41 protein-coding genes and 3 pseudogenes (2 of these 44 cut by a window edge) are annotated in these 57,671 nt (G+C 66.3%); 30 read left to right on the forward strand and 14 right to left on the reverse strand.

The window, feature by feature from the left end; all coding sequences use genetic code 11:
* Positions 1-662, reverse strand: the 5' end (the start) of a protein-coding gene (locus ACHMXA_RS34115; protein ID WP_395321861.1) for a benzaldehyde dehydrogenase. It extends 814 nt beyond the left edge of the window; the window shows 662 of its 1,476 coding nt (coding positions 1-662); its start codon is at positions 660-662; the stop codon falls past the left edge of the window.
* Between the two features lie 257 nt (positions 663-919).
* Between ACHMXA_RS34115 and ACHMXA_RS34120 the strand changes: the two genes are divergently transcribed.
* Positions 920-2,746 (forward strand): sigma 54-interacting transcriptional regulator, encoded by a 1,827-nt coding sequence (locus tag ACHMXA_RS34120; protein WP_395321863.1) that lies wholly within the window; start codon positions 920-922, stop codon positions 2,744-2,746.
* Positions 2,747-2,849: 103 nt separating this feature from the next.
* On the opposite strand, the gene ACHMXA_RS34125 is transcribed toward ACHMXA_RS34120, so the two are convergent.
* Entirely contained in the window at positions 2,850-4,163 is a 1,314-nt protein-coding gene (locus ACHMXA_RS34125; RefSeq protein ID WP_395321865.1) for a RepB family plasmid replication initiator protein, read from the reverse strand.
* 698 nt (positions 4,164-4,861) lie between these two features.
* Here ACHMXA_RS34125 and ACHMXA_RS34130 point away from each other — a divergent pair.
* The 6 genes from ACHMXA_RS34130 (at position 4,862) to ACHMXA_RS34155 (ending at position 13,046) form a co-directional block, all read left to right on the forward strand.
* The gene (locus ACHMXA_RS34130; RefSeq protein WP_256099070.1) at positions 4,862-6,016 is read left to right on the forward strand and encodes an AAA family ATPase; all 1,155 of its coding nucleotides are present in this window, start codon (positions 4,862-4,864) and stop codon (positions 6,014-6,016) included.
* 324 nt (positions 6,017-6,340) lie between these two features.
* A complete protein-coding gene (locus ACHMXA_RS34135; RefSeq protein ID WP_395321868.1) occupies positions 6,341-7,432 on the forward strand; it encodes a ParB/RepB/Spo0J family partition protein in 1,092 nt (363 codons plus the stop codon).
* Positions 7,433-9,189: 1,757 nt separating this feature from the next.
* On the forward strand, positions 9,190-9,453 hold the full coding sequence (locus ACHMXA_RS34140; RefSeq protein ID WP_395321870.1) for a hypothetical protein: 264 nt from the start codon (positions 9,190-9,192) through the stop codon (positions 9,451-9,453).
* Entirely contained in the window at positions 9,450-11,354 is a 1,905-nt protein-coding gene (locus ACHMXA_RS34145; protein ID WP_395321872.1) for a phage integrase family protein, read from the forward strand. The genes ACHMXA_RS34140 and ACHMXA_RS34145 overlap by 4 nt, the downstream gene beginning before the upstream one ends.
* Positions 11,355-11,599: 245 nt before the next feature.
* On the forward strand, positions 11,600-12,643 hold the full coding sequence (locus ACHMXA_RS34150) for a Bug family tripartite tricarboxylate transporter substrate binding protein (protein ID WP_395321874.1): 1,044 nt from the start codon (positions 11,600-11,602) through the stop codon (positions 12,641-12,643).
* 10 nt (positions 12,644-12,653) lie between these two features.
* Positions 12,654-13,046, forward strand: a complete 393-nt coding sequence (locus ACHMXA_RS34155; protein WP_395321876.1) for a chorismate mutase family protein — start codon at positions 12,654-12,656, stop codon at positions 13,044-13,046.
* Positions 13,047-13,197: 151 nt separating this feature from the next.
* On the opposite strand, the gene ACHMXA_RS34160 is transcribed toward ACHMXA_RS34155, so the two are convergent.
* Positions 13,198-13,623, reverse strand: a complete 426-nt coding sequence (locus ACHMXA_RS34160) for a hypothetical protein (RefSeq protein WP_395321878.1) — start codon at positions 13,621-13,623, stop codon at positions 13,198-13,200.
* A 508-nt stretch (positions 13,624-14,131) separates the two neighbouring features.
* Here ACHMXA_RS34160 and ACHMXA_RS34165 point away from each other — a divergent pair.
* The 4 genes from ACHMXA_RS34165 (at position 14,132) to ACHMXA_RS34180 (ending at position 17,561) form a co-directional block, all read left to right on the forward strand.
* On the forward strand, positions 14,132-15,685 hold the full coding sequence (locus ACHMXA_RS34165; protein ID WP_395321880.1) for a S8 family peptidase: 1,554 nt from the start codon (positions 14,132-14,134) through the stop codon (positions 15,683-15,685).
* Positions 15,686-15,693: 8 nt separating this feature from the next.
* A complete protein-coding gene (locus tag ACHMXA_RS34170) occupies positions 15,694-15,966 on the forward strand; it encodes a hypothetical protein (RefSeq protein ID WP_395321882.1) in 273 nt (90 codons plus the stop codon).
* 262 nt (positions 15,967-16,228) lie between these two features.
* Complete coding sequence (locus tag ACHMXA_RS34175) at positions 16,229-16,639, forward strand: hypothetical protein (RefSeq protein ID WP_395321883.1); 411 nt, start codon at positions 16,229-16,231, stop codon at positions 16,637-16,639.
* A gap of 508 nt (positions 16,640-17,147) precedes the next feature.
* Positions 17,148-17,561 carry a phage integrase family protein gene (locus tag ACHMXA_RS34180; protein ID WP_395321885.1) on the forward strand — a complete coding sequence of 138 codons (414 nt, stop codon included), beginning with the start codon at positions 17,148-17,150 and terminating at the stop codon, positions 17,559-17,561.
* A 286-nt stretch (positions 17,562-17,847) separates the two neighbouring features.
* Here the strand turns inward: ACHMXA_RS34180 and ACHMXA_RS34185 are convergent, their stop codons facing one another.
* The 3 genes from ACHMXA_RS34185 to ACHMXA_RS34195 form a co-directional block, all read right to left on the reverse strand.
* On the reverse strand, positions 17,848-18,069 hold the full coding sequence (locus ACHMXA_RS34185; RefSeq protein ID WP_395321887.1) for a hypothetical protein: 222 nt from the start codon (positions 18,067-18,069) through the stop codon (positions 17,848-17,850).
* 279 nt (positions 18,070-18,348) lie between these two features.
* Positions 18,349-19,596, reverse strand: a complete 1,248-nt coding sequence (locus ACHMXA_RS34190; RefSeq protein WP_395321888.1) for a M20/M25/M40 family metallo-hydrolase — start codon at positions 19,594-19,596, stop codon at positions 18,349-18,351.
* Between the two features lie 5 nt (positions 19,597-19,601).
* Complete coding sequence (locus ACHMXA_RS34195) at positions 19,602-22,550, reverse strand: FAD-dependent oxidoreductase (protein WP_395321890.1); 2,949 nt, start codon at positions 22,548-22,550, stop codon at positions 19,602-19,604.
* Between the two features lie 108 nt (positions 22,551-22,658).
* On the opposite strand from ACHMXA_RS34195, the gene ACHMXA_RS34200 reads away from it, so the two are divergent.
* The 5 genes from ACHMXA_RS34200 (at position 22,659) to ACHMXA_RS34220 (ending at position 27,473) form a co-directional block, all read left to right on the forward strand.
* The gene (locus ACHMXA_RS34200) at positions 22,659-23,555 is read left to right on the forward strand and encodes a dihydrodipicolinate synthase family protein (RefSeq protein WP_395321892.1); all 897 of its coding nucleotides are present in this window, start codon (positions 22,659-22,661) and stop codon (positions 23,553-23,555) included.
* A gap of 76 nt (positions 23,556-23,631) precedes the next feature.
* Entirely contained in the window at positions 23,632-24,465 is an 834-nt protein-coding gene (locus ACHMXA_RS34205; protein ID WP_395321893.1) for an ABC transporter substrate-binding protein, read from the forward strand.
* Between the two features lie 48 nt (positions 24,466-24,513).
* The gene (locus ACHMXA_RS34210) at positions 24,514-25,236 is read left to right on the forward strand and encodes an amino acid ABC transporter permease (RefSeq protein WP_395321895.1); all 723 of its coding nucleotides are present in this window, start codon (positions 24,514-24,516) and stop codon (positions 25,234-25,236) included.
* A 23-nt stretch (positions 25,237-25,259) separates the two neighbouring features.
* A complete protein-coding gene (gene hydA, locus ACHMXA_RS34215; protein WP_395321897.1) occupies positions 25,260-26,714 on the forward strand; it encodes a dihydropyrimidinase in 1,455 nt (484 codons plus the stop codon).
* Positions 26,715-26,786: 72 nt separating this feature from the next.
* Positions 26,787-27,473, forward strand: coding sequence for a GntR family transcriptional regulator (locus ACHMXA_RS34220; RefSeq protein WP_395321899.1), 687 nt, complete (start codon positions 26,787-26,789; stop codon positions 27,471-27,473).
* Positions 27,474-27,722: 249 nt separating this feature from the next.
* Here ACHMXA_RS34220 and ACHMXA_RS34225 read toward each other — a convergent pair.
* Positions 27,723-28,415, reverse strand: a pseudogene (locus ACHMXA_RS34225) (transketolase family protein); the annotation flags it as partial.
* 139 nt (positions 28,416-28,554) lie between these two features.
* On the opposite strand from ACHMXA_RS34225, the pseudogene ACHMXA_RS34230 reads away from it, so the two are divergent.
* Positions 28,555-29,597, forward strand: a pseudogene (locus tag ACHMXA_RS34230) (IS3 family transposase).
* Between the two features lie 63 nt (positions 29,598-29,660).
* On the opposite strand, the gene ACHMXA_RS34235 reads toward ACHMXA_RS34230, so the two are convergent.
* A complete protein-coding gene (locus tag ACHMXA_RS34235) occupies positions 29,661-33,125 on the reverse strand; it encodes an autotransporter outer membrane beta-barrel domain-containing protein (protein ID WP_395321901.1) in 3,465 nt (1,154 codons plus the stop codon).
* A gap of 606 nt (positions 33,126-33,731) precedes the next feature.
* Between ACHMXA_RS34235 and ACHMXA_RS34240 the strand changes: the two genes are divergently transcribed.
* Positions 33,732-33,860 carry an MHYT domain-containing protein gene (locus ACHMXA_RS34240; RefSeq protein WP_395321903.1) on the forward strand — a complete coding sequence of 43 codons (129 nt, stop codon included), beginning with the start codon at positions 33,732-33,734 and terminating at the stop codon, positions 33,858-33,860.
* Between the two features lie 81 nt (positions 33,861-33,941).
* Here ACHMXA_RS34240 and ACHMXA_RS34245 read toward each other — a convergent pair whose 3' ends face one another.
* On the reverse strand, positions 33,942-34,247 hold the full coding sequence (locus ACHMXA_RS34245) for a hypothetical protein (RefSeq protein WP_395321905.1): 306 nt from the start codon (positions 34,245-34,247) through the stop codon (positions 33,942-33,944).
* A 1,866-nt stretch (positions 34,248-36,113) separates the two neighbouring features.
* Here ACHMXA_RS34245 and ACHMXA_RS34250 point away from each other — a divergent pair.
* The 6 genes and pseudogenes from ACHMXA_RS34250 to tnpC all read left to right on the forward strand — a co-directional run.
* Positions 36,114-36,185, forward strand: a pseudogene (locus ACHMXA_RS34250) (ESPR-type extended signal peptide-containing protein); the annotation flags it as partial.
* Positions 36,186-36,578: 393 nt separating this feature from the next.
* Positions 36,579-41,300: a beta strand repeat-containing protein gene (locus ACHMXA_RS34255; RefSeq protein ID WP_395322690.1), complete on the forward strand. Its 4,722-nt coding sequence runs from the start codon at positions 36,579-36,581 to the stop codon at positions 41,298-41,300.
* Between the two features lie 28 nt (positions 41,301-41,328).
* On the forward strand, positions 41,329-42,171 hold the full coding sequence (locus tag ACHMXA_RS34260) for an OmpA family protein (RefSeq protein ID WP_395321907.1): 843 nt from the start codon (positions 41,329-41,331) through the stop codon (positions 42,169-42,171).
* Positions 42,172-42,791: 620 nt separating this feature from the next.
* Positions 42,792-43,307: a transposase gene (locus ACHMXA_RS34265; protein ID WP_395316601.1), complete on the forward strand. Its 516-nt coding sequence runs from the start codon at positions 42,792-42,794 to the stop codon at positions 43,305-43,307.
* Positions 43,283-43,633, forward strand: coding sequence for an IS66 family insertion sequence element accessory protein TnpB (gene tnpB, locus ACHMXA_RS34270; RefSeq protein ID WP_395316602.1), 351 nt, complete (start codon positions 43,283-43,285; stop codon positions 43,631-43,633). The genes ACHMXA_RS34265 and tnpB overlap by 25 nt, the downstream gene beginning before the upstream one ends.
* A 35-nt stretch (positions 43,634-43,668) precedes the next feature.
* Entirely contained in the window at positions 43,669-45,228 is a 1,560-nt protein-coding gene (gene tnpC / locus ACHMXA_RS34275; protein WP_395316603.1) for an IS66 family transposase, read from the forward strand.
* On the opposite strand, the gene ACHMXA_RS34280 is transcribed toward tnpC, so the two are convergent.
* On the reverse strand, positions 45,183-45,539 hold the full coding sequence (locus ACHMXA_RS34280) for an IS3 family transposase (protein WP_395321908.1): 357 nt from the start codon (positions 45,537-45,539) through the stop codon (positions 45,183-45,185). The genes tnpC and ACHMXA_RS34280 overlap by 46 nt on opposite strands.
* Before the next feature lie 463 nt (positions 45,540-46,002).
* The gene (locus tag ACHMXA_RS34285) at positions 46,003-46,773 is read right to left on the reverse strand and encodes a FadR/GntR family transcriptional regulator (RefSeq protein WP_395321909.1); all 771 of its coding nucleotides are present in this window, start codon (positions 46,771-46,773) and stop codon (positions 46,003-46,005) included.
* Between the two features lie 284 nt (positions 46,774-47,057).
* Here ACHMXA_RS34285 and ACHMXA_RS34290 point away from each other — a divergent pair, with 284 nt between their 5' ends.
* The 3 genes from ACHMXA_RS34290 to ACHMXA_RS34300 are packed head-to-tail and all read left to right on the forward strand — an operon-like array spanning position 47,058 to position 51,491.
* Positions 47,058-48,554 carry an NCS1 family nucleobase:cation symporter-1 gene (locus ACHMXA_RS34290; protein ID WP_395321911.1) on the forward strand — a complete coding sequence of 499 codons (1,497 nt, stop codon included), beginning with the start codon at positions 47,058-47,060 and terminating at the stop codon, positions 48,552-48,554.
* Between the two features lie 2 nt (positions 48,555-48,556).
* Complete coding sequence (gene hydA, locus ACHMXA_RS34295; protein ID WP_395321912.1) at positions 48,557-50,014, forward strand: dihydropyrimidinase; 1,458 nt, start codon at positions 48,557-48,559, stop codon at positions 50,012-50,014.
* A 58-nt stretch (positions 50,015-50,072) separates the two neighbouring features.
* Positions 50,073-51,491: a PLP-dependent aminotransferase family protein gene (locus ACHMXA_RS34300; protein ID WP_395321914.1), complete on the forward strand. Its 1,419-nt coding sequence runs from the start codon at positions 50,073-50,075 to the stop codon at positions 51,489-51,491.
* A gap of 10 nt (positions 51,492-51,501) precedes the next feature.
* On the opposite strand, the gene ACHMXA_RS34305 is transcribed toward ACHMXA_RS34300, so the two are convergent.
* Both ACHMXA_RS34305 and ACHMXA_RS34310 read right to left on the reverse strand, forming a co-directional pair.
* Positions 51,502-53,073, reverse strand: coding sequence for an acetolactate synthase large subunit (locus ACHMXA_RS34305; protein ID WP_395321916.1), 1,572 nt, complete (start codon positions 53,071-53,073; stop codon positions 51,502-51,504).
* 38 nt (positions 53,074-53,111) lie between these two features.
* Positions 53,112-54,776, reverse strand: a complete 1,665-nt coding sequence (locus tag ACHMXA_RS34310) for a YqcI/YcgG family protein (RefSeq protein WP_395322692.1) — start codon at positions 54,774-54,776, stop codon at positions 53,112-53,114.
* On the opposite strand from ACHMXA_RS34310, the gene ACHMXA_RS34315 reads away from it, so the two are divergent.
* The gene (locus ACHMXA_RS34315; RefSeq protein ID WP_395322700.1) at positions 54,672-54,935 is read left to right on the forward strand and encodes a hypothetical protein; all 264 of its coding nucleotides are present in this window, start codon (positions 54,672-54,674) and stop codon (positions 54,933-54,935) included. The two genes, ACHMXA_RS34310 and ACHMXA_RS34315, sit on opposite strands and share 105 nt — an antisense overlap.
* A 365-nt stretch (positions 54,936-55,300) precedes the next feature.
* On the opposite strand, the gene ACHMXA_RS34320 is transcribed toward ACHMXA_RS34315, so the two are convergent.
* Positions 55,301-56,281, reverse strand: coding sequence for a LysR substrate-binding domain-containing protein (locus ACHMXA_RS34320; protein WP_395321917.1), 981 nt, complete (start codon positions 56,279-56,281; stop codon positions 55,301-55,303).
* A 134-nt stretch (positions 56,282-56,415) separates the two neighbouring features.
* On the opposite strand from ACHMXA_RS34320, the gene ACHMXA_RS34325 reads away from it, so the two are divergent.
* Both ACHMXA_RS34325 and ACHMXA_RS34330 read left to right on the forward strand, forming a co-directional pair.
* Positions 56,416-57,411, forward strand: a complete 996-nt coding sequence (locus tag ACHMXA_RS34325; RefSeq protein ID WP_395321919.1) for a tripartite tricarboxylate transporter substrate-binding protein — start codon at positions 56,416-56,418, stop codon at positions 57,409-57,411.
* A 14-nt stretch (positions 57,412-57,425) separates the two neighbouring features.
* On the forward strand, positions 57,426-57,671 hold the start of the coding sequence (locus ACHMXA_RS34330; RefSeq protein WP_176666258.1) for a DUF4863 family protein. Its footprint extends 336 nt past the window's final position; 246 of the gene's 582 nt are visible here — the first part of the coding sequence; it begins with the start codon at positions 57,426-57,428; its stop codon lies off the right edge, out of view.

A 57,671-nucleotide genomic window follows, 5' to 3' on the forward strand; every position in this document is an offset into this window, starting at 1 on the left:
TCGCCGGCGACGGCATCGCCTGGCAGAACCTGCAGCAGGCCGGCGGGCAGGCCGGCCTCCTCGAACACGCGCGCGAGCATGAAGCCGCCGCTCACGGGCGTGCGCACATCGGGCTTGATCACCACGGCGTTGCCCGTCGCGAGGGCCGGCGCCACGGCGCGGATCGTGAGGATGAGCGGGAAGTTGAACGGCGAGATCACGCCGACCACGCCCCGCGGCACGCGCCGCGCGAGGCTGGTGGTGCCGCTCGCGCTCGGCAGGACCTGGCCCTGCGCCTGCAGCGGCATGGCCGCCGCCAAATGGCACAGAGTGATGGCCTCGCGCACCTCGTGCTGCCCCTTGGGCAGGATCGCGCCGGTTTCCCGGGCCACATACAGCGCCAGCTCGTCGAAGTGCTGCTGGAACAGCGCCGCGGCCCGGTGGAACACCGCGGCCTTCTCGCGCGGCGCCGTCTGCGCCCAGCTTTTCTGCGCCTGTGCCGCGGCGGCTGCGGCCCGCGCCACATCCTGCGCGTCGGCGATGCCGACGCTTGCCATTACCGTGCCCGTGGCCGGTTCGACCACGTCGCGCACGCCCCCCGCGGGCGCGACCCATGCGCCGTTGAACACCTTGCCTGCCCATGCCGCTGCGTCCAGGAACGCCGGCTTCTCGGAAACATCCATGACTTGCCTCTTGTGAGAAATTGATCGGCTGGCCGAGGCTTGAACCGCCCGCGGCACGGCCTCCTTTGCGCAACGGTCGTACCAAGGGCGCAGCGGCGCGATCATTCAGCGTCACGTCACGAGGCTGTTCTTAGAGGAGAACTAGGTGGAATCCCGAGGACCTACTGGTTATGACGGATAACTGGTTTACCCTGATCCGCCGTTTCACCAAATCATCAAGAATCGGCCGCTCGTTTCACCAAAAGATGAAGCCGACCTTGACAAAATCCCCCGCTTCATCCCTCCCGCCACGGATCTCGCTGGCCGAGGTGGCGCGCGCCACCGGTGCCGCGCTCGGGCGTTTCGAGGGCGACGAAGTGGCACGCGCGCTGGGCCGCTTCGAGGCCTCCCACGTCGGCAGCGAAGCGCATCCGACGATCGCCGACATCAGCGAATGCCTGTTCTTCTCGCCCGGCGACGGCCGCATCTGGCTGCAGGACCAGCGCATGGTGCTGCTGCACACCGAGGCGCTGGGTTCGCTGCGGCGCGAGCTGATCGACAGCCTGGGCCAGGAGAAGGCCCGGGGTCTCTTCACGCGCGCGGGCTACGTGAGCGGCGCGCGAGACGCGCAGCTGGTGCGCGCGCAGTGGCCCGAGGCCGAACCCGCCTCGGCCGCCATCGCCGGCACGCGCCTGCATGCCTTGGAAGGCGTCGTGAAGGTCGAGCTGGTGCACGTGCGCTACGACCCCGAGACCTCGGACTACGAGGGCGAGTTCATCTGGCACCACTCGAGCGAGGACGACGAGCACATCGCGGCCTACGGCATCGGCGGTTCGCCCGCCTGCTGGATGCAGGTGGGGTACGCCACCGGGTACGTCAGCACCCTGTTCGGACAGCTGGTGGTGTTCCGCGAGGTGGCCTGCCGTTCGATGGGCGAGAGCCACTGTCGCGTGATCGGCAAATCCGCTGAGCGCTGGGACGACGTGGAGGAGGACATGCGCTACCTGCGGGCACGCGATTTCGTCGGCTCGCCACCGCACGGTGCATCGACACCGCAGGCCGCGCATCTGCCCGCGGCGCCACGCAGGCACGACGCGATGGTGGGCGCATCCGCGGCCTTCAACGCGGCCTGCCACCTGCTGCACCGCGTGGCGCCGACGACGGCCACGGTGCTCTTCACCGGCGAGTCCGGCGTCGGCAAGGAGAAGTTCGCCAGCATGCTGCACAGCATCGGCCCGCGGCGCGACAAGCCCTTCGTCGCGGTGAATTGCGCGGCCATTCCGGAGACGCTGATCGAGTCGGAGCTGTTCGGTGTGGAGCGCGGCGCCTACACCGGCGCGGGCGCGTCCCGTCCGGGCCGCTTCGAGCGCGCCCATGGCGGCACCTTGTTTCTGGACGAGATCGGCACGCTGAGCTACGCGGCCCAGGGCAAGCTGCTGCGCACGCTGCAGGAGGGCGACGTCGAGCGCGTGGGCGGCACGCGCAGCGTCAAGGTCGATGTGCGCGTCATCGCGGCGACCAACGTCGATCTGCGCCAGGCCGTGCGCGAAGGCCGATTCCGCGACGACCTGTTCTTCCGGCTCAACGTCTTTCCGATCCACCTGCCGCCGCTGCGCGAACGGCGCGACGACGTGCCCCTGCTGATGAGCCATTTCCTGCAGCACTATAGCCGCAAGCACGGCCGGCCGGCCACGGGCTTCACGCAGGCCGCAGTCAGGGCGCTGCTGAACTACGACTATCCCGGCAACATCCGCGAACTGCAGAACCTGATCGAGCGCGCCGTGATCATCGCCCCCGAGGGAACGCTGGTGGACGTCCATCATCTGTTCACGAGCGGCGAGGCGCTCGACAAGAACGTGCTGTCGATACGACCGGATGGCCACCTGAGCGAGGCTGGCAGCGCCCCGGTCTCACCGGACTCTTCTGCAAACCAGGTGGCGGCGGATGGCGCCCCGGGCCCCGGCTCATGGGGACAGATGGAAGAGACGCTGATCAAGAGCGCGCTGGCGCAATGCGGAGGAAACCTGTCCGCCGCCGCGCGCGCACTGGGCATCACGCGTGCGCAACTGGCTTACCGCGCGCGCAAGCGCGGCATCGCAAGCTGACGGCAGGCTGGCCGTTCGGCATCGACAGCCCCGGTTGTCGTCTCCGGGTTCATTGGCGCCCCGACGCACCCAGCCATTGCACGGGGCAAGGCCAGCCGCGCGGTCACATCCCCGCGACGCCCTGGGCCAGCGCGAAATCGAGCAGCACGCGATCCGAAGGATCCTCGGGCCAGGTGATCTGCGCCAGCCAGCGGTGGAAGGTGGTGCCGGCAATGCGGCTGGCGGGGCCGTCGCGGCGCCAGGCGCGGGCGATGGGCGCGGCAATTTCCGCCAGCCGTTCGGCCTCGAAGCGCGAGCGCATCTCGGCCTGCATGGCTTCAGGCATCTCGAGGTAGAGTGCCTTGGCCTTCTGCATGCGGTCGTTTTCCCAAAGCTCCCGGATCCGGTGCATGCGGTCCTCGGTGCCCAGCGAGGCGCCCGCGCGCCCCTGCGCGGGCGAAAGCAGGGCCGGCGCAGCGGCGGCGGGCTCGCCTGCGCCCTTCATGCCGGCATAGCCCTTCTTCAGCGCGTCCTTGAAGTACGCGGCCGAGGACTTGAGCGCGGGCAGCGTCTGGCTGCGCAGGCGCTGCTCCACATGCTCGAGGGTGCTGCGCAACTGGCCCTCGTCGGTGGTGGCGTACAGGTCCTGGGCCTCGTCCTGCTTGAGGCCGAGCGCGATCAGCTTGCCGACCAGTTCCAGGTCGAAGACGTTGCGGCTCGGATCATCGGCTGCCCCCATGCGCTGCTGCACCTTGGGCTGGACGCGGAACTGGATCTCCTCGATGCGGCGTCCGCGCTTGTGCTCGATGAGTTCGAGGCTGAAGTCTTCGCACAGGGCATCGATCTCGGCGAGCGCCTTGCTGATCACGTCGCGCTTGAGAAAGCGGTAGTCGACTTCGGTGATGTCGCTGCGGCCCGTCAGGACCGCGGCCCACCACAGCACGTCCTCGCGCATCGAGAGGCGACTTGGCGAGCTGAGATAGCGCGCACCGATCTCGTAGAGCACGGCGGCGGGATAGCTGCGCATCTGCCCGCTGATCTCCAACAGCACGCGCGTGTATTGCAGCGGCTTGACCAGCCGCTCGCGGATTTCCTCGGGATAGCGCCAGGTGATGGTGCAAGGGCGTCCCCTGCCCTGCTCCTCGATGGTGACGGTGCCCAACAGCTGCGAGGAGACCCAGCGTTTCAGTCCCGTGCCGCTGGTGGACCACTCGATGGTGGTGGCCTGCATGTCGCGCAGGTGGGACTTGAGCAGTTCGGTGTTGTTGGAGTTGAAGCGGGCGTCACCGATCAATTCGCTCAGCGCCAGCTTGTAGACGGGTTCGTCGACCCCCTGACGCTGCGAATGGTAGAGCAGTGCGTTGTAGATGCGGCGCGACAGCAGTGTGAGCCGGCCGCGCTTGGGCCGGATCGCGATGGCTTCGTTGGCCTTGGCCACGCTCTGCTCATCGGGAGGAGACGCAGGTTTGGGCGGTTGTCGTGGGACTTCGCCCTCTTCCATGGGCTGCTTTCGGGTATCTACGGTTTCACATCATGCCCGCGTTTTGTGAAGAGGTCAATTTACAGATCACGAAAGGGCTCTTGAATCTTTGAAGAACTAACACTTGGGGATATTGAATATTTGGCGGAGCACTTTCTTTTTGTCTGACAAGGACTTGGAAGGGTTTCTGTGAGTAACGCTGGGATTTGACGTGAGATTCCTTGGGATTTAATGTGAGACCGGCTGGGGTTTGGCGAGCGGGAATGTGCGGATGCTTGGGATTTGAAGTGAGTGGACAAGGGTTGGTGGAGGCAGAGGGAGCGATTTCGATCACCTTGCGCCTGCTTCCACCGCCTTACCGAGCATCTTTGGGACGCCGAAGGGGCCTGCGAACCCGAAATCGGAGCTCGCGCAGGTGCGTCCGGCTCTGGAATCCCAGAAAGTCTCACGTGATTCCCCAACGGCTCTCACAGTTGGGGCGTCTTGTCAGGTGGTGTTCTTTGTGAATCTTGTTCATTCGACGGATTCCCATAGAATGGCTGAATTCTGTCGAATAAGGTCGCTTTCACATGGCACTGCCCGCTCCCGCCGGCGCTGGAAACCCGGTTTCCACGCCCTCCCCTTCTATTCCTTCTCCTGCCCGGGCGCGCATCGACATGCCACGGATCGCGAACCTGGCCACGCGTGCCGGTTCCATGATCGAGCAGATCCGCGGTCGCCTGCTCGCACCCGAGGCCCGCAAGGTTGCGCCGATTTACTCGACGGCGCAACTGGCCGCCTTGTGCGGCGTCGACAAGGCGCACGTGGCTTACCGCATCACCAAGGAGGACCTGCCCAGCGGTCGGCTGACGCCTGCCGGCGGCAAGCGCAACTTCGAACTGAGCGAACTGCGCAGGTGGACGCGAACCTACCGTACCGACAAGATGCGCCCTGCCGGCAAGAAGGCCTTCACGATCGCGGTGGGCAACTTCAAGGGTGGCGTCGCCAAGACGACCACGGCCATGGTGCTGGCCCAGGGGCTGAGCCTTCGCGGCCACCGGGTGCTGGCCATCGACACCGACCCGCAGGGGTCGCTCACGACCCTGCACGGTTTGCTGCCGGAAGCGGAGATCAGCGAGGACATGACGATCGCGCCGCTGTGCGACGGCAGCCAGTCGGACATCCGCTACGCGATCCGCTCTACCTACTGGGACGGGCTGGACCTCGTGGCCGCCGCCCCCTTCCTCTTTTCGGCCGAGTTCGCGCTGCCGGCGCGGCAGATGCAGGAACCCGGCGCGCGCTTCTGGGACGTGCTCAACGCCGGGCTGGAGAGCGTGCGGGATCTCTACGACGTGATCGTCATCGACACTCCCCCGTCGCTTTCTTATGTGACGATCAATGCCTTGTGGGCGGCCAACGGCATCGTGGTGCCGGTGCCGCCGTCCGGCCTGGACTTCGCGTCGTCCGCGCAGTTCTGGTCTCTCCTGGCCGATTTGGGCAGCAACCTCGATGCGCAAAGCGGCGAGCGCGCCGGCAAGGCATTCGACTTCCTGCACGTGCTGCTCAGCCGGGTCGATCCGAGCGACCCGGCGACGCCCGCGGTCCGGCAATGGATCCAGGCCACCTACGGCGAGTACACCCTGCCGGTGGAGATTCCGAAGACCAGCGTGACCAGCAACAAGGCCGCCGAGTTCGCGACGGTCTATGACGTGCAGAAGTACGAGGGGGCTGCCAAGACCTACAAGCGTGCGTCCGATGCCTATGACGCCTTCGTGGACCTCGTGGAGCAGTCGGTGGTGAGCAGCTGGTCGGACAAGGGCCAGGCGCAATGAGGCCCCGCATGCACGAACCGGAAGGTGCGTCGACGTGGCGTGGAAACCAGGTTTCCAGCAAGGACTCGCGGTCCCTGCCCTGTCCCGTCGCGACGGGCTGCGGTTGGAAGGCCGCCGTCTTTCCGAATATCAGGTGGAGTGCCAGCCGGCTGGGAGCGGTCGGCGCTGCGTGGAAACCAGGTTTCCACGTGTGGACGGCGGCTGGCGGAGTGGAAACCAGGTTTCCATGCCGCGCGCTCCGATCGGTGGGCTCGCTCGCGGGCGGTCCATTTCAGGCCACGCGATCCGCGTGGAAACCAGGTTTCCATCGCCATGGAGGTGTCAATGGCTAGTACCCGCAAACGTTTAGAAGCCCTGACCGCCGGATTGTCGATTCCGGAGCCTATGCCCGCGGCAGCCCCGGAGTCCGCTGCGGCCCCGGCGCCTTCGATCGCGCCGGTTCTTCCCGGCGCCGCGGCCACCGCCGTGGAAACCAGGTTTCCACCGGCACAGGCCGGAGCGCTCGCGCCGCGCACAGGTCCCGGCCAGATGCTGGCATTCCGCGGCCAGATGCAAGTGGTGGAGGGCGAACTGGCCACCCTGCGCGAGCGGCTGCGCCAGTACGACGGGTCGACTCCGACACGCAAGCTGGACCCCGCAAGCATCCGCGTCTCCCGCTGGGCCAATCGTCATCCGGCCTCGTTCGAGAACGCGGAGTTCGCCGGTCTCAAGGCCGATATCGAGCAAGCCGGCGGGAATGTGCAGCCGATCCTGGTGCGACCGCTCCCGGACCAGGCCGGCCAGTACGAACTGGTCTTTGGCCATCGTCGTCACCGCGCGTGCCTGGAGCTTGGCATTCCTGTCCTGGCCGCGGTCTGGCTCGACGAACTTGGCGACGCCGAACTCTTCGCAGCCATGGACCGCGAGAACCGCGAGCGTGCGGATCTTTCTCCCTATGAGCAGGGCGTGATGTACCAGCGAGCGCTCGAGGAGCAGCTCTTCCCGACCCAGCGCCAGTTGGCCGAGAAGCTCGGCGTGAGCCATACCTGGGTCCGCAAGGCATTGATGGTGGCGCAGCTGCCGTCGGCCGTGCTGGAGTGCTTCCGCACTCCGCTGGAAGTCCAGCATCGCTACGCGGAGCAACTCAATGCGGCCCTCGATAAAGATCGCCGAGGGCTTCTCAAGCGCGCCGAGAAGATCCGTGGCCAGAAGCTTGCGCCGGCGGCCGTCGTGGCTCGGTTGCTTGGCGTGGAGGCGGTCGCGAAGCCGGAGAAGCTCGCGATCACGAGCGATGGCCAGACGGTGGGCTCGTGCCTGCGGGCGCCCGACGGTACCGTCACGCTGACCCTGCTGCCAGGGCCGGTTGCGGGGCTTCCATCGGAAGCGCTCCTGAAATCTGTCGCTGAGACGCTGCAGAAGGTCAAGCTGCTCGGCTAGGGTTCACAAGCCGATGCAAGCCCTTCGCGACCGAGCGGCGAAGGGCGTTTCTTCAACCATCCGGGTATGGCCACCCCGGCGTATCCCTCGGCCCGGGTCTCGCACCCTCGGCGTTGGTTGCCGGCCCGCCCGGCCATCCCGGCGCAGGGCGGCGAGAGCCGACAGACCCGCGAGCGTACCTCCGAGTCTCGCGATGCCTTCTGCCTCTGCAGGACTGGTCGGACCGTCAGTCCGGATGCGTCGCCGATTGTACAAGGCGCAGGGTCTGCAGCATCCGTGCGGGCAATCGAAGAAGCTATGGCTGCCGCCTGGAAACCAGGTTTCCACCGCGATTGCGCCGGCACCGGACAGTGGTTTCAACCGGTGCCATCGGCCGGTCCCCGCCGCGAAGTGATCTCCAGGCCGGACCATCTCGTCCAAGGCGGCCGGATCCTGTCGTGGAAACCAGGTTTCCATCCCTGCGGCAGGTCCGTAGTGCCCGCGAGCCCAAGCTGTCACCAACCAACGGTCGGGCGACAAGAGTCCTCCGCGCACGGTTCGAAGTACTGCAACGGCACAGAGGCGCAGGTTCATGGCTCCGGGCCGGATCGTTGCGGTTCGTGGAAAAGGGGTGCGGGGTGCCACGCGCGGAAGGTCGTGTCAGTGGAGTTCGCGCCCGGCCGCCCGAGTTGAAGGCGAGGGCAGGGTCGAAGGGACCGCAGTCCCGGCGGCTTCGCTGTAGGAAGTCGTTGCATCGCCAATGGGCATTCGGCGCCAAGTGAAGCCTGCGTTTCAACACTGCTCGTCGCGCTGACGCTGTAGGGTGATGCAAAACCTCTCATGGGAGGCTCTCCTGAAATCCTCCGTCGAGCGCTTCAGGAGGAGAAGTCGGGCACACGAGAACGGCAGATTCGCTCTTCATGTGAGTGCCAATGGGATTTGCGAAAGGGCAGGGCAGTGTGAAAGCGCGGTGGGCCAAAAGGCCCTTTCTGGGGACTGTGGTCGTGCCCTGTGGCCCGGCCAGACGAAAGCGTCGGGGTGTCCTGACCGGGCCCCAGAAGAACGAGCCATCACGGCCCAAAGCCCATCGCACCGCGGCGGCGGTGAGAGTGAATGTGTGCACTCACTCCAACTTAAATTCAATGGTCGCCGTCGACGTCTTTTGGAATAGCTCCGTTCGGGCCGATGCCCGATTTCGGATATCTCCGAATCCCGAGTACATCGCCGCTCCATCCTGGAGCGACGTCGGCGGCGCGACGACGGAGCCATCCATTTCAGTCCATGCCGCGCTCGTTGGCCTGCCTGCCCAGTCGTCGCGGCTACGACGAACCTCGATCCGGTCCGCGGCTCGATACGCGCAAACGGTCGTGGATCGTTTGCGCGGCGGACTCATGCGTGGCCCAGCGTCTCGTCACTAGCAGTGACAACGACTTGGCAGCCAAAGCGAATCAAGCTCCTCAGCTGTGGTGAATTCACTCCTTCCCAGTGCCTGGATCCGGCCCTCCGGCGATCCAAAAGATGTAATTAAATCAAGGAGTTAGCACCCAGATCGCCGATGGTTTCTCCAGAACGCGGCAACAAACACCTAGAATTACAATTGATGATTATGCAAAATCTCGACATGGAAAACGAAGGGGAGGTCGCACCATGAGATTCGAACCCGCCGGGGACACCGGCCGTAGGGAGAGTGCGCGAAGCCACGCGCCGAGCCCCGGTCCGGTGTACCGCCGCTGCACAAGATTGGCCATCGCCGAGCGCGGAAAAATGGTCGCAAGGCGATGAGCCGTTACCCTGTCCCGGGCCCGGAGGAGCTGGCCGGACTGAGCGATGAAGAGCTCGAGCGCCTGGCCGTCGAATGGCGTACGCAGGCCTTGCGTGGCGTGAAGCAGGCCTACGGCGTTGCCCATGCCCTCGAGGTCGAGCTGCGCCAGCGCATCCGAGCGAGTCAAGCCCGCCAATTGCCGCCTCGCACCGATGCACCCCGGCGCCGCTGGAGGTTCTGGCAGGCCGATGTGGCCGGCGATTCCACCACGTCCCCATGAAGAAAGCGCCCACGCGCCGGTTGCACCGCGGCCACTTCGCGTTCATGCGCGCGCTCGCCCAGGGCGTCGACGAGCGCGATGCCTGGGACCGCTACCTCCGTCTGGAGGGCGAGCACGTCGACCTGCGCACCGTGCGACGCACGATCGCCTGGATCCGCGACGCCTTCGCCGCGGCTGCACGCCGCGAGCAGAAACCTGGCACGGCCCGCCTGATCCTGCTCGACCCCGAACGCTTCACGGCCGCACCGGTCCTGCCGAGCCTCGCCGATTTCGCACTGGCCCAGGGAATGGAGGATTTCTCCGAGGCCGAGCAGATCGAGGCCTACGAAGCCGCCTTCGGGCAGGCAGGCGCCGGGCAGCCAGGACGGGGGGGAGGCGGTGGCCGGCCCACCCGGCGCGCGCGCGTCATCGAGCGGCAGCTGGAGGCGCTGCGCTGGCTGGAGGACCTGGTCGCAAAGGATCCTCGAGCAGGGGACGGCGTGGCCGCCTGGCTGCATCCTGTGCTGGCCGAGCGGCTGGAGCGCGCGGGCCTCGCGACGCTGTCCGCACTGGTGGAGCGCATCAATGGCGCCGGTGCGCGCTGGTGGGTCCATGTGCCGGGCGTCGGTGAACGCAAGGCGGGCCGGATCCTGGACTGGCTGCACGCGAACGAGCAGGTGCTCGGTCTGCGCGTCGGCGCGCATGCGGTGCAGCCGCGCCGGCAGTTGCGCCCCGCCGTCCTGGCGGCGGTGGTCCCCGCCGCCACCGCCTTGCTGCCCTACGAGAAGTTCGTGCTGCCCGCTGGGCTGGACGGCCGCACCGGGGCCTGTCGCGCGCCGCGCGAGGCCTGTCGCCTCGCGGCGGCCAACGACCACGAGGCGATCGGCGCCTGGCTGGCCTCCAAAGGGGAGCCCGGCGCGGCCCCAGGCACCCTCTCGTCCACGCAGCGGTCTTACCGCAAGGAAGCGGAGCGATTGCTGCTGTGGTCCGTGCTGGAGCGTGGCAAGGCGCTGTCTTCGCTGACGCATGAGGACGCGGGCGCCTACCAGGCCTTTCTGGCCGCGCCGCCCGCGGCCTGGTGCGGATCGCGCCATCACCAGCGCTGGTCGCCTATGTGGCGCCCGCTGGAGGGCGCGCTGACACCGGTGACGCTGCGCCAGGCGCTGATCATCCTTCGCAGCCTGTTCGCCTTCCTGCAGGGCCAAGGCTATGTGACGGGCAATCCCTTCGCGGCATCTGCATTGCCTCGGGATTCCCAGCGGCCGCTCGGCGCGAATCGCACCCTGAGCTTCGCGCAGTGGGACCACATCGACAGGCTGCTGCACGCCCGCATGGGCACCGAAGCCGGACGGCGGCTGCGCAGGGGCATGCGCTGGCTCTATGCTACCGGGCTGCGTCTGAACGAGATCACCGGCGCGCATTGCGGGGATCTGCGACGTCAGCCCGCCTCGACGCCCGGCGACGCGGCCCCGGCGGCCTGGTCGCTGTCAGTGAGTGGCAAGGGCGGCGTCCGCCGCCAGGTGCCGGTGCCCCACGAATTGGTCGACGAACTGGCCGATGAGCTCGCGCGCCATGGCTTCGACAGGGAAGCGGATGCGCCGGGCAATCGTGGTATCGCGGTGCTGGCCCGGTTCGGGGCGGGCGGCGAGCATCCGCCCGCATGGTCGTCCTCGGGGCTTTACCAGGCCATGAAGGCGTTCCTCGCGCGTGCTGCCCAGGGCCTCGATGCGGCGGATGCGGAGCGCCTGCGCAGGGCCAGCACCCACTGGCTGCGCCATACCCACGGCGCGCACGCGCTGCAGGGCAGGGAAGGGCGTGCGCCGCTGCCCCTGCAGGTCGTGCAGAACAACCTGGGCCATGCCTTGCCGAGCACGACCTCGATGTATCTGCCGAAGCAGCCACGCCCCTGGCCAGGGGCGTGATCGCCCACGGAGACTTCGCGGCGGACGGTTCCTGTCGCTGTCAGCCGCGGCCTGTTCATCGGCCTCGCGCTCGCCACGATCTTGCGTAGCAAGCAAGCATGACAAGCCTCGGACCACGCCCGTGCGTGGACATTCCAGGCTCTTGCGACGACGCCGTGCGGTGATGCTTTTTGCATCCCAGGCAGGAGTTGATCCTGTGCGCAGCCGGAGAAAGACTTGGGCTTTCGATCCCCAACGTCCTACCCATGTCCCTTTATCTTTTTCGATCGCTCTCCGCGCGTCTGCTGTGTCTGGCCGGCGTGCTCGCCTGCGCCGGCATCGCCTGCGCGCAAACACCCGGTTCGAGCCGCCCGAACCTTGGTCCACCGGAGCCCGCGGGCAGTTCGGGCCTGAACTGGCCCACACGACCGCTGCGCCTCGTCGTCGGCTTTGGTGGCGGTTCCTCGCCGGACTTCGTGGCACGCGTGCTGGCCGCGCCCATGGCGAAGGCGTTGGGCCAGCCGGTGATCGTCGAGAACCGCTCGGGCGCCAGCGGCAACATCGCCGCGGACATCGTCGCGAAGTCCACCGACCAGCACACGATCGGCATCCTCATCAACGGCAACATGACCATTGCCAAGATCCTCAATCCGGCTCTCTCCTACGACCCGCAGAAGGACCTGGTGCCGCTCAGCATCATCTGCACCGCCCCGCTGGTGCTCGCCACGACGCCGGAGGCATCGAGAACGGACGCCCGCGGCTTTCTCGATGCGGCGCGTGCCGCGGGCAACAGATGGAGCTACGGCTCGCCCGGCATCGGAACGATCGGCCACCTCGGCATGGAGCTCCTGAAGGCGCGCACCGGCATCGGCGCCACGCACGTGCCCTACCAGGGCAATCCGCAGGTCATCACCGGGTTGATCGGTGAGCAACTGCAGCTGGCGCTGCTTCCGCCGGGGCTCGCCGACGAACAGGTCAAGGCCGGGAAGCTGCGCGCGATCGGCGTGACTTCGCCTCGCCGCTCCGCACTCGTGCCGGACTACCCGAGCCTGCAGGAAGTGGGGCTGAAGGATTTCGAACTGGAGATCTGGACGGCCGCCGCGGCGCCCGCGAGCTTGCCGGCGCCCATCGTGCAGCGCCTGAACCGGGTGCTCGCGGAACTCATCCGGCTGCCCGAAGTGCGACAGCAGCTGTTCCAGCACGGCTACGAGGCCGTTGGCCTCTCGGGCGAGGCGCTGGTGCGCCGGGTGAAGGCGGACACGGCCGCGCTTGCCCAGATCATCGCGAGCCAAGGCATCCGGCTCGAATAAGGAAATCCACATGACATCAGCACAACAGTCGCATTCGACCGGGCCCCAGGAGGCCGTGACCCCGGCCCCGGAAGGCGCAAGCACGGGCCTCGTCGCCGACAGCGAGACGGCCCAGCAGGTCCTGCAGTCGCTGCGCGACGAGCTCGACGGGTTGGACAGGTCGCTGCTGGAGGTCTTGAGGCAAAGGCTTGTCTGCTGCTGCCGTATCGGTCTTCACAAGCGCAACCACGCAATTCCGATGATGCAGCCCCATCGCATCGGCATCGTGCAGGAGCGCGCGGCCACCTTTGCCGTCGAGCACGGCATGAGTCCCGCGTTCGTGCGCACGCTTTACGAGTTGATCATCACCGAGACCTGCAGGCTTGAGGACGAGATCATCGGCGCGTCCGCAACCTCCGGATGAGCTTGTACGCCCTCTGTTCGAACGAGTGCCGGCCAAGGCGCTGCGGCCTCGCGCTCCCGCAGCACCTTTCTGTCGAGCGCGCGCAGTTGCTCCTAGCGCGGGCTGCCACCGCTAGCAGAAAGTGGTGGCCCGCAAATGATTTCCGGGGCGCTCAGTGTGGCGGGAGTGTGGGGTTGAGCGCACCGTCGTAGAGGCTCGCCGGAAGGCCCAGCATCTGCGGGCCCTGAAGGGTGCTTCCTTCGAGCGAGCCGCTCGCGTTCAGCACATTTTTCAAGGCGTCGACCACGGAATTCATCTCGGCGATATTCTTGAAAAGCGCCCGGGGCCCGTGATGGAAGATGTGCAGCGCGATGGGCAAGGCATGCACGAAGACCAGCTCGGCGCGCAAAGGGATCGGCCGCCATGCACCGCCGTCGTCACGCGCCTGAAAGCAGTCCGGCGGCTTCATGGCGGAGCACAAATGCGATGCAAAGACCAGACCGAAGGCCTCGGGGATACAGTCGCGCAGACGGCGTGAGTCCAGGTCGTTGCCGGCCAATCCGAGGAGTTGACCGACAAGCAGTTCCTCGGTCGCCATCCGCGCCAAGCATCTCGATGAGGTTGTGCGCAGTCGAGGACTCAAAGTCCTTCTCTGAGATCGCGTCGCTGCTGCACCAGATTGCGTCGGCCGCGGTTGTGGTACGCAAGGCTTCAGTCCAATCGGAAGGAGTGATAGCAAGGAAGATCATCTGGATTACCGGATGTTCGTGGAGCTCGGGCCTCAGTTTGTCACCGGCGCGGCAACAGCTTTTCTATCCGTACGGGCACATAGCCTTGACGTGACGAACGTCAGGCAGTGGATGTCGCGGGCTGCCGGCGATGCGGCAGCAATTCGCCGACGAGTCGTACCTTGTGCGTGAGTACCCCATGAATCAGGTAGGCGGCTCGGCTAGTGTCACCAAGGCAACGTCGATACGATCTTTGCTGCACCAAGTATGAAGAAAGCCGCCCGATCAGTGGTCCTGGAATGAGCACTACTGAGCAGTGACTTCTTGCCTTGCTCCAGCTCACCGTCACCATAAAAGCAACCCAGGCGAGGTCCATCCATGAAACTCTCACAGCGCCCCAAACGTTTTATCGTCGTTCCGGGTCCGTCCTCGCCTTCTGTCGCGCCAACGCCCCTCAGAACGATGCGCCTGATGCGCCTCGATCTGCGTGGCGGTTCACCTGTCGGGGCTGCCGTCAGGAATGGTGCTCGCCCGACTCGCAAGACCGTACGGGCCACCGTCCGGCCTGAAACATTCAAGGTGGTAAGCCGCTCGCCAGCCGACGGCGCATTGCTGCTCCAACCGCAGGATCACTTCACTCTGGGCCAGCTCAAGGCGCACGCGCCTGAGGGCACGAAGGTGCTTGAGGAACAGTGGTACAGCCTCGAGCGGCCGGCACGCCCCTGGTCCGCGCAGAGCACGGCACTGAAAAAGCCTCGCCTGCGTGCGGGCCATACCGTCTCATGGTCAGTCACGGTGGTACTCGACGACGGGCAGCGGCAACGCCTGGTCGGTGCGCTGGTTACTGTGATGACGAACGAGGGCAAGGGCATCGGCGTGGAGGGCACGACGGATCGGTACGGCAGGGCGAGCTTCGAGCTCAGCGACAAGACGAAAAGCGTGGACGCGGTCTATGTCGACCCACTTCACTCGGGTTGGCCGATGCGCGTATCAAATGTACTTATCACGGCGACGGGCTACGAAATTGCCGTGATGCCGATCGACCTGACGGCGCCCGACGCCAGGGGCATGATTTATGGAAAGCCTGCAGCCGGTGCCGGCAATAGGGTGCAGGTAGCGGTGGTTGACACCGGCGTTGGCCGGCACCGCGACCTGAAGATCAAACGAGGGCTCAACACAACTGCCGCCGAGTCGAGCCGACGCTTTCGCGACGAGGACGGGCACGGGTCGCATGTGGCAGGGGTGATCGCCTCATCCGCCGCCGGCTGGCGCCGTGGCGAGGCGAGCGCCGTCGAGCTTCACGCCTACCGGATTTTTGAATCGGGTGATCCATACGCATCGAGCTTCGCGATCGCGACGGCCATCAAGGATGCGGCAAGCCGCGGTTGCGACCTGGTGAACTTGAGCATCGGTGATAGCATGGCCGACGATGGCATCAGAGATGCAGTCGAGTTCGCTTGGGCGCGGGGTTGTGTCTGCATCGCCGCAACGGGCAATGATGGCAAGGGCCAAGTGGACTACCCGGCTCGCTACACCGAGGCGGTCGCGATCTCAGCGATCGGCCTTGTCGGTAGTTGGCCAGCCGGCACCTATCTGGATTGGACGTCAAGTCCATCAATTGGGAAAACGCTGGGCGGGCATGACAGTTTCCTTGCCAGCTTCTCCAATCGAGGCGCAAAAGTAGCGCTGACGGCACCGGGCGTGGGAATCGTATCGACAATCTTTGGTGACCGCTGGGGCGTGATGAGCGGTACGTCCATGGCTACGCCGATCGCCACCGGGGTCCTGGCCAGGCGACTCGCCGCTACGCCGGCTGTGAAAAGCCTGCCGCGGGACAAGACCAGATCGGCCGCCATTGTCGCGATGGCTCTCCAGGCGGCAGAAGACCTCAATTTGCCCCCAGCTATGCAGGGAAACGGCTTGACCCGATAATCCTGCCCATGAGCCGCTACGTCTTCTTCAACAGCAGCGCCCAGGACATCAAGGTCCTGACGGCGGCTAAGAGGGCTGCGCGTTCCCGTGGCGCAACCGTGGTGAAGTCGCTGGCCGGAACAATGCTGCTGGAGTTGCCTCCCGCACAGGTCTCTGAGGTGGCGCAGGCCTTGCCGGGCTGGCGCTACTCGGCCGAGCGCAAGACGACACGTGTTCCAGAGCGCCGGCCGCTGCAGCGCTCCAAGGCGCGAGGCGCCGCCGCTTCTGTCGCCAAGAGATAGGCCTTCGCGGCTGGAAGCGGCATCTCGGTGTCGTCCTGGTTGGGCCTGAATGGTGTCAGTTGCGTTTACCTCAGGACGAATGCTGCCTCAATACTTATCGAAGAAGAAGATTTCTCGCTGGCCGAGACTATCTCTTGTCGACTTGGTACCCAGGAGGAAACGTGAGCACACAGATGGCAGACCCGCACCAAGGGATGTGTCCTTACAGGAAGGCCTGAAAGGCGGATTGCTGGATTTGGCAGCGGTCAGGAATCACAGGGACTTGTTCAGCCACTTCGACCTCCCTGCGCCGGGAGTCGGTCGTCTAACTTCTGCACGGTTGAGCAAAGATAAACAGAGCGTGAAGGCGTTTCTCGCGTGCATCATGAATGGTGAGATCGACGGCTCACCTTGCATGTCTGTCGGCTACGCAGTGCCAGAAGAAGGGCGCAACAAAGGCCTCGCCAAGCAAATCTTCAGGGAGGTGATTCAAGATCAGCTTTCCCAAGCGAGAAAAGCGGGTCCTAGCAGTTTGTTTATTGAGGCCGTGGTCGACATAGAGAACGTGCCATCGCAACGAGTAGCAGAAACCGTATTGGGCGTGGAGCGTGAAAGCATTACCGATGCGGCATCGGGGCGGGCGGCCTACCGCTACACAGCTCATTTTGATACGGTCTCTGGACGCCAGCTTTAGTCTGGCGATGCTTGAGGGCCTGAGCAACTCGTTTACGGATTCGCAGCGTTTATCTAGCCCTTCACCTCAGTGAGATCGAGAAATTTAACGATCTCATCGGGGTACTTTGCAAATCCCTTCGGGCGCTATGGACGATGGGCGAGCGTCGCGAGCCGCGTCCTTCACCCATTGCTCTGCTATGTATTCAGCTTCTTGAAAAGTGTTGGGGGCGAGGACATCCGGTGTCTTGAAATCCGGGCGCATCGGTGTATCGCGCGGGCCCACTCATCTGGTAAATACTGATCGCGGTTCAGACACATGTCCGAAGCTTGGGCATGTAATTTGTCTGGATGGCGAACATCGGCGGCCCGGTGCGTCAGAAATACCGTTGTGGATCAACGCCTTGGCGCCTGGCATGTCCCGTGCAGGGTCTGTTCGATCCGATCCACGGTGTGCGCGGGTCGCGGGGCGAAGCCGACCGCGCGCGGCCCTTTCCGTGCGCACACGAGAACCCAGACACAGGAGACGCATGAAAAGCACCCCGCGAATTGCCGTTCAGGCGAAGGGAGCGGTCACGGGCAGGCCACATCATCCGCTGAGCGCACAGAAGACCGGAACGCCCCGCGCATGGGAGGGGGACGCGGTTCGATCGCGCGCGGATGCGCCGCAGGCACATGACAGCGTGGCGATCTGGTTCGATCCCTTGTTGTCCGAACGGCTCGCGCAAGCGGGTTTCGGCACGCTGAGACAGCTGGCGCAGCGCATCAACGACACGGGCACCACCTGGTGGTATCCGGTGCGCGGCATCGGCGTCACGCGTGCCGAACGTCTCGTGCAGTGGCTGCATGAACAACAGGAAAGCACGGGCATCCGCGTGAACCCCCGGGGCCTGAAGGCCCGCGCAAGCGGCTCGTGTGAGGCGGCATCGGAACATGCGGCCTGATCCGTGCGGCGGTCGGCGAACACAGGAGGCGTTCCCTCATCCTTCTGTGCCAGCGCTCGGTCCGGGAGGAAGGAAAGCACGACTGGGTGGCGATCCCCGAACCCGCCGAGCACTTTCCGTGAGGACACACATGAGGCCGGGGCGCCATCTGCATGCGATGGACGCTCGATGCGGACCTGCGTGCCTGGCCTTCGGCGAAGGGCAGCCTGATCGAGCGTTTCGCCCGATCAGGTCACTTCCGCGTCGGACCCGCATGGGTGTGCAAGCCTGGCGCGCCGCGGCCGGATCACCAGGGCTTCCACCAGCGTCGCTTGACCTGCCGATGCTCGAGCAGCCGCAGGTCCAGCATCTCGTAGTCAGGGGGGAGGGCGCCGGCGCGCCGGCGCAGTTCGGCCTCCAGCTGATGGGCAATGCCACGGGCATGCAGGTCGCCTTGCAGCGCTCGTCGGCGCCACTGCGTGGCCTGGGCGCCCAGTTCCTCGTCGGGCAAGGTTTCTGTCTCGGTCATGGTGCGGATGGTGATGAGGGGCCGGGGCTTCGTCGAGCCCGCATGCCCGTGCTGCTGCAAGCGTAAAGGTTTGCAGCGTCTCTTCATCGCCAAAACATGGGAGGATGCGCCGAGCGATTCGGGGTTGCCTTTGCCCTGGTGCCTTGGTGCCCTGGTGCCGTGGATGAGCCGGGCGAGTTGGCCATGCGGCTATCAGGGAACTTGCACTGGCGCGCACCGGAATCGCGGCACTGCTCGACGTGCTGATTTCGGCCATGCGCGCCGCCGACGAGACGGGAGTCAGCGTGTGAGCAGCCGATGCAGCGTGTTGGCGACCACGCGTGTGGCCTTGCGCAGTTCGTCCAGCGGCACGCGCTCGTCGGCGCGGTGACCGTTGGCTTCGAGCAGCGACTCGGGGCCTGCGCCGTACATCACGGTGGGAATGCCCGCCTCGCTGTACAGGCGCGCATCGGTGTACAGCGGCACGCCGATCGGCGTGACCGGCTTGCCCATGACTTCGCTCGCCTCGTGGCACACGAGCGCGGCGAACTCGTCGGCGCCGGGTGCGGGCGCGAAGGGGCGGGCCAGCAGGATCTGGCGGATCTCCACCGAGATGCCGGGCAGCGGGCGGCAGGCGGCCTCGATCACCTCGCGCAGCTCGGCCTCGACGGCTTCGGGCGATTCCTCGGGCACGATGCGCCGGTCGATGCGCAGGGTCAGCACGTCGGACACCACATTGGTGTTGATGCCGCCGTCGATCAGGCCCACCACCATCGTGGGATGGGTGATGCCCGGCGTGCGCGATGGGCGGTCGGCGAGGCTGTCGCGGTAGCGGTAGAGCGCGGGCAGCAGGGTGGCCGCGGCTTCGATCGCGTCGTGGCCGGTGTCGGGCCGCGCGGCGTGCGCCGAGGTGCCGCGCACGACGACCTCGAGATGCAGGCAGCCGTTGTGCGCCACCACGACGTGGTGCGAGAAGGCGGCGGAGAGCACGAAGTCGGGCTTGCTCAGGCCCTTGGAGAGGATCCACTCCGGGCCCGTCATGCCGCCGGTTTCCTCGTCATAGGTCAGGTGCAGCTCGACGCTGCCGGCCAGCGGCGTGCCGGCGCCCACAAGATGCTTGAGCGCGCGCATCGCGAAGGCGTAGGTGGTGAAGTCCGACTTCGACACGGCGGCGCCGCGCCCGTAGAGCCAGCCGTCGCGCACCTCGCCGCCGTAGGGGTCGACGCTCCAGCCTGCGCCGGGCGGCACCACGTCGCCGTGCGCGTTGAGCGCCACCACCGGGCCGTCGCCGAAGCGTTCGCGCACGATGAGGTTGGTCACGCTGCGCATGCCGTGCGCGGCCGCGAACTCGGCGGGCACCTCGTGGCGCTCGACCGTGAAGCCCATGGCTTCGAGCAGCCGAGCGGTGAGCTCGGCATGCGGGGCGCAATCGCCCGGCGGGTTGTCGGAGGGGCAGCGCACGAGTTCGGCGAGGGTGCGCACCTGCTCGTCGAAGTGCGCGTCGATGTAGTCGCGCAGCGTGTCGCGCGGGGAAGCGTTTTCGGTCATGGCGGTCAGAGGAAGCGGTCGATGAGGAAAGGGCTGATGTCGATGTCGGTGCGCCCGCGCACGAGGAGGTCGGTGACCAGCCGCGCGGTGACGGGGGCGAGCGTGTAGCCGTTGGAGGTCACGGCGTTGTAGAAGCCGGGGTGGCCGGGCACCTCGCCGAGGATGGGCGCGCCGTCGATGTTCACGTTCATGCCGGCCCAGCAGCGCACGATGTGCAGCCCGCGCACGGCCGGCAGCACGTGGCTGGCCACCCAGAGGTTGCCTTCGATGCTTTCGCGCTCGGCACGGTTGAGGCGCATGTCCTCGCTGAAGGCGGCCGTCCAGCCGCCGCCGATGATCAGGCCGCCGCTGGCGGCCTGTTTCAGGCTCAGGTGCCGGTCGGCATGCGCGACGAGGTGGTCGACCAGCGGCGGCGCGGGCTCGGTCACGATCATCTGCAGCGGCGCGCCCTTGACGGGGATGTTCACGCCCAGCATGCGGCCGACTGCGCTCGACCAGGCGCCGCTCGCGTTCACGACGCGCCCGGCGTGGATGCTGCCGCGCGAGGTGCGCACCATGAAGCCGGCGCCTTCGCCGGGCAGCGCCTCGATCGACTGCACGTCGCAGCCGCGCAGCATGCGCGCACCCTGCTGCTGCGCGCGCCGGGCGACGGCGTAGGTGGCGCGCAGCGGGTTGATCTTGCCTTCCATGGGACAGAGCTCGGCGCCGAGCAGCTGCTCGGAGAGCGCGGGCGAGAGGCGGCGCAGCTCTGTGCCGTCGATCACCTGCGCGTCGATGCCGTGGCTGCGCTCCAGCGCGGCCTTGGCCTCGAGGAAGCGCATGCCGGCTTCGCTGTCGGCCACCATGAGGCCGCCGGTGATCTTGATCTCGAGGTCCTCGTCGCAGTCGGCCTCGATCTCCTGCCACAGGCGCACCGACATCGGCCCGAGCGGCAGCGTGGCCGCGGCCGGGCCGCCGCCTTCCTGCGCCTTGGTGCCGAAGTCGAAGGACAGCAGCTGCACGTGCAGGCTGCCGGCGTTGGCGCCCGAGGCCTGCAGGTTGATGTCGTCGCGGTCGACCACCGTCACGTCCTGGCCGGCCTTCGACAGGTAGTAGCCGAGGCACGAGCCGAGCACGCCGGCGCCGATCACGAGCACGTCGGTGCGCAGCGTGCCCTCGAAGGGTGGCTGCTCCACCGGCCGCGCGAGGTTGGGGGTGATGGCGGGCTTGTGGCCGCCCCATTCGGGCTTCTCGAAGCCGAGCGCGCCGGCCGGCACCGGCTTGGCGGGCGGGCGCGGTGCAAAGTACTGCTCCACCTGCGGCGGCCGGCCCGTCAGTTCGGCCAGCAGACGGCTGGCGGTGACGCCGCAGTAGCGCGCCTGGCAGCGGCCCATGCCCAGGCGCGTGTTGCGCTTGAGCGCAGCCAGCGTGTCGCTGCCGGCACGGATCTGCTCGCGCACCGAGCCGAAGGTGACTTCCTCGCAGCGGCAAAGGAGCGTTTCGTCGGGCACTGCCGCGAGGGTGAGGGGCGGTGGGGCGTAGATCGACCACAGCGCCTGCTGGAAGCATTCGGCGCGATGCAGCTTTTCAGTGGCCTCGCGGGGCTCGAGGGCCTTCAGGCCGAGGTTGCGCGCGGCGGCGGTGCCCGCCAGCGTGCCGCGCGCAAGCGCGACGCGGGAGCCGCCGAGGTCGGCGCCATCGCCCACGACGTACACGCCGGGCAGGCTGGTGGCGCCATCTTCCTGCGTGACGGTTGTCAGGTAGCCGAGATGGCGGGGCGCGAGGCGGTGCTCGCAACCCAGCATGCGCGCGAGTTCGGTGGAGGGGATGAAGCCGTAGCCGAGGCAGAGCGTGTCGGCTTCGAGGCGGCGCAGCGTGGAGGGCAGTGCGTGGCCTCGGGCATCGATCCGAGCCACCTGTACCGAACTCACTCCGGCGGGGCCTTCCGCGGAAACGACGGCGTGTTCCCACAGCACGGGCACCTTGTGGGCGCGCAGCTTGCGCAGATAGCGCCAGCCGTCGAGCAGCAGATCGGGCGCCGTGCGCGCCGCGCTCAGCAGATGGCGCCATTGCCGCAGCGAAGGGCGCGAGGCCGACTCCAGCACAGCGACGACTTCGGCGCCGCCCGCGAGCAGCTCCGCGGCGAGCTGCAGGTTCAGCGGCCCGTTGCCGGCGATCACCACGCGGCGTCCGGGTGCGACGCGGTAGGCGCGCGCGAGCGTCTGGCCGGCGCCGGTGGTCATCACGCCGGGCAGGGTCCAGCCGGGGAAGAGCACGGGGCGCTCGTAGGCGCCGGGCGCGATGACGAGTTGCCGGCAGCCGATCACGCAGGCGCGCCCGTCGATGAGCGCGGCCACTTCGCGCGGAGAGAAGGCCGCCCAGACCTGCGCGCCCGAGGCGATGACGACGCCGGCGGCGCGGACTTCATGTTCGAGCGCGAGGCCCTGCGCGAACTGGCGGTCGGCCGGGGAGGGCGCCTCGTGCGACGGCGCGAGCGGCTTGTAGAACTGGCCGCCGGGCTGGGGGCGCTCGTCGAGCACCAGCACGTCGGCGCCGGCCTGGCGCGCGGCGAGCGCGGCCGAAAGCCCGGCCGGGCCCGCGCCGACGACGAGCACGTCGACCTGTCGGCGCTCGGGTTCGGTGCCGGCCTGGGATGCGAGCGGCTGCAGCGGATCGTCGGGCGTGCCGGCAGGCTGCGCCGAACGCACCTGCTGGCCGTCGGCCACTTTCGTGAGGCAAGCGCGCTGGCTGGCCTGTCCGTCGACGGTGACGAGGCAGTCGAAGCACGCGCCCATGCCGCAATAAAGACCTCGGCGCTCGCCGCGGCGGGTGTGGCGCATCGCCTTGATGCCGCCGGCCGCCAGCGCCGCCGCGATGGTCTCGCCCTCCAGCCCCTCCACGGGCTGCCCGTCGTACCAGAAGCGCACGGGGCGTCCGGCCGGGGTGATGCAAGGGTGGGTCAGTCTGGCGCTCATGGGCAGTGCGAAGGAAGAACGTCAACTTACGATTGACGCGCCCAATTGTATACGTATACTCAACGTATACATATACCGAATCGTCCCGAATTTTCCCAAGGACTGCCCATGACAGCGTTCCGCGGCACCTATACGGTGCTCATCACCCCCATGACCGCCGACGGCAAGCACGTGGACGTGCCCGCGCTGAAGAAGCTGGTCAATTGGCAAATCGAGGAAGGCATCCACGGGCTGATCCCCCTGGGAAGCACCGGTGAGTTCCTCTCGCTGACGCCCGACGAGCGCCAGCTGGTGATCGAAACCTGCGTGAGCACCGCTGCAAAACGCGTGCCGGTGTTGATCGGCACCGGCGCGGAGTGGACCGACGAGTGCGTGCGGCTGAGTCGCGAGGCCGAGAGCATGGGCGCCGACGGCGTCATGATCATTCCGCCCTTCTACAGCACGCCCACCGACGACGAGCTGTTCGAGCACTACTGCAAAGTGGGCGAGGCGATCGGCATTCCGATCATGGTCTACAACAACCCGGCCACCGCCAACGTCGACCTCAAGCCCGAACTGGTGGCGCGCCTCTCGCGCATCGACAACTGCAGGTACATCAAGGAGTCGACGCTCGAAGTCACCCGCGTGCGCGACATCATCGAGCTGTGCGGCGACCGCATGACCGTGTTCGCGGGCATCCTCGGCTACGAGTCGTTCTGGCTCGGCGCACAGGGTTGGGTGGCCGTGTGTTCCAACCTCATCCCGAAGATGTCGGCGCGCCTGTTCGAGCTGGTGGCCGACGAGCGCGACATGCCCGCGGCACTCGCGCTCTACAAGAAGATGCTGCCGATCGTGCGCTGGGTCGGCGGCCACCGCTACGTCGCGGCCTCCAAGGACGGCCTGTCGATGATGGGCCTGCCCGTCGGCAAGCCCCGCGCCCCGCGCCTGCCGCTGCCCGATGCCGATGCCGCCGAGCTGCGCCGAGAGCTCGCGCGACTCGAACTGCTGGACTCGATCCGCGCCTGAAGCCGCCGGCAACTCGTTTCCAACTCACCCCGATTTCCCACCTCGTCGCCTCGATCCCTTCCTCAAGGACCACACCATGAAACTGCTTCCCGCTCTCGCGTCGGCAACGGCACTCTTCATCTCCTTCGCTGGCGCCGCGAACGCGCAGCAGGCCTGCAAGTCGCCCGTGCCCGATTCGGCCCTCGTCAAGAAGGGCACGCTGACCATGTCGGTCAACCCGACGCTGCCGCCGATGCAGTTCGTCGACCAGTCCGGCACGCTCAAGGGCATGCGCGTGGAGCTCGGCGAGCAGATCGCCAAGCGCCTGTGCCTCACGCCCGAGTACGTGCGCATCGAGTTCTCGGCCATGATCCCCGGCCTGCAGGCCGGCCGCTGGGACGTGATCAACACCGGCATCTTCTTCACCGAGGAGCGTGCCAAGCTGATGCAGATGCTCGTCTACGAAGACCAGGCCATCAGCATCAGCGCCGCCAAGGGCAACCCGCTGAAGATCGCCAAGCCCGACGACCTCTCGGGCAAGAGCATCGGCGTGGAGCTCGGCGGCTTCGAGGAGCGCAAGGCGCGCGAACTCGACAAGCAGCTCACCGACAAGGGCATGAAGGGCATGACCATCCGCACCTTCGAGAACTTCGCCATGGCCTTCCAGGCGCTGCGCGCGGGGCAGGTGGAAGTGGCGCTGTCCATCGACTCGACCGGCGCCGAATACCAGAAGCGCGGCGACTTCGAACGCGTGCTCAGCGGCCTGTTCCCCACGCCGGTCGCGCTGGCCGCGCGCAACAAGGAGCTGGCGGCCGCGATGGCCAAGGTCATGAACGACATGAAGGCCGACGGCAGCTTCCAGAAGCTGTTCGACCAGTACGGCGTCAAGGCCGCCGAGGGTGCCGTGGCCGTCAAGGGCCCGGCGAGCTGACGGCGCGCCGCCGTCCGCATCGCCATCGAGCAAGCGAAGGAAACTTCCATGGGACAAGGCTGGAGCTGGTCGGGCTTCTTCGACTACCTGTTCAACCCGTACATCCTCAGCGGCGCGGTGACCACGCTGTGGCTCACGCTCGCGGCGATCGCGGGCGGGATGGTGGTGGGCTGCGCGCTGGCACTGGCTCGCCTGTCCAGCCACCGCTGGCTGGCAGCCCCGGCGCACTTCTACATCTGGGTGTTCCGCGGCACGCCGCTGCTGGTGCAGCTCATCATCATCTTCACCGGGCTGCCGCAGCTGGGGCTGAAGCTCTCGGTGATCGAGTCGGCGCTGCTGGGCCTCATCCTCAACGAGGCGGCCTACCTCGCGGAGATCGTGCGCGGAGGCATCCAGTCGATTCCAGCGGGGCAGACCAACGCGGCGCGCGCCGTGGGCTTCAGCAGCGCGCAGACGATGCGCTACATCGTGCTGCCGCAGGCCATGCGCCTCATCGTGCCCACGCTGGGCAACAGCATCAACGGCCTGCTCAAGACCACCTCGATCACCTCGGTGATCTCCATGGAGGAGCTGCTGCGCCGCACGCAGGTGCTGATCCAGGAGAAGTTCATGGTGCTGGAGCTCTTCATCGTTGCCGCCATCTACTACCTGCTCATGACCACCGCCTGGGACTTCGTCCAGCGCCGCATCGAGCGCCACTACGGCCGTGCCTATGGCAATGGCTCCACGCCGGCGGCGGTGCCCCCCGAGCCCGCGCTCGAGCAGCGCTAGAAGCTAGAAAGAACGCACGCCCCATGCGCACCTACGACCTGATCCTGCGCAACGCAGACATCGCCACCGCCGGCGACCGCTACACCGCCGACATCGGTGTGCGCGACGGGCGCATCTGCGCCATCGCGCAGGGGCTCGACGCGAGCGCCGCGCGCGAGATCGATGCGCGCGGCCGGCTGGTCACGCCAGGCGGCGTCGACGGCCACTGCCACTTCGACCAACCCACCAGCGACGGCTCGCGCTTCGCCGACGACTTCCTCTCCGGCACGCGTTCGGCCGCCTGCGGCGGCACCACCACCGTGCTGCCCTTCGCCGCGCAGCAGAAAGGCCGGAGCGTGCAGGAGGCGGTGGACGACTACCACCGCCGCGCCGAGGGCAAGGCGGTGATCGACTACGCCTTCCACCTCATCGTGGCCGACGCCACGCGCGACGTGACGCAGCGCGAGCTGCCCGCCTTGATCGAGAAGGGCTACACCTCCTTCAAGATCTACATGACCTACGACGACCTGAAGCTGGACGACCGCCAGATCATCGAGGTGCTCGCCACCGCCCGCCGCCACGGCGCGATGACGATGATCCACGCCGAGAACAGCGACTGCATCGCCTGGCTCACCGAGCAGCTGCTCGACGCGGGCCTCACCGCGCCGCGCTATCACTCCAGCTCGCGGCAGATGGCGGTGGAGCGCGAGGCCACGCACCGCGCCATCGCGCTGGCGGAACTGGTCGACACGCCGATCCTGATCGTCCACGTCTCGGGCCGCGAGGCCGTCGAACAGATCCACTGGGCGCGCGGACGCGGGCTGCCCATCCACGCCGAGACCTGCCCGCAGTACCTGTTCCTGAGCGCCGAGGACCTGGGCATCGACCCCGACGACCCGATGCACGGCGCGCGCTGCATCTGCAGCCCGCCGCCGCGCGACAAGGCCAACCAGCAGTTCATCTGGAACGGCCTGTCGAGCGGGCTCTTCACCATCGTCTCGTCCGATCACGCCCCCTTCAACATGAACGGCAGCGACGGCAAGCGCGTGGCCGGCGACAACGCCTCCTTCGACCGCATCCCCAATGGCATTCCCGGCGTGGAAACCCGCCTGCCGCTGCTCATGAGCGAAGGCGTGCTCAAGGGGCGCGTCGACATCCACCGCTTCGTCGAGCTCACCGCCACCAACCCCGCGCGCCTGTACGGCCTGTACCCGCGCAAGGGCACCATCGCCGTGGGCAGCGATGCCGACTTCGTGGTGTGGGACATGTTCCCCGAGGGCCAGGAGAAGCTGCTGTCCAACGACATGCTCCACCACGATGCCGACTACACGCCCTACGAGGGCATGCGGCTGCGCGCCTGGCCCGGCCTGACCGTCTCGCGCGGGCGCATCGTGTGGCAGGACGGCGTGTTCCAGGCCGAGCCCGGCTCCGGCCAATTCCTGCCGTGCCTGCGGCCGCGCGCGCCGAACGACGGCAATCCGTTGGACAAATGGCTCTGAAAGAATGGCGCTGAGGCCGCCTGGCCGGCCCTGCTAAGCTCACCCGCCCTCGAGGCTTTCGCCCTTTCCCGCATGCCCAGCCTTCCCAGCCCCTCGCAGCCCGCCACCATCACGATCGCCCCCCTGGAGGTGCGCTCGGCCAGCCTGGCCGAACAGGCCTACGACCGGTTGCGCACCCTCATCCTCGATCGCCAGATATCGGCCGGCAGCCCGCTGCAGGAGGCACGGCTGGCGGAAGACCTGCGCATTTCGCGCACGCCCATGCGCGAGGCCCTGGTGCGGCTGGCGGGCGAGGGGCTGCTGGTGCGGCGCGACGCGCGCTCCTACGCCGTGCGCGCCCTGGGAACCAAGGAGTACTTCGACTGCATGCGCGCGCGCGAGGTGATCGAGTGCGAGGCCATCGCGCTGGCGGTGGGCAAGATCACCGATGCCGAGATCGACACGCTCGAGGCCGACATCGCGACGCTCGGCGGCAGCGAGCACAGCGAAACCGAACACTGGCACTTCGACGACCGCTTCCACCTGCTGATCGCCACGGCCAGCGGCAACGTGGTGTTCCCGCGGCTGGTGGAAGAACTGCGCGTCAATGCGCGGCTCTTCCGGCTGCACAGTCCGCTGCACCGGCAGCCCGAGAACCACGACGAGCATGGCGAGATCGTTCGCGCGCTGCGCGCGCGCGACGCCGAGCGCGCACGCGCGGCCATGCGCGAGCACCTGCGCAATCTGCAGGAAGATGTGAAGCGCGCGCTCGTCGAGTAGTTCGTCGGCGTCCAAAGACGCAAGGCGTGCCGGTTTGCATCTGCCAGGCCGGGAGCAGCGTGGGGCTGAAGCCGTGGCGCTTGCAGGTGGCACCGATCGCATCGAACACCATCGACCGTTGATCACTCTCGAATCCTGGGAAGTGCACGTCTGACAGCCTGTGCGGTGCCGCAGGGCAGAGGGAGGGGTTGGCTGCCCCAGATTCAGTGGGTCTCCCTCGTTCTCGTGGGCGAACTGGTTTGTCTGCGGCTAGAGCCAGCCCTTGATTTGCTGGCCCATGGCCTGCGTCGAAATCCCGTAGCGATCGTGCAAGGTCGGCAGCGCCCCCGCGTCGAGAAAGAGATCGGGCAGGCCGATCTGGTGGAATGGCACCATGACACCTGATCGCATCAGGAGGCTCGCAACAGCCTCTCCAAGGCCGCCGATCACCGAGTGGTTCTCCGCGACCACCACCAGCCGTCCGGATCGGCGAGCCTCCGTGAGGATGGCTGCTTCGTCGAGCGGCTTGATCGTCGGAACGTGCAGAACGGCAACGTCCACTCCATCGCTTTGAAGCAGCTGAGCGACTTCCAGCGAGCGCATCGTCATGAAGCCGCTGGAAATCACCAGGACGCCGTTCCCACCGCGAATCAGCTTGGCCTTGCCGAACTCGAACTTGTAGTCGTACTCGTCCAGCACGAGCGGAACGTTGCCGCGCGGCAGTCGCATGTAGACGGGGCCTGAATGGTCGGCATCTGGGGGACTGCCTGTTCGACGTCGAGCGCGTCGCAAGGATCGATGATGGTCATGCTCGGGATGCTTCGCATCCGTGCCAGATCCTCGGTCGCCTGATGACTCGGCCCGTATCCGGTGGTCAGGCCGGGCAGCGCGGCGGGTGCCGAAGACTGCATAGGTTGTCGCGAATGGAATGAAGCCCTCCTTGGCCATGCCCCCTGCGGCGGCCGTGACGGGGGTGCGGATCAAAACTTGGACTGGTTTATGCCGCAAGTCCAAGGCTCACTGACCCTGTCCCAGGGTTCCGTACCGTTCGGTAACAGAACGACCGGCATGATGAAGGCCCTATTTGGGCCAGGAGCATGTCGTGAAGAAGAGCAAGTTCACTGAGGATCAGATCGCCTTTGTGTTGAAGCAGGCCGAGCTGGGCACGAGCGTTGAAGAGGTCTGTCGCAAGATGGGCATCAGCGATGCAACCTTCTACGTGTGGCGCAAGAAATACGCGGGCGTGGGGCCGTCTGAGCTTCGCCGTCTGCGTCAACTCGAGGAAGAGAACCGCAAGCTCAAGCAGATCGTGGTCGATCTGAGCCTGGATAAGGCCATGCTGCAGGCGGTGGTCGCAAAAAAGCTCTGGGGCCTTCGCAGCGCCGCGCGTTGGTGCCCGAGCTGATTCAGCGTTTTGGATGCAGCCAGCGCAACGCCTTGCGCGTGGTGAAGATGTCGGCGTCGACCTACTTGTACAAGCCCGTCAAGAAGGACGAGTCGGCGCTGAAGATGCGGATCAAGGAGATCACCGACACGCGTGTGCACTACGGCTACCGCCGGGTGCACGTTCTGTTGCGCCGCGAAGGCCACACCGATAACGTCAAACGGATCTACCGGCTTTACAGGGAGCAAGGGCTGTCACGGCCGACGCGCTGTTTGACGGGCGCAAGCTGCGCATGCTCACGGTGGTGGATCTGTTCACGCGCGAGTGTCTGGCCATCGAGGTCGCTCAGAGCCTGAAGGGAGATGATGTCGTGAGAACACTCAATGCGATCGCGGTGCGGCGTGGCCTGCCGGGCACGATCAAGACCGATAACGGCAGCGAGTTCATCTCCAAAGTGATGGACAAATGGGCCTATGAGCGCGGCGTGGAACTCGACTTCAGCCGACCGGGCAAGCCCACCGATAATGCTGCAGTGGAGAGTTTCAACGGCAGGCTTCGCCCGGAGTGTCTGAACGCACATTGGTTCTTGTCATTGGCCGACGCACAGGCCAAGATCGAGGCTTGGCGTCAGGACTACAACGAGAGTCGTCCCCACTCTGCCTGGAGGGGCGACACCTGCCGAATTCGCCCGCCGTTGCTGCCTGCAGGCAGCAACGGCGATGTCAGAGGAGCCGGAAGTTTCTACTTCCGAGCGCTACTGATTCGGGTACAGGGTCACAGCTTGTATTGACGTACAAGACCCTGATTCGTGACACGGCGGGCGCTTACCACTTCACGCGCAGCCCGATTGAACCCCGCAGGGAGGTCTTCACGTTCGTAGCGCCGCCCGAGGCCCACAGCTTGCCGATCTCACCATAGACGCTGGTCGTCTGGCTCAGCGCCAGGGTGAGGCCGCCGGCCAGTTCGCTGACTGTGGAGCCGGTGCGGCTGGTGATGTCGGTCGTGGCGGCGGGGCTGATGAAGCGGGCCACATCAGCACCGCTGCTCGCCCTGTAAAGGTTGAAGCGGCCGTACGGCTGGAGCGTGCCGAGGCCCGTGGAGAGCTCGCCCTTCACGCGCACGCCGATGCGCGCAATCCAGCCGCTATCGCTGTCCTGCCGCACATTGGCGCCGGAAACCGCGACATCGTCCAGGCTGATGCGCTGGTGGATCAGCTGCAACTGCGGTTCGATCTTCCAGCCGCTGTCGCCCATCGCGAAGGCCTGGCCGACTTCGATCGAAGCCGTCAGGCTGTCGCCCTTGCCTGCGCTGCGCAGGTTCGACAAGGGGGCAATGGTGTAGCGATGATGGCCCGCTTGCAGCACGGCATCGGCGTAGAACCCCGAATCGGCGGTCCAGGTGCCATAAGCACCCAGATACCGGCTGCGCAGGTCGTTGGAACCCACGGCCAGGTTGGCGATGCCGCTCGCGAAGCCGCTGACCCTGACGCTGCCATCGAGTTGGCCGACGTACACGCCGGCACGCCAGTTCGGGGTGGCGAACAGATCGGTGCCGGCCTGGAAACCCTTGACGTTGCCCTTGCTGTGCGGATTGACGGTGCCTTGCTGGCGGATGTCGATGTCGGAGGCGATCACGCGGCCCCAGGCGCGGCGCTCGGCATCGGCAGATGCCGCTGCGCCAGCCTTGGCATCGTCATCCCCAATTCGCTGATGCAGGTTGCCGATCATAGCGAGATCCGCCTGACGCACCTGGCTTGGAAGCGCGGAGAGCAAAGGCACTTCGGCGCGGTAGGCAGGCACTTGCAGGACGCCTGGGCCTGCACCACCCGTGCCGCTCGTGCCACCTGTTGCACCGCCCGTCGTGCCACCGGTGCCTGCCGTCGCCGGCGTGGTCGATCGCAGGTACCAGTTCTCTCCCGCCCCGTTGGCATCTGCGGCATACAGGCGGTACTCGTACGCGCCCGCATCGACGTGGCCGCCTGCGAGCGTGAACGCGTCCTTGGTAGTCTGCGCGGTGGTGGTGGCGCCATTGAGCGCCGAGACCACCTCGATGCCGTTGCCCGTGGTCAACGCGCCCAGGCCGCCGAGCTGGGTGATCTGCACGCTGGTCTTGCCGCTGGCCGAAGCGCTCGCGCCATTGAGCACCAGCCGGTCGCTCACGCTGGTGCTGTCACCGAGGAAGGTGCCCAGTCGCAGCACGCCGTTGTTGCCCACGTAGGCGCCGTTGACGGTGAGGGTGGTCCCCGGCGTGGTGCCCACGAGCGAGACGGTGCCGCTGTTGGCGAGCGATGCGACCGTCTGGCTGAAGCCAGCGAGGTCCATGGTGGCTCCGCTTCGCACGGTGTGGGCCGAGGGCGCGCTGAAGGTGCCGGTCGCACCGGCCTTCAGGGTGCCTTCGGCCACATCGGTCGCGCCGGTATAGCTGTTGGCACCCGAGAGCGTGAGGGTGCCGGTGCCGACCTTGGTGATGAAGCCGCCGCCGGTGATGTCGCCGCTGAGGGTGGCGCTGAAGCTGCCGGTATCGATCACCGGGTCGTTGCTGCCCGTGAGGACCACCGCGTTGGCAAGGTTCAGACCGTCCGCGACGAAGCCGAGCGTGGTGCCGTCGTCCATCGCCAGCGTGCCGGTACCCAGCGCCAGGTTGTTGCCGACGTTCAACCGGCCTTGCTTGAGCGCGGTGCCGCCGCCGTAGCTGTTGGCCGCGGTGAGCGTCGTGGTTCCGGCGCCTTCCTTGACGAGCGAGCCGGTGCCGCTGATGGTGCCCGACAGCGTGAGCGCGTCCGAGCGGTTGACGGCCAGTGTCGCGTTGTTCAGGACGTTGCCCACGATGCTGCCCGTGGTGCCGCCGTTGCCGAGCTGCAGCGTGCCGGCGCTGATGACGGTGCCGCCTTCGTAGCTGTTGTCGGCGGTGAGGATCGTCGTGCCCGTACCGGCCTGCACCAGCGAGCCGGTGCCGCTGATGGTGCCCGACACTGTGAGCGCGTTGGAGCGCTGGATGCTGAGCGTCGCGTTGTCGACGATGTTGCCTTTCACCGAGCCGGTGGTGCCACCGCTGCCCAACTGCAACACGCCGGCGCTGACCGTGGTGGTGCCGGTGAAGGCCTGGTCCTGCGTCAGCGTGAGCGTGCCTGCGCCGGTCTTCTCGATGCCGCCCGTGCCGCTCAGGAGGCCGCCATAGGTCGCGTTGTCGGGCTGGGCGAAACGCACCAGTCCGTTGTCGGTGATCGACGAAGGTGCGAATTGCGCGCTGCTTTGCAGTACGCCGGCTGGGCCCACGGTCATGCTGCCCGTGTAGGTGCTGGCGTTGGCACCGAGGATGAACGTGCCGCCGTTGACGGTCGTGCTGGTGATGCCCGACGACGGAAGCGCGACGTTGAAGGTCCAGACCCCGCCATTGCTCTGCAGCGTCTGGAACCCGGCCAGGGAAAGCGGGGCAAACGTCGAGGCGCCACCGGTTTCGCTTTCGAGCGTCAGGAGGTTGGCGCCGCCACCGCCGCTGATGTTGCCGGTGATCGAGGACCCCGTGTAGACATGCAGCGCATCGTTGCCGCCTGCAAAGAGGAGCGACCCGATGACGCTGCCCTTGTTCGTGAAGTCGACGGCGGCGGTCCCGTTGGCGCCGAACACCGTGGCGGTGCCTGGATTGGTGTTGCCCGCCACGTAGCCCGCTTCCATCGAGCCGGTGTTGAGGACAGTGTTGTTGCCGGAAGTCGCCTGGAACCAGATCGCGGCATGGGTCGATTGCACGGTGCCGTGATTGATGATCGTGTTGCCGCTGCCCACGGGATTGATGGCCTCCGAATTGGAGGCCGTTCCATAGGCCAAGACCTTGGCTGTTTGCTCGATGACGAGGGTGCTGTTGTTGTTGAACTCGATCGTGTTGGCACCGAGGTTGCCCCCGTAGGGGCTGTCTGCGCCCGTCGAGCTGTTCTGGACCGTGGCGCCGCTGCGAACCGTGATGGTGGCGTTGTTGCCGAGGCTGATCGCGGTAGCGTTGTTCGTTTGGATCTGGGCCCCCGACAGCACCTCCACCGAGGTGTTGCTCGCCGTCGTCGGCCCCGTCCCGACGGTCGTGCCTTGCGCGCCCCCGGCCGTGCTGCAGCTGATCGCCGCGCCCGAGGCCGTGCAATCCGCCGAAGCGGGCATCGACAGAGTGCTCAGGGCCAGCGCGGCTGCGGCCCCTGCGACGCTCACGGTGGCGCGCGCTTTCGCGTGGCCACGGCTCAACTCCGAAACGACGGTCCATGCCGCCAGAGCATCGTTCCACACGATGCGAAAGACTTTGTTCATGATGTTCCTGATGGGGATTCCGCCGCCGCGGAGGAACGACGCGGTGCAAGCCAGGTTCAGAAACAACGGCAGTGGCCGAGCAGAACCTTTGCGCTACAACGTCAAGCGTGAGCGGGCGAGCATATGTAACAAGTGCCCGAATTGATCGCCGGCTCAGTTAACCTTTGTTGACTTTTATTAACTAATTCACACGCAAGATACGAATATGTGATTCGTCGATGAGCCGCGTCGGCTTGAAGCGACTGGGTGGGGTCTTCTTCAGGGTCCAGTCAGGCTGAGTTGCCCGTGTACCGAAGGAAATCAAATTCCGTTTGAATGGACAGTGCTGGCCTTCATTCCCGAACTCGAAAGCTTCGAGTGGCGGGCGTCCTCCGTTACCCCAGCGGTGTCCGTGATGCTCACCCGATACCCTGTCTTCCTGCCTGTCAGCCGCGTTCTTCTTCGTGTCGCGGCGCGCAGCGAAGGCGGTCTAAGCTTTGTTCACTGGTCAAACGCACAAACTCGCATGTACCTCTCACGCCCTTCGTACAACGTCTGCTGGTTGCGTGGCCTTATTTCGTTCCGGTCGCAGGCTCTTTGATCGCGCTCACCGCCGCCCGCCGAATCGTGGGGCCTGGAGGCCGCATCAGCCTCTATCACTCCGCCACCGACGGGCTCGCCCTTGGCGGCGTTGGCGTATGGGCCATGCACTTCATCGGCATGCTGGCACTGCAACTTCGCGTGGGCGTGTCGTAGTCCGTGTCGAGACGCTGATCTCGCTCGCCGCTGCCGCCGTTTGACGACCATGGCGCTTGCTGATGTAGCTGCCTCGCCTCGTCACTCCGTGTGCCTGATAGTGGCCGGCTTCCTGCTGGGCATGGGGTCGTCGTCATGCACTGCCTGGGTATGTTCGATCGCACCGCCACGGTCGAGCACCTGGAGCGCGTAGGCAGTGCGCAGGTCTTTGGGGAGCGTGCCGCCCCCGGGTGGTGCCGCCGGTGTAGGTGTTGCCTGCAGTTCACTGGGCTGCGCGCGAGACCACGCTCGGGCATGCTGACCTCGCCCCCAATAGGACGTTTCGGCGAGCACGAAATTGACGGCTTTGCTGGCCGCGGCAATGGTTGAAAAGTTCCGAGCGGTCATAGCGATCTCCCTCAGAAAGCCCAGTTCAGAGTGAACTTGAATCCGTGGTTATGCAGTTCCTTGCGGTGCTGGCCCGGGTAGGAGGTCCCTCGCTGCGGGCGCAGGCGGCGTCATGAACCTCGCATTGATGCTGTCGCCTTCGCCGTCGAGCGCCGCTAACCGGCAGTGCTCGGCCAACGCGTCGCCGTACGTCCGCACGGGGGCGAAACGCACGCGAATCGCCGCGGCACAGTTGCCTGTTCATCCGCGAGGGCGACGAAGCTTTCTGGTCATGGCACTTGCGCTCGGGCGGCAAGTAGGAGACGGTGAACGTGCGCGGCGCGCTGAGCAGCAATGACGGCGAGTGCGCCCTGGCCTGGGCACTCGGCGGCACGGCATCCTGACGTGCGTTCGCAGCGCTCAGCGCCTTACCTGCGCTCGGGACGGCTGCGGCAGGTGCAAGGCGGCTGGGCGCCGCCGCCAGCGGATATTTTCATGGTCTTCCAGACCTAGGCCCACCTGTCAGCCAAGACCCGCGCGCTGGTCGAGTTTCTGCACGACGGCTTCGCGGCGCACCGTGGAGGCATTGACGTCGGCGATCCGTCGTGGTGATGCCGCCCCGTCAGAGGGGAGCACGCGCTCTCATCAGGCGGCCGCCGCCACACCGCTCCGGCAGAAACCCCGACAGCGGAGATCATCCTCCGCCGCTGGAATCCGGTCGCACGGGCGCCGTAAGAACGTTCAGTTCAGATTGGCCTTGAAGCCGCGGTCCTTCACCAAAGCCAAACTGGCCTGAACAGGCGCGCCCAGCTTGAGGTTGGGTCGCAGTTGCGTCTCCACGCCGCTTCCAAGACCGCCACGTTCCTGGCGAGACGAACGCCTGCGATCGTGAAACGGGTGCTGCCCGCAAACGTTTACGTGCTGGTGGGCGTGGTACGGGGGTTAAGGGACCTCGAGATGCGATCTGGCAAGAGTTTCTGAATTTCAGTTCGATCGCGCATTCTTTGGCAGTGGCGTCAATGGAAATTCATGATCTGTTGTTTTTTATTCATATTGAATTTGAGAGCCACTGATTCTTTTTCGAGCGAATCGCTGCAGCGGCTGTTGAAAATGAAAACTTCAGGTTAAGTTTTTGATGCCAATGCAACGAAACGAGAAGATGTGGCTTGGGAGAAGCCACATTGATTGAACGCCATGCCTTGCGCACGAGACCCCTTTCATGGCTGGCTCGTTGGTGAAATTAATTAAAGGCAGACAGTCTGCGCGCAGAGAAATCAAGTGACCGCGATTCCTTTTGTAGGCAATCCGCTCTCCGTTACTTTTGGGCCGTCCATGCCGCCATGACCTTCGTGCGGGGCCCCGAGATTTGCGCAACGGCAGGAGGAAAGATGCTTTGTCGAGGGCCTGAACCAACCGAAAGAGGCTCGGTTTCATTGAGAAAACCGCTCCAGGAACCGGTCGGAGTGTAGACCCACATCTTGCGGTTCCCTACTCACCGTCGAGCACGCCGTGCCAACGAACGCACACGGTCGGACCGGGCGCCTCGCCGGTCGCCGCACAGGTCACTACTCAACTTTTTCGCAATCGCGGCAATAGTCCACAAAAGCGGCGACTGTTTATTTCGGCCTCGAAAAAATACATCTACAAGCAAAAAAATTAACGCTATGAAAGGGGCAGAAGCATGGTAACAAAGATAATTAATCAGTAAATAAGTATTACTATTGAATTCTTCTTGACGATTGGAAATTTGAATCATTTGGACTAAATGGCTCCCAAAAGCAACAGTTCAGGTTGCAGTATTTAACGGTGTCATCAATAGTTGTTAACAACGGTTAACCGAGAAATTCCAAGGGAGAGACGGTTTTTTAATCAAATGGACGGAGCCCTGTGAATACTACTTATTGTTCAGTTTGGAATGAATCCCTCGGCGCCTGGGTCGCGGCGTCGGAGCTCACCTGCACTCGCGGCAAACGCGGCGGCAGTCGCGTGGCACCTACTGCCGCCGCAGGGGGCGTGTTTACATCATTCCCGTCGGGGCGCCTGCGAGCGGGGATCGCGACCGTGTTGATAGCGATGGGCGGAACGGGATTGGCCTCGCTGGCGCAGGCGCAGGTGAACTGCACTGCTGCGCCCTACTACTCCTACAGCGGCAGCTTGACGTGCGCGGGTCAACAGTCCCAAGCGACTCTGGGCGGAGCCACTGCTATAGGTTTTAACGCCTTCAGCGGGGGCATTAATGCCACAAGCCTTGGCATCAGCGCCCTTGCCTCAGCCACCAACGCCATTTACGTGGGTTCGCGCACCACAGGAACCGGAGCGTCCGCGGAGTCGGCAATTGCTATCGGCACAGACGTGAATGCCAGCGGGATCCGGGCCATTGCCGTTGGCCTCCAAGCCTCGGCCGCCGGCTACTCGGCCACCGCCCTCGGGGCGACCGCAACGGCGGTCGGGGACGGCACCGTTGCGGTCGGCCAGGCGGCCGGTGCGGCCTCGACGAGCGCCAATACGGGTTCGGTCGCAGTGGGTATTGCCGCGGGACAACTTGTCTCCGGCGCGCAGAACACCGCCATCGGCGGTGGCGTTGAGAGCAAGATCCGGGGCGCGGGTTCGGGCGTCACGGGAACGCGCAACGTCGCCTTCGGCACCGGCGACGGCTCGGTAACTTACGCCGGGACCTTGAAGGCTTCGGCAGGCAGTCTGGTCAGCGGCAACGACAATATCGCCATCGGCACCAACGCAGGCATCGGCGTCGCGGCCAGCGGGACGACGTCGATCGGCTTGAACGCGAATGCGACCGCGACATCTGCAGTCGCGGTAGGTACCGGCACGGTCGCTAGCAACATCAATGCGGTCGCGCTGGGAGCTTCTGCCACTGCCACCGCAGCTGGCGCCAGCGCGTTGGGCACCTTCGCCACCGCGACGGGAGCCAATTCCACAGCGCTCGGTGTCAGCGCCACGGCCGGCGCCGACTTTGCATTTGCCGGGGGATGGAGTAGCAAAGCGCTTGGGCTGCGCACCGTCGCAATAGGCAATGAGTCAGAGGCAACCAGCGACGCAGCCACCGCGGTCGGCAACGCCGCTCGAGCGGTAGGAAATAGTTCGCTTGCGCTCGGGGCGCAAGCGCTCGCGATGGGTGCCAGCACCGTTGCGGTCGGCCAGGGTGCCGGTGCGGGCTCGACGGCTGGCAATACCGGTTCAGTCGCATTGGGTATCGCATCCGGGGCACTGGTGACCGGCGCACTGAACACCGCCATCGGCGGCGGCACTGCGAGCGTGATGCGGGGTGCGGGTTCGGGCGTCACGGGAACGCGCAACGTGGCCTTCGGCTCGGGCGATGGCACGGTCGCCTACGACGGCACCCTGAAGGCCGCGGCAGGCAGTCTGGTCAGCGGCAACGACAACGTCGCCATCGGCACCAACGCGGGCATCGGGGTCGCGGGCAGCGCGACGACGTCGATCGGTCTGAACGCGAATGCGAGCGCGGACAGGGCAATCGCCATCGGCTCCCAGGCAAACGCTTCCGTAACGGATGCCATCGCACAAGGCAGCAGCGCCAACGCGAGCGCCCAGAATGCCATTGCGATTGGCTTCGGGTCGATCGCCTCCAAGATAAATTCCATCAATCTTGGTGCGCGCACGCTTGCAGGAGCGGGCGCCACTGCGGAGGGTGCCATCGCTGTCGGCACGGATGTGACGGCATCGCAGGATCGCGCGGTCGCGATGGGGATAGTCAGCCGGGCAACCGGCACGGATGCGGTAGCGATCGGTACCCGGGCCAACGCGGCCTCGACCAACGCCACCGCGCTCGGCTCGGGCGGGACTGACGCCGCGACCGCCGTGCGCGCCTCGGGCACCGGTTCTGTGGCGCTGGGCGGCAACACGACCGCGGGCGCCAACGCGGCAGCCGCCGATGCCATTGCCATTGGCGGAGAGTCGTCCGCGACCCAGACGGAAGCGATCGCAGTCGGCCGGCTGGCCACCGCCTCGGCCGCAAACGCCATTGCGGTCGGCAGGAATGCCCGGGCGGATTCGGCCGAAGCGGTGGCGATCGGCACCAACGCCACCGCCACCGGCGGTCGCTCGGTCTCCATCGGCTCCGGCAACGTCGCCAGCGGCAACGGCGCGGTGGCGATCGGTGACCCGAACACCGCCACTGGCGACGGCGCGATCGCAAATGGCATGGACAACACCGCCACCGGCAACGGTTCAGTGGCGATGGGCAATACCAACATGGTCGGCGGGGGCGGTCAGGGGGTGAGCGTGGCCGGCACGCCGGCGCAGGGCGCGGTCGGCATCGGCTACCAGAACACCGTGGTCGGCCAGGGCAGCGTGGCGATCGGCAGCACCAGCAAAGCGCTGGCCGCGGGCGCGGTCGCGTTCGGCGACACAGCGGTCGCGAACAACGCGCGTGACGTGGCGCTGGGTTCCGGTTCGGTCACGGCAACAGCCGTCGGCACGCCCAGCACCGTGATCAATGGCACGACCTACAACTTCGCGGGCATCACGCCGAGCAGCACGGTCAGTGTCGGCACGGGCACGGTGGGCGGCGAACGCACGATCACCAACGTGGCGGCGGGCCGGCTCTCTGCAACCAGCACCGATGCGATCAACGGCAGCCAGCTGTACCAGACCAACCAGGCGATCGAGGCGGCGGCAACAACAGCGGGCAAGGGATGGAACCTGAGTGCCAATGGCGAGGCGACGCCGCAAAACATCGCGCCAGGCGCAACGGCAGACTTCGCCAACGGCAGCAACACGACCGTCACGCGCACGGGCAACCAGATCAGGGTTGATGTGGTGGCCGATCCGACCTTCAACTCCGTGACCACAGGCAACACCAGGATCGACAACAACGGCCTGACCATCGTGGGAGGCCCGAGCGTAACGACCACCGGCATCAATGCCGGTGGTACGCAGATCACGAACGTGGCAGCCGGCACGGCCGCCACGGATGCTGTCAACCTGAGCCAGCTGAACACCACGGTGGCCGGCAGCAAGACCAAGTACTACAGCGTCAACTCCATCGGTGGCGGCAACGAGGACAACCTCGGTGCGACAGGCGCCGACGCCATCGCATCGGGCAAGGGCGCAACGGCCGCAGGTGCCTCCAGTGTGGCCATGGGCCTGGGTGCCACGGCCGGCACGGCCAACAGCGTGGCGCTGGGTGCGGGCTCGGCCACGGCAACAGCCGTCGGCACGCCCAGCACGACGATCAACGGCACGACCTACAACTTCCAGGGCATCACGCCTGTGGGCACGGTGAGCGTCGGCACGGTGGGCGGCGAACGCACGATCACCAACGTGGCGGCGGGCCGGCTCTCTGCAACCAGCACCGATGCGATCAACGGCAGCCAGCTGTACCAGACCAACCAGGCGATCGAGGCGGCGGCAACAACAGCGGGCAAGGGATGGAACCTGAGTGCCAATGGCGAGGCGACGCCGCAAAACATCGCGCCAGGCGCAACGGCAGACTTCGCCAACGGCAGCAACACGACCGTCACGCGCACGGGCAACCAGATCAGGGTTGATGTGGTGGCCGATCCGACCTTCAACTCCGTGACCACAGGCAACACCAGGATCGACAACAACGGCCTGACCATCGTGGGAGGCCCGAGCGTAACGACCACCGGCATCAATGCCGGTGGTACGCAGATCACGAACGTGGCAGCCGGCACGGCCGCCACGGATGCTGTCAACCTGAGCCAGCTGAACACCACGGTGGCCGGCAGCAAGACCAAGTACTACAGCGTCAACTCCATCGGTGGCGGCAACGAAGACAACCTTGGTGCGACCGGTGCCGATGCCGTGGCCTCGGGCAAGGACGCCAGTGCAACCGTCGCCGGTTCCGTGGCCATCGGCTCGGGCTCCGTCTCCGACCGCGCGATCGCAGGCGGCACCGGCAACATTCCCGCGGGCAGCTCGCTGATCCCCTTCAACACCACCGACCGCACGCTGCTGGGCGCCCTCTCCGTCGGCAGCGCCACCACCTACCGCCAGATCACCAACGTGGCCGACGGCACGCAGGCACAGGACGCCGTCACCGTGCGGCAGCTCAGCGGTGCGTTGCAGTCCTTTGCGGTCACGCCGATCCAGTACTTCCACGCGAACTCCACCGCGGCGGACTCGCTGGCCATCGGTGCCGAATCCGTGGCGGTCGGCCCGCAGACCGTGGTCAACGGCAACAACGGCGTGGGCATCGGCAATGGCGCGGTGGTGCAGCAGAGCGCGCCGGGCGGCATCGCGATCGGCCAGGGTGCCACTTCGCACCTCGCCGATTCGATCGCCATGGGCACGAGCGCGTCGGCCGCAGCCGTTCAAGGCGTCGCATTGGGCGCGGGCAGCAACGTGACGCAGGCCGGCGGCGTGGCTTTGGGCGCTGGCGCTGTCGCCTCGACGGCGGCGGGCGTCGCAGGCTATGTGCCGCCCACGGCCACCGACGCGCAACGCATCGCCATCGGCGCCACCACCAGCACGCTGGCGGCCGTCTCGGTGGGCAATGCAGCGAGCGGACAGTTCCGCCAGATCACCGGCGTGGCCGCGGGCACGGCCGACAGCGATGCGGTCAACGTCTCGCAGCTGCGGGGCGTGCAGGGCACGGTGGCGGCGATCGACCAGTCGACGGTCAAGTACGACACGAACCCGGATGGATCCATCAATTACAACAGCGTGAGCATGGGCGGCAGCAGCGCCACCGGTCCGGTCACCGTGCACAACGTGGCGCCGGGCGTGGCGGGCACCGATGCTGTCAACGTCAATCAACTCAACAGCGGCATCGCGGGGGCCAATGCGTACACCGATGCACGCGTCAATGCCCTCGGCGGTGAGATCCGCAGCATCGCCAAAGATGCCAGTGCAGGCACCGCCGGTGCGATGGCCATGGCCAATATGCCGCAGGCCTACATTCCGGGCAAGAGCATGGTGGCCGCGGGTGTCGCGAGCTTTGACGGACAGGCGGCACTTGCCATCGGCGTGTCGAAGCTTTCGGACAACGGCAGGTGGGTCGTGAAATTCAGCGGATCGGCCAATTCGCGCGGGAAGGTCGGCATGGCAGCCGGCGCGGGCTTCCATTGGTAAGCCGACCGAAAAAAAGAGGAACAACATCATGAAAACGCAATTCCATCGCTTCTCGGCCGCTGCAGTGGGGGGTGTAGCACTGCTGGTGCTTCACGGCTGCAGTTCCTATGTGAGCAAAGGCATCACCGACGACGGCAAGGCCACGGAAGTGGTATTTCCGAACATCGACAACGATGCGTGGCTCAAGGAAGGCACGTTCCCGAATCTCGATAACCTGCGCGCCGTGGCGCCCGGCGTCACGAAGGACCAACTGTATGACCTGCTCGGTCGGCCACATTTCCGGGAGGGCTTGGCGGGCCCGCGCGAATGGGACTACATCTTTCATTTCCGTAAGGCCGGTGGCGGAGTGACCACCTGCCAGTACAAGGCGATTTTCGACAAGGACTACAAGGCGCAGACCTTCCATTGGCTGCCTGCTGGTTGCGGCGATGTGCTGGCAGCCCGTCCACCAGTGGTCGAACGGCAGGCCGCTGCGGGCCTGGCCGCACCGCGCAGGACCACGTTAGGTGCCGACGGCCTTTTCCGCTTCGACGGTCGCTCACTGGCCGAATTGCTGCCTGAAGGGCGACGCAAGCTGGATGGGCTAGCGAGCGACATCAAAGGCAGCCTCACGTCTGTGCAGTCAATCAAGCTGACCGGCCATACCGACCGGCTCGGCAGCAGCACCTACAACGAGGCGCTCTCGCTCGCTCGCGCCAACACCGTCCGTGACTACTTGATACAGACCGGCGTGCCGGCGCAGACCATGCAGGTCCAGGGCAAGGGCGAATCGGAACCGAAGGTGCAGTGTGCGCAAGCAAGGCGGGCGGACCTGATCGACTGCCTTGCGCCGAACCGTCGAGTCGAGATTGAGGTGTTCGGGCAGCGATAGATCGGCGTGACGGGACGCGCCTGCCGGGCTTACTCCTGGGCATTGGTGCGCCTCATTGCCGTGGCGCCGGGCAGGAAGGGTGGCCGGAGATCGACATTGGATCTCGGCTGCGCGACAAGCTGCTGGCGAGCGAAGTCGAACTGTTAGTCGTCACCGACAGTGTCCGGCTATGTCGCCGGCAAGCTTGGTCATCGCAAGGCATTGGTGCTGGCGGGCTCTGCCTTGACGCCTATCGCTCAGGCGTTGCTTGCGCTGGTCACTGAATGGCCGTCGCTCTTGCTGGGCCGCATCGTCTCCTGGTTCGGCGAGGTGGGCTCACCGTGCGGGCCGTGGGCTTCGGCGATTCCGCTCGAAGAACCGGAGATTACAGAGCATCTCTGTGGTGGTTACTCGTCCGTTGGTCCGTCTCTAGACTGAATAACGGATGCTCGAATATGTCGTTGAGAGCCTCAGATACCCACACCACGTTGGGCTGGATCAGGATGACATTGCGGTACAGGTTTGGAAAGATCGGCGAGTCATGCCTGCTGTCGGTAAGCCGTCAATTAACCACGCCCTTGTTCAGGGAGCAATGAGCTGTGAGGCTACGTGCCCATGTATAGCAACATGGACACGTAGACATGACAGAGCAGTACGCAGAGTTGAGAGGCCGGTTGGTTGTGGGGCGCAAGAGTGACGGTCGCGGCGTCTACGACGAATCCGCCAAGAGGGAGTTGATCGTTGCCTGTCTCAAGCAGGGAGTGTCGGTGGCACGCATGGCGATGGAGCACGGTGTCAACACGAACCTGCTGAGGACCTGGATCGCGGCTTACCAGAGGCGAAGCGCCCAAGTGTCGGCGGGCGACATCGCGCGAACGCAAGATGCGGCATTCGTTGCCGTACACGTGGAGGGCGAACAGGATCCGCCGCAGCGCGAGCGTGCGGTGGCTGTGCCCGCGGTAGCCCACACACCTGCCACGGCCGTGGCGGTGATCCCGGATGAGAGCCCCTTGGCGACACCGACTCCGATGGTCGGTTTGCAGGTGCGGCTGCCCAACGGTGTGCAGCTCGATCTCGGCGAGACGAGCTTGCAGGAATTGCCGACGCTGGTGCAGATGTTGAGCCGATTGCCATGTTCCGCTTCGACGAAGGGCTGAAGGTCTACCTGCATCGCGAGCCGGTGGACTTCCGGCTGAGCATCAACGGCCTGGCGGTGCTGGTGGAGCAGGCGCTGGGCCTGGATCCGTTCGCATCGTGCGCCTACGTGTTCAGCAACCGCAGGCGCGACCGGGTGAAGATCCTGGGTTGGGAGCGCAACGGCTTCTGGCTGTTGCTCAAGCGGCTGGAGAAGGACAGGTTCATCTGGCCCTCGGCCGAGGCGGTTCCGGCGCTGACGGCCGAGCAACTGCACTGGTTGCTGGAAGGCATCGACATCGCGGTGGTGCAACGCCACCCCCATCTGCGCTATTGCAGCGTGGCCTGACGGAACAATGCTGGGGCACGCCGATCCAAGCTGGCGTGTCCACGCCTGCCACCATCACCGCTGAAGAACTCGCTGGCCTCATCGCCGAGCGCGATGCGCTGGCCGGCGCGCTTCGTATTGCGACCACCGAACGGGACTTGGCGCTCGAACGGTTGAGGTCGCTGCAGCGCCAGCTGTTCGCCGCCAAGAGCGAAGCGCGCGGCACCGAGCAGAAGGATCTGTTCCTCAACGAGGCCGAAGCACTCGCGCCCACTGATCAGGCACCGCAGGCCGAGACTGACGAAGAGGAATCGACACCGGTCGCCGGGCATCAGCGCAAAAAGCGCGGACGCAAGCCGCTGGACCCCGCGCTGCCGCGCGAGATCGTGCGCCACGAGCTGCCCGAGGCCCAGCGCGTGTGCGCACACGACGGACACGCGCTGGTGGAGATCGGCTCCGAGATCAGCGAGCAGATGGATGTCATTCCCGAACAGGTGCGCGTGCTGCAGCACCACCGCATCAAGTACGCATGTCCCTGCTGCGATCAGAGCCTGAAGGTCGCACCGGCGCCGGCGCGCATCATCCCTCGCGGGCTGCTCACCGAGCAGGCCCAAGCCTGGGTCATCACCGGCAAGTATCAGTTCGGCATGCCGCTGTACCGCACGGCCGCGCTGCTGCGCCGCTTCGGTGGCGACATCGTGAGCAACACCCTGGCCTCTGGCGTCGTGCGCATCGGCCGGGCTGTGCAGCCCGTCATCAACCTGCTGCGCGATCACCTGCTCGACTCGGACCTGATCTACGGTGACGAGACCACGGTCCAGGTGCTCAAGGAGCCCGGAAGGAAAGCCCAGACGAAGAGCTACATGTGGGCGCAGATGAATGGCACGGGTCCACCGGTACGGCTGTTCGCCTATGCGCCGGGGCGCGGCGCCGTGCACGCCGAGAAACTGTATGCCGGCATCCGCCCCGGCACCACGCTCATCACCGACGGCTACGAGGTCTACAACGGCATCGCGAAGGCCGGTGGCCTCACGCATCTTGGATGCTGGGTTCACGCGCGCCGACCGCTGATCAAGGCCGAGGAGGCCATCCCGAAGGCAGCTCGTTCGCTCGACCAGCTCGCGACCCGGTTCGTGCGGCTCATTGGCAAGCTGTACCGCGCGGAGGCACTGGCCAAGGACTGGACGCCCGCGCGTCGGCTGCGGCTGCGTTCGCGCTACAGCGCCGCCGTTGTGCGCAACATCGAGCGGTTGCTGCTCACGCACCTGCACAGCGTTGCGCCGTCGAGCCTGCTGGGCGAAGCACTGCACTACCTGCATGGGCAGTGGCCCAAGCTCGTGCGGTTCCTGGACAACGGAACCTGGCCGCTGGACTCCAACCCGGTGGAGAACGCGATCCGGCCCTTCGTCGTTGGAAGACGAAGCTGGTTGTTCGCCGACACCGTGGGCGGCGCGAACGCCAGTGCCAACCTGTACTCGCTGATCGAGACGGCCAAGGCCAACAACGTCGAGCCCTACCGCTACCTCGTCGCGCTGTTCAAGAAGCTGCCGCTGGCACAGACCGTCGACGACTACGAGGCGCTGTTGCCCTGGAACATCGAGCTCGGCTCGCCGTAGACCACCCCGTGCACGTCGATTCCGACACCGCGCGCAAGGGCGTGGTTTATTGACGGCTTACTGCTGTCGGTGGTGCGCACAAAGCGCCTGCGCGGCTTGATGCCTAAGCCCCGGGCCCTCATCACACGCGCGACACGCTTGTGATTGCCCACATGCCCACATCTGCGCAGCTCGTGCGTCACGCGCCGGTAGCCATAGCCAGGCAACTCGTCCTGAATGCTCTCGATCAGTTCGATGAGACGTCCATCATTGAGGCACTCGCTGGTCGCCGTCGACCGATAGTAGAAGGTGCTGCGCGGCAGTTCGATCACTTGGCACCCCCGTCGGATGGAGCAGGCTTCGGGTCGGTGACGATCGACAGGTTCTCGTTGTCGCTCACGAGGCGCAGGCGTGGCGTTTTTTTGACCAATTCCAGCTCCATCGTGAGCTGGCCGACCTTGTGCTCAAGCGCAGCGATCTTGGCTTCGTACTCCGCGATGACCGATGCTTCGGCCTTTTCGGTGCTGAGCTCGCCCCGGTCGTACTGCGTCAGCCACAGCTGAATCAGATTGGTCGACAGGGTGTACTTCCTGGCCGCATCACGCCGCCCGATGGCGCCACTGCGGATGGATCTTGAACTCCGGCGCGTGGCGCCGAAACGGACCTCTCGATGACATGACCTTCTCCTGGTTGAAGGCCCGGCCAGCGTATCAGTTCTGATTTGCTCGGTGGCCCCAGCCGCAGGGGTTCACTCCAATTGCGGGTCAGGATTCCATGGAAATCAACAGCGGGCGTTCAGCCGTGGCGCCGGCCCGCCGGCATGAGCAGTCGCTGGGTGCCCACCTGCGCTTCCATTTCGTGCATGTGGGTCTCGGCGTCGATCATGTGCTCGGTCATCAGGCGCCTGACGGTCTCGGCGTCCCCGTCACGAAAGCCTTGCAGGAGCCGGCGGTGGAAGCTCGCGTTGGCTTCGCCGAAATGGCGGTGCTCCCAGGCGTTCTTGAACACCATGAGATCGCGCAGCAGGTCGTTGAGAAAGCGGCATACGAAGGCGAGCAGGGCGTTCGGGCACCGGTCTGCCAGCAGATTGTGGAACTCGAGTTCCGCCACACGTTGTGCGCGCAGCTCGACATCGTCGCCGGGTTCTTGCTCGCACTGGCGAATGGTCTGCTCCAGCAAGTCCAGCTGCTTCGCGTCGAGCCGGCCGACCACGCTCACGGCGAGTTCGGGCTCCAGGATCTTGCGCAGCTGGTAGATGTGGTGTCCGTCCAGCTGGTGGAAATGCAGGAAGTTCCTCAGCGGCTCGGCGGCGTGGTCCAGCGACACCTGCTGGAGATAGGCGCCGCCCGCCGGGCCGGTGCGCGTCTTGATCAGGCCGCGTACTTCCAGCGCCTTCAGCCCCTCGCGCACCGTGCTTTTGGAGACGCCGAAGAGTTCGACCAGTTCCTTCTCGTTGGGCAGCCGGTCGCCGGGCTGTTTTCGCTGCGCGACGATCCAGCGCTTGACGTCTTCGACAACCAGATCCGAGAGCTTGGGCCGCTTTCTTGCGGGCTGGCCGATGGGCATGCACCTGTTCCTTGTAAAGCTCCCGATGTGGAGCCGAGCACCATCATAAATCGATGCAATTCGGCGCAATTGCCTCCAAAACGAGCGCAATGCGGGGAAGAACTGGGGTTTGTACGGGCATCGAACTTGCTTAGCAATCGATCTATTTATCTCTTTTATACGGTTAAATAGTAAATATCACTGCGCATCTCTAGGTCCCAGGGCTCGCAGTCGCACAGCGACGGTGCAGCGCGAGCGTCGGGAAACGGTCCCCAGCCCCATGTGACTCACTCAAAGGAAAAATCATGAAAGCAAGCGAACCTTTGCAAGCGCACTCGAGCCTCTGGAACGACGATTTAGCCCCCACGCGGGCCGACCAGCGCACCTGGCGCTGGTACCACTTCGCCGCGCTCTGGGTCGGCATGGTGATGTGCATTCCCGCCTACACCCTGGCGGCCGGCCTGATCGAGACGGGCATGTCCTGGACCCAGGCCGTGGGCACCGTTTTCCTCGGCAACTTCATCGTGCTGATCCCAATGCTGCTGATCGGACATGCGGGCGTGAAGTACGGCATCCCCTACGCGGTGCTCGCGCGGGCCTCGTTCGGAACCTCCGGCGCGCGCATACCGGCGCTGCTGCGTGCGCTCGTGGCGTGCGGCTGGTACGGCATCCAGACCTGGTTCGGCGGGATGATGATCTACACGCTGCTGGGTGTGCTGATCGGCCATCCGCTGCAGGGCGAGAAGATTGGCTGGCTGGGCATCGACTTCTTCCAGCTCGCGAGCTTCCTCGCCTTCTGGGCCCTGCAGTTCTATTTCGTCGTCCACGGCATCGAATCGATCCGCAAGCTCGAAACGTACACGGCGCCGCTGAAGATCCTCATCTGCTTCGTGCTGCTGGCCTGGGCGCTCAATCGCGCCGGCGGCCTGGGACCGATCCTTGAGCAGCCCTCGCAGTTCGCCGAGGGCGGCAAGAAGGCGGGCCAGTTCTCCGCGGCCTTCTGGCCTTCGCTGACGGCCATGGTGGGCTTCTGGGCCACCCTCGCGCTCAATATTCCCGACTTCACGCGCTTCGCGAAATCGCAGCGCGACCAGATCGTCGGGCAGGCGATCGGACTGCCGGTGCCCATGGGGTTGCTCGCGGGCCTCGCGGTGGTCGTCACCTCCGCCACCGTCGTGATCTATGGCAAGGCAATCTGGGACCCGGTCGACCTGGCCAGCCGCATGACGGGTGCCGCCGTGCTCATCGGGCTGATCGTGCTGCTGGTCGATACCGTCAGCGTCAACCTGGCGGCCAATCTCGTGGGGCCGGCCTACGACTTCTCCGCGCTGAACCCGCGCGCCATCTCGTACCGCACCGGCGGCTACATCACGGCGGGCATCGCGATCGCGATGATGCCGTGGAAGCTGCTGGAGTCGACGCAGGGCTACATCTTCACCTGGCTGATCGGCTACTCCGCGCTGCTGGGTCCGATCGCGGGCATCCTGATCGCCGACTACTACCTGGTTCGCCGCACGCAACTGGCCGTGGCCGACCTGTACAGCGACCATGGCCAGTACCGCTACAGGAACGGCTGGAATCCCGCCGCCATCGCGGCCTTCGTGATCGGCGTGCTGCCCAATCTTCCCGGCTTCCTCAATGCGGCCCTGCCGGCGGTCTTTCCGAACGTGCCGGAGTTCTTCAAGACCATCTACACCTACGCATGGTTCGCGGGCATCGCCGTCTCGAGCGCGGTGTATCTGCTCGCGATGCGTCTGCAGGTGCCGCTGGTGCCGCAGCAACCCCAGCCTTCGGAGGCCTGATCATGGCAAGCACTCCAGCGCTCCTGATCCGCGGCGGCACCGTCGTCAATGCCGAAGGGGAGGCCAGGGCGGACGTGCTGTGCGTCGATGGCCGCATCGTCGCCGTCGGCACCGACGCCGCCAGCCAGGCACCGGCCGGCGCGCAGCTGCTGGATGCGTCCGGGCAGTACGTCATGCCCGGCGGCATCGACCCTCACACCCACATGCAGCTGCCGTTCATGGGCACGGTCACCATGGACGACTTCTTCACCGGCACGGCCGCAGGCCTTGCCGGCGGGACCACGACCATCCTGGACTTCGTGATTCCCAACCCGCAGCAGCCGCTGATGGAAGCCTATGGCATCTGGAGGGAGTGGGCGGGCAAGGCCGCATCGGACTACGGTTTCCACGTCGCCATCACCTGGTGGGACGAAACGGTGCACCGCGACATGGGCACGCTGGTGAACGAGGAGGGCGTCACCAGCTTCAAGCACTTCATGGCCTACAAGAACGCGATCATGTGCGACGACGAGATCCTCGTGAAGAGCTTTCGGCGCGCGCTCGAACTCGGGGCCATGCCCACGGTGCACGCCGAGAACGGCGAGCTCGTCTACTTCCTCCAGCAGGAGCTGGCGGCCAGGGGCGTCACGGGTCCCGAAGCCCATCCGTTGTCGCGCCCGCCGGCGGTCGAGGGGGAGGCGGCGCAGCGCGCCATCGCCGTCGCGGACGTGCTGGGTGTGCCGCTGTACGTCGTGCACGTGTCCTGCATCGAAGCCGCCGATGCGATCGCCCGCGCACGCGCGTTGGGGCAGCGCGTGTACGGCGAAGTCCTCGCCGGGCACCTGGTGGTCGACGACAGCGTCTACCGCGCGGCAGACTTCGCCAGCGCCGCGGCCCACGTCATGAGTCCGCCGTTTCGCCCGAAGGCGCACCAGGAGGCACTCTGGCGCGGCCTCCAGTCGGGCAGCCTGCAGACCACGGCCACCGACCACTGCACCTTCTGCGCGGCGCAGAAGGCGGCGGGAAGGGAAGACTTCACCCGCATCCCGAACGGCTGCGGCGGCATCGAGGAGCGCATGGCCGTGATCTGGGACGCGGGCGTCAATACCGGGCGCCTCACGCCGAGCGAGTTCGTCGCCGTGACGTCGGCCAATGCGGCCAGGCTCTTCAACCTGTATCCGCGCAAGGGCGTGATCGCCGAGGGGGCCGACGCCGACCTCGTGCTGTGGGACCCGCAAGGCTCGAAGGTGCTTTCCGCGGCCACGCAGCACTCGAAGGGCGACTTCAACATCTTCGAGGGACGCACCGTGCGCGGCATCCCTACGCACACGGTCAGCCAGGGGCGCGTGGTGTATGCCGATGGCGACCTGCGCGCGCAGCGCGGCACCGGCCGCTACCTGCCGCGCGCCGCGTTCGGGGCCGACTTCCGGGCGCTCGGCAAGCGGGCGGCGCACCTTGCGCCCGGAGCGTGGAAGCCTTGAGCAGGCCGCGTCCGACGCCCCAAGCCACCCATCCACGCCCTCCGACGCCAGCAGCAACGTGCGGCTGATCGACCATGGGTTGAGGATCGCCATCGACCGCAGCAAGGAGCGGTCGAGCTCCCTGGTCAGCCAGCTGGTGGAAGGCATCGGCGAGGCGATCAGGCTGCGCCGGGTCCTGCCCGGAGAGAAGCTGCCTTCGGTGCGGCAGATGGCCGCCCACCTGCAGCTGAGCACCTTCACCGTCGCCCAGGCCTACCAGCGGCTGGTGTCGCTCGGCATGGTCGCTTCGCGCCCGGGGGCCGGGTTCACCGTGGCGAACCCCGTCACGGTGGGGGCCGTGTCGCCGGTTCGCGAGCCGCCATCCGGCCCCAACGATGCCTGGCTGCTGTCGGAGGTGTTCTCCGACCAGACGGCTTCCGTCAAGGCGGGCTGCGGCTGGCTTCCGTCCGGCTGGCTCGACGGCGTGGAGTTCGGCCGTGCGCTTCGCTCGCTGAGCCGCACCATGAAGGGCCAGGTCGGCGGCTACGGCCAGCCCTTCGGCGACGCCAGCCTGCGCGCGCGCGTGGCGTTCGAGCTCGCGCGCTTCGGCGTGCCCGCGGATGCCGGATCGGTGCTCATCACGCAGGGCGCTACGCAGGCGATCGACCTCGTCATCCGCCTCCTTCTGCGCCCCGGCGACGTCGTCGTGGTCGAGCATCCCTGCTACTGCAATCTGCTCGAAGCGCTGAGGCTGGCGAACGTGCAGCTGGTGTTCGCGCCGCGCACGCCCGACGGGCTGGACACCGACGCGCTGGAGGCGCTGGTGCGCAAGCACAGGCCCAAGGCGCTGTTCGTGAGCTCCGCGCTGCACAACCCCACGGGCACCTCGATCACCTTGTCCACGGCCTACAAGGTGCTGCAGATCGCCCAGGCCGCGCAGATGCGCATCGTCGAGAACGATGTGAGCCGGGGGCTCGCGCCGCCCGATGCGCCGATGCTCGCTGCCATGGCCGGCCTCGGCCCGGTCATCCACATCGGCGGCTTCTCCAAGACCGTCTCGCCGCTGCTGCGCGTGGGCTTCGTGGCGGCCGACGCGGCCACGCTCGATGCGCTCGGGCGGCTGAAGATGGTCTCGGGCCTGACGTCTTCCGCGGTGACCGAAAGGACCGTGCACCAGATCCTCGTCGACAGCGCCTACCGCCAGCACCTCGAACGCCTGCGCCACCGGCTCGCGCAGATGCACGCCCGGATCGAACGCAAGCTCTCCGCGGCCGGCGTCGAGCTGTTTCATCGGCCGCAGGGAGGGCTGTTCCTGTGGGGGCGCCTGCCGATCGGACCCGGCGAGGCCAGGGACGTGACGGCGCGCGCGCTCAGGCAGGGCATCTGGCTCGCACCGGGCATGTACTTCGGCGCGCCCGACATTGCGAGCGCCTGGTTCCGCTTCAACGTGGCCCATTGCGACGCGGAACGTTTCTGGCGCTTCCTGGCCGCGCTCTGACGGCGCGCGCTCAGGCGAGGACGGCCTCGATGAGGAAGGGCCCTCGCCGCATCAGGGCAACGGTAAAGGCATTGGTGAACTCCTTTGCCGAGGAGACGCGCACGGCCTCGACGCCCATGCCGTTCGCGAGGTAGACCCAGTCGAGCACCGGATCGGTGAGGTCGAAGCTGGAACGCACCTGGTGCTCGGGTGGCTTCACGCCCATGCGCCGCATCTCGTCGATCAGCAGCGCGTACTTCCGGTTGGCGAGCACGATCGTGATCGCATCGAGTCGCTCGTGCGCCTGCGTCCACAGGCCCTGCAGGGTGTACATGCCGCTGCCGTCGGCCTGCAGCGTGATCACCTTCCTGTCGGGGCAGGCGATGGCGGCACCCGTGGCCAGCGGAATGCCGATGCCGATCGAGCCGCCGGTGATCTGCAGCCAGTCGTGCGGGGCCGCGTCGTGCGACGCAGCGAAAAGCTGCGGCACGGACGACAGAGCCTCGTCGCAGACGATGGCACCGTCGGGAAGCATCCGCGTGATCAGCTCGGCGAGCACCTCGTTCGTCAGCGCACCCTGGGAAAGATCCTGCTGTCCGGTGCGCACCAGCGGAGGCGGCGGCGGGTCGAGCAGGAACGGCGTCGACGCGAAGTGTTCCGCGAGGCTGGCGAGTGCGGCGGCGGCGTCGCCGCCGGGTTCGCAAAGCTCGAGCACCTCGCAGTCGCCGCGAAGCAGCTGGCTCGGCATGCCCGGATGCGCGAAGAAGGCCACGGGCGGTCGCGCGTCGATCATGACGATCGCGTCGAACTGCTGCAGCTGCGCGACGGCCCGGTCCGTCGCATAAGCCACGCGCGGCACGACGGGCCTGCCGGCGCCGCGCGCCATGCGCGCATTGGCGAAGGGCGACAGCAGGCTCGCTCCCGTCTTGCCCGCGATCTCGGCCGCATGGGCGAGCGCTTCCTGCCTCAGGGCCCGGCCGCCAAGGAAGAGGGCAGTGCTCCTTCCCCGGCGCAGCAGGGCCGCGGCGCGCCGCTCCTTGTCGGCATCGGGCGCTGACGGGCTGACGGGCCGGATGTCCGCGATGCTGGGCGGCTGCACCGGGTCGGCGTCGCTCCAGGTCACCTCCGCGGGCACCACCAGCGTGGCGATCCCGGGCAGCGAGGTCGCCGCACGGCAGGCGTCGGCGACCGTCGGCACGATGTGGTGCACCGAATCGACGCGGCCATACCAGTTCGACATCGGCCGGGCCAGGCTTTCGATGTCGGACGTCAGCGGCGCGTCGAACGGCAGGTGATGCGATGCGTGGTCGCCAACGATGTTGACGATGGGGGTCGCGGCACGCCGGGCGTTGTGAAGGTTCGCCAGTCCGTTGCCGAGGCCCGGACCGAGGTGCAGCAGGGTCGCCGCGGGCTTGTCGGTCATGCGGCCATATCCGTCGGCCGCGCCCGTGACGACGCCCTCGAACAGCCCCAGCACGCAACGCAGGTCGGCCCTGCGCTCCATACCGGCCACCAGATGGAGTTCGGAGGTCCCGGGGTTGGCGAAACAGACCTCGATGCCCGAGGCGATCAGGGTCTTGCAGATGAGGTCGGCACCGTTCAATTCGCTCTCCTTCTTTCTTCGTGCTTCGTGGACGGCCTTCAGGCCGTGCGGCGCTCCAGCGCCGGTGTTGCGGCGGGAATGTGCAGCGGGCAACGCGTGAGCTTCTCGTCGTTCGTGTCTGTGAAGACGTACTGCTTCCACTCGAGGTCGCCGCGGTGGTAGGTGCCCACGACATCCGGGGCGGGCTGGCCGTCGTACTGCTCCACCTGCCGGCGGATGCGCTGGCGCACCTTGTCCCCCTCGGGTGTCGGGCCCGCGACCAGGTCGAAGCCCGCGCGCGGCTGCGTGACCAGCGCCAGCGACTGGCCGAGGTTGCGGCTCTTTCGCCGCTGGTGCGCTGGTGCGCTGACGTTGATGAAGAGCGGGACCCCCGCGAAGCACAGGCTCCAGAACGGCTCCTCCGGATCCGTGGGGATCTCGGGCGGCCACGGTTCGGGGTCGTTGTCGACCCAGTCCTGCATGATGTTCCAGGCGGTGCGGTGGTAATGGTCCAGCGACTGTTCCCGGGTTTCCGGCTTGAACAGGATCACCAGCACGTTCATGGATTCCTCGATGCCCGTCATCACCGACACCGTTTGGAGGTACTCGCCCAATCCCTGGCGCACGCGCGCGAGTTCGAGCGGATCGGCGTCGGTGCCGGCGAACACGAAGTGCAGCGTGTTCGTTCGGAAGGCCGCGCGCGCGAAGTTGCAGGGGAACTTGCTCGGCTCGCGCAGGTAGCCGCTGAAATCCTCCAGGCTCGCCCGGGCCCACGGATAGGCGCTCGTGCTCTCCACCCATTCGATCGCCTCGCGATGCGTCAGCGTGACCTTGGACGCCGACTCGGACACGGCCGGGCGCGGCACTGCCGCCACCTCGGTGCACCAGGAGGCGTATTCCGGGTAGCCGCCCGTCACGGTCTTGAGGTAGTGCGCCTGCAGCTGCCGAGTAATCGGGCCGACCTCGCCGTCGCCGATGGGCAGCCGGTCGACCGAGGTCACGGGCAGGATCTCGAAAAGGGTGCCGCACATGAGCACCTCGTCGCTGATCAGCAGCTCGGTGCGGTCGATCTCGCGCTCCACGACCTGCAGGCCGAGCTTCTCCTTCGCCAGCACGATCAGCGTGTCGCGCGTCAGGCTCTCGAGGATGTCCGCGAAGGTGGGCGGCGTGATCAGCACCCCGTCGCGGATGATGAACAGGCATGCCGCCGGGCCCTCGGACACCTTGCCGCGGTTGTTCAGGATGATCGCGATGTCGAAGCCGTTCTCGCGGGCCTCGTTCTGCGCGAGCCGGCTGTTCTGGTAGTTGGCGGCGACCTTCGCGCGCGGCGGCACGCAATCGTCCGAAATCCGCCGCCACGTCGAGATGCCCGCGGCGACGCCCTTTTCGATCTTCGGCGAGCGCGGCAGCGGAATGGCCGTGATGTGCGCGCCGGTGTCTTCGGTGGCGACCAGCGGTTCGCCAGGCCCGGAATACCTGAAATAGGTCGAAAGATTGATTTGCGAATGTGCCTTGAAATCGCAGCGTCGCAGCAATTCCACCGTTGCTTCATGCAGCGTCGGCATGTCGAAGCGCGACTTCATCCGCATGATCTTCATCGATTGTTCAAGTCGTTTCAGATGATCGTCGAGCCGGAAGACATAGGATTTACCGGTGGCTTCGTCCCAATAGGCGCGAAGCCCTTCGAATATGTTGGCGCCGAAGAAGCCCGCCTGCGTGCGCACATGGAGCGTGCAATGCTCCCAGTTGACGAATTCACCGTCCATCCAGGCTATGTCGGGATGCGGTGCGGGAAATACGGAGCGACCTGCATTGCTGTCCATAAGAAATCCAGTGGAATGAAAGAAATGAATTCCGAGGCGATCAATGGCCTTCGGTCCTGATGAGCCAAATCTGCTGGATTTGGTTGGTGTTCCGGGTGCGATTCCTTTTGAAATAAAAAGATTTAATGGGCTGAAAGGAAATTAACTGGATAAATCGTATGACGCCTTGTCGAGGGCATTCCATCGACGGTTCCCAATGTGATGAATCACTGTATTGGCACCAAATTGGGGGCTGTATTGGCCGCTGATTCGAGCGCGCGAGCGCCCCGGGGCTCGTCCGGAGCGAGGTGTGGATGTGCCGCTGCCACCAGCGCACGGATGATGTTGATCGCTGGCGTTTCGGCTGCGATCACGTAGACAGCCCCTGGGGCCGGTGTCTATCGCTCAGCGGTCCTCGTCGAGGGGGCGGGGCCGGAAGGAAGGCTTCATTGGCTGCTTCGACAGGCCACCTTCGCGACCGCTGCAACCATCTCGCGAAACCACACGTGTCCGGCATCGTGGTCGTTGCGCCGGTGCCAGACCGCCCTCGTGACCGATTGGCCGGCGCGGTATGGCGGCTGGCGCCCAACCAGATCGCCGCCGCGCGCGAGCGCCTGCGCCAGCGACGCGGGCACGATCGACAGCATGTCGCTGTCCCGCAGCAGCGCCGGGATGGCCAGCGCGTGCGGCACGGTCACGCGCTGCCGGGGCGGCGGATCTGTCCCGCGCAGCGCTTCTTCGAGTGCGTGCCGGTCGAACATCTCCGACTGGCGCGCGAGCCCGCGCTCCAGAATGAAGCCGTCGACCGCCCCCTCTTCCTGCCCGCCCACGGACAAGGTCACGAGCGGGTAGCGGGCCAGGTCCTTCACCTGCAGCTTGCGGCGCGAGGCCGGATGGCTCTTGCGCATCAGGATCTTCTCGCCCTGCGTCATGAGCGTGTCTGCATTCAGTCGCACGGGCACCTGCGAGAAGATGCCGATCGCGAGGTCGATGCGGCCGAGGTCGATCTGCTCGGCCAGGTCCAGCCGGGTGGAGGGGCGGATCACCAGGTCCACGTCGGGTGCGGCCTGTTGCAGCGCACGCAGCAGCTGCGCGACGATGACCGCGGTGACATGGTCGTTCGCGGCGATCACGAAACGCCGCGACGAGTGCGCGGGCTCGAACGGCTCGACACCCAGCGTGGCCTCGATGCGCCGCAGCGCGTCGCGCAGCACCGGAGCCATGGCGCTGGCCCGGCCCGTGGGTGCGAGGCCCTTGCCGGTGCGCAGGAACAGCTCGTCGCCCACCACCTCGCGCAGCCGTGTGAGCGCATGGCTCACGGCCGACTGGCTCAGGTGCAGCCGTCGTCCCGCGAGCACCAGGTTGCGGTCTTCGTAGACGGCGTCGAACACCTTCAGCAGGTTGAGGTCCATGCGGCCGATGCTCATCGCCGTCTCCGTGAGGTGGTTGTCATGAATTGAATCTCGTGCATTTTGAACTTGCAAAGGCATCAGTTCCATACAACTCACGGCGCGCCGATCATTCGCCGCATCCCCGCCTTCGGGCACAAAGAGGTCAGCACATGGACATCAACGCACGACTTTCCCGCCGCGCCTTTGCGCGTGCGGCACTCGCGGCACCGGCCGCGGCATGGCTGCCGCACGCAATGGGCCAGGGCGTCGGCCCCACCGGCAAGCTGCTGGTCGGCTACCCCGCGGGCGGGACGCTGGACACCACCGCCCGGCAGCTCACCGAGGCCTGGCGCAAGCAGGGCCGCGCCTACATCGTCGACAACCGCGCCGGTGCGGCGGGCCGCATCGCGAGCAGCCAGCTCAGGCGGGAGCGGCCCGATGCGAGCGCGCTGCTGTGCACGCAGACCTCGGCGCTGACCATCTACCCGCACGTGTACACGCGCCTCATGTACGACCCCGCCGCCGATTTCGCGCCCGTGTCGCCGCTGGTCACGGCGAACTGCGCGCTCGCGGTGAGCAATGCCGTGCCGGCTGCCGTCCGGAACCTGGCGGACTACGTGCGGTGGGTGCGCGGTACGCCCGGCGGTGCCAGCTACGCCTCGCCGGCGGCGGGCTCGATGGCGCACTTCCTGGGCTACCAGCTCTCGGAAGCGGCCGGGCTGAAGCTGCAGCACGTCGGCTACCGCGGCTCCGCACCCGCGATGCAGGACCTGGTCGGCGCGCAGATCCCGGCGTACTTCGGTTTCGTGGCGGATTTCCTGCCGTACCTGCAGCAAGGCCGCATCCGCATCCTTGGCGTGGCGAGCGAGAAACGCTCGCGCTTCATGCCCGGCGTACCGACCTTCGCCGAGCAGGGCCATGCCGAGATTCGCGGTGCCGAGACCTATGGCGTGTTCGCACCGCCGGGCGCGCCCGCGGCCACTTTGCAGGCGCTGTACGAATCCATGGTGGTCGCCGCCAGGGATCCAGCGCTGCTGGCGGCCTTCGAACAGGTCGGCCTCGAGGTCGGCACCCTCGCGCCGCGCGAGTACGCGGCATTGATCCAGCGCGAGCGGGAGTCCTGGGGCCCGGTGGTCCGCGCCTCGGGCTTTCGCTCCGACGAATGACAGAAAGGCATCCGATGATTCCCAAGAACGACGAACACCACGCGGGCCGCGAGGCGCTGATCGCCTGCGCCATTCCTTTCCTCGAACAGGTGCAGGACATGACGGCCGGCACCGAGACCGAGCGCTGGCTCAACCAGGCCTGCGGTCCGCACAGCGAGCTGTACCGCACGCTCGCGCAGCTGGTCACGCAGGGCGTGCGCGACGGCTGGGCTGCGAACGTGGCGCTCGACGGCCCCATCTACCGGCGCAGCCGCATCGCG

Source organism: Variovorax sp. UC74_104 (assembly GCF_044055375.1).
Classification (GTDB): Bacteria; Pseudomonadota; Gammaproteobacteria; order Burkholderiales; family Burkholderiaceae_C; genus Variovorax.

Excerpts from the sequence above, each read along its gene's own strand:
- ACHMXA_RS34130 (WP_256099070.1), top strand. The coding sequence starts at position 4,862 with ATGCCACGGATCGCGAACCTGGCCACGCGTGCCGGTTCCATGATCGAG.
- ACHMXA_RS34135 (WP_395321868.1), top strand. The coding sequence starts at position 6,341 with ATGGCTAGTACCCGCAAACGTTTAGAAGCCCTGACCGCCGGATTGTCG.
- ACHMXA_RS34140 (WP_395321870.1), top strand. The coding sequence starts at position 9,190 with ATGAGCCGTTACCCTGTCCCGGGCCCGGAGGAGCTGGCCGGACTGAGC.
- ACHMXA_RS34145 (WP_395321872.1), top strand. The coding sequence starts at position 9,450 with ATGAAGAAAGCGCCCACGCGCCGGTTGCACCGCGGCCACTTCGCGTTC.
- ACHMXA_RS34150 (WP_395321874.1), top strand. The coding sequence starts at position 11,600 with ATGTCCCTTTATCTTTTTCGATCGCTCTCCGCGCGTCTGCTGTGTCTG.
- ACHMXA_RS34155 (WP_395321876.1), top strand. The coding sequence starts at position 12,654 with ATGACATCAGCACAACAGTCGCATTCGACCGGGCCCCAGGAGGCCGTG.
- ACHMXA_RS34160 (WP_395321878.1), bottom strand. The coding sequence starts at position 13,623 with ATGGCGACCGAGGAACTGCTTGTCGGTCAACTCCTCGGATTGGCCGGC.
- ACHMXA_RS34165 (WP_395321880.1), top strand. The coding sequence starts at position 14,132 with ATGAAACTCTCACAGCGCCCCAAACGTTTTATCGTCGTTCCGGGTCCG.
- ACHMXA_RS34170 (WP_395321882.1), top strand. The coding sequence starts at position 15,694 with ATGAGCCGCTACGTCTTCTTCAACAGCAGCGCCCAGGACATCAAGGTC.
- ACHMXA_RS34180 (WP_395321885.1), top strand. The coding sequence starts at position 17,148 with ATGAAAAGCACCCCGCGAATTGCCGTTCAGGCGAAGGGAGCGGTCACG.
- ACHMXA_RS34185 (WP_395321887.1), bottom strand. The coding sequence starts at position 18,069 with ATGACCGAGACAGAAACCTTGCCCGACGAGGAACTGGGCGCCCAGGCC.
- ACHMXA_RS34190 (WP_395321888.1), bottom strand. The coding sequence starts at position 19,596 with ATGACCGAAAACGCTTCCCCGCGCGACACGCTGCGCGACTACATCGAC.
- ACHMXA_RS34195 (WP_395321890.1), bottom strand. The coding sequence starts at position 22,550 with ATGAGCGCCAGACTGACCCACCCTTGCATCACCCCGGCCGGACGCCCC.
- ACHMXA_RS34200 (WP_395321892.1), top strand. The coding sequence starts at position 22,659 with ATGACAGCGTTCCGCGGCACCTATACGGTGCTCATCACCCCCATGACC.
- ACHMXA_RS34205 (WP_395321893.1), top strand. The coding sequence starts at position 23,632 with ATGAAACTGCTTCCCGCTCTCGCGTCGGCAACGGCACTCTTCATCTCC.
- ACHMXA_RS34210 (WP_395321895.1), top strand. The coding sequence starts at position 24,514 with ATGGGACAAGGCTGGAGCTGGTCGGGCTTCTTCGACTACCTGTTCAAC.
- hydA (WP_395321897.1), top strand. The coding sequence starts at position 25,260 with ATGCGCACCTACGACCTGATCCTGCGCAACGCAGACATCGCCACCGCC.
- ACHMXA_RS34220 (WP_395321899.1), top strand. The coding sequence starts at position 26,787 with ATGCCCAGCCTTCCCAGCCCCTCGCAGCCCGCCACCATCACGATCGCC.
- ACHMXA_RS34235 (WP_395321901.1), bottom strand. The coding sequence starts at position 33,125 with ATGAACAAAGTCTTTCGCATCGTGTGGAACGATGCTCTGGCGGCATGG.
- ACHMXA_RS34245 (WP_395321905.1), bottom strand. The coding sequence starts at position 34,247 with ATGACCGCTCGGAACTTTTCAACCATTGCCGCGGCCAGCAAAGCCGTC.
- ACHMXA_RS34260 (WP_395321907.1), top strand. The coding sequence starts at position 41,329 with ATGAAAACGCAATTCCATCGCTTCTCGGCCGCTGCAGTGGGGGGTGTA.
- ACHMXA_RS34265 (WP_395316601.1), top strand. The coding sequence starts at position 42,792 with ATGACAGAGCAGTACGCAGAGTTGAGAGGCCGGTTGGTTGTGGGGCGC.
- tnpB (WP_395316602.1), top strand. The coding sequence starts at position 43,283 with ATGTTCCGCTTCGACGAAGGGCTGAAGGTCTACCTGCATCGCGAGCCG.
- ACHMXA_RS34285 (WP_395321909.1), bottom strand. The coding sequence starts at position 46,773 with ATGCCCATCGGCCAGCCCGCAAGAAAGCGGCCCAAGCTCTCGGATCTG.
- ACHMXA_RS34290 (WP_395321911.1), top strand. The coding sequence starts at position 47,058 with ATGAAAGCAAGCGAACCTTTGCAAGCGCACTCGAGCCTCTGGAACGAC.
- hydA (WP_395321912.1), top strand. The coding sequence starts at position 48,557 with ATGGCAAGCACTCCAGCGCTCCTGATCCGCGGCGGCACCGTCGTCAAT.
- ACHMXA_RS34315 (WP_395322700.1), top strand. The coding sequence starts at position 54,672 with ATGATCGTCGAGCCGGAAGACATAGGATTTACCGGTGGCTTCGTCCCA.
- ACHMXA_RS34320 (WP_395321917.1), bottom strand. The coding sequence starts at position 56,281 with ATGAGCATCGGCCGCATGGACCTCAACCTGCTGAAGGTGTTCGACGCC.
- ACHMXA_RS34325 (WP_395321919.1), top strand. The coding sequence starts at position 56,416 with ATGGACATCAACGCACGACTTTCCCGCCGCGCCTTTGCGCGTGCGGCA.